The following is a 54,341-nucleotide window of genomic DNA, read 5'->3' on the forward strand; positions in this document are numbered from 1 at the left end:
CTCGGACTGGTCTCGATACTGGATACGATCAACCGGCTTAGCCGCATAGCCTGAACCGCCGTGTACGGAACCGTACGCACGGTGGTGTGAGAGGACGGCGGGTGTGAACCCGCCTCCTACTCGATTGGTGCGCACGCCATGGCGGCCGGCCGTTATCGGGGTACGAGGAATATGTAACTTGCTACCCCTGATGCACTGCGTGTAAGCCTTTGCTTACTTGTTGTGTAAGCCATACACGTAACAACCAGTAAATCATTGTCGTTTCCAGATCCGCTTTTTTCTCAAGCCGCTGAAATAATTGAACTTTTTGGATATGTGGAAATGTGTCCACGGCAATGTCTTGTGAGGGTTCGCGGTTGCCTGGCCTCCAGAAGTCGTTAGTATTCGAACTGTGCACACGGACATGCACAGGCGTTCAGGAAGAGCGCCAAGGACATCGCAAGACGCGATTCATCAGGACGATGTTCAGGACAAGCAGGGACTACGGAAAAAAATGTGGGCGGGTCAAACCGCCCCTTTTTTTTGCCCGTAGAAATGAAAAAAGGCCCGTTGCGGGCCTTTTTCGTATCCGGGCGATTAACGCTCCAGATCGGCGATCTTGCCGGGCTTGCCATCCCACGCTTCGGCGTCAGGCAGGGCATCCTTACGCTCAGTGATGTTCGGCCAGATCTCCGCCAGCTCGGCATTGAGCTCAAGGAAGTTCTCCATGCCCGCAGGCACTTCGTCTTCCGAGAAGATGGCCTGGGCCGGGCATTCAGGCTCGCACAGTGCACAGTCGATGCACTCGTCCGGGTGAATGACCAGGAAGTTCGGGCCTTCGTAGAAGCAGTCCACCGGACAGACTTCCACGCAGTCGGTGTATTTGCATTTGATGCAGTTGTCGGTGACGACGAAGGTCATTTCTAGTTCTCTCCTCAGGCAACGGCGGCGGCCCTTCCTCTCAGGGCCGCGCGGTTTACGGGCATGTGGCTGCAGGCCAGGCTAATAACCTGCAGCACCAGCAAACCGCGGCGGATTCTACCAGCTTGTAGTGGACGCCGTTATAACAGGTTCTTTAGTTGATATAGCATTTCGATAGCTTGACGCGGGGTCATGTCGTCCAGGTCCAGCTTGCCCAGCTTCTCGATGGCCGGGTGTGGCAGGCTGGCGAACAGGTCGCTCTGGTGCGGTGCTTGTGGCTCGCCCTTGGCTTTTTTCGACACGGGTTGTTCGTGGGGCAGGCTGCTGGTCTCCAGCCGGCCAAGGTGTTCGCGCGCACGCTGGATGACCGGCGACGGCACGCCCGCCAGTTGCGCCACGGCCAGGCCGTAGCTCTGGCTGGCGGGGCCAGGCAGCACGTGGTGCAGGAACACGATGCGCTCGTTGTGTTCGGTAGCGTTCAGGTGGACGTTGGCCACCAGCGGTTCGCTTTCCGGCAGGACGGTCAACTCGAAGTAGTGCGTGGCGAACAGCGTGTACGCACGCAGCTGCGCCAGGCGCTCGGCAGCCGCCCAAGCCAGCGACAAGCCGTCGAAGGTGCTGGTGCCACGGCCGACCTCGTCCATCAATACCAGGCTGCGATCAGTGGCGTTGTGCAGAATGTTGGCGGTTTCGCTCATCTCGACCATGAATGTCGAGCGGCCTCCTGCCAGGTCGTCGCTGGAGCCGATACGGGTGAAGATGCGATCGACCAGCGACAGTTCGCAGCTGGCCGCCGGAACGAAACTACCGATGTGCGCCATCAGCACGATCAGTGCGGTCTGGCGCATGTAGGTGGATTTACCACCCATGTTCGGGCCGGTGATGATCAGCATCCGGGTGCTGTTGTCCAGGCCCAGGTCGTTGGCTACGAACGGCGTGGTCAGTACCTGTTCGACCACCGGGTGGCGCCCCTGCTCGATGCGCAGGCAAGGTTCTTCGACGAAACGCGGGCAGTTCAGGTCCAGGTTCAGCGCCCGCTCGGCCAGGTTGCTCAGCACGTCCAGCTCGGCCAGCGCTGCCGCGCTGTCCTGCAGCGGTGCGAGGTGGCTGATGAGTGTCTCGAGCAACGCGTCGTACAGCATCTTCTCGCGGGCCAGGGCACGGCTCTTGGCCGACAGCGCCTTGTCCTCGAACGCTTTGAGCTCCGGCGTGATGAAGCGCTCGGCCCCTTTGAGGGTCTGGCGACGAATGTAGTCGCCCGGGGCCTGTTCGGCTTGCTTGGTCGGCAATTCGATGAAGTAGCCGTGCACGCGGTTGTAGCCGACTTTCAGGTTGGCAAGCCCGGTGCGGGCTTTCTCGCGGGCTTCGAGGTCTATCAGGAACTGGCCGGCGTTTTCGCTGATCGCCAGCAGATCGTCCAGCTCGTTGTCGTAGCCGGCCTTGAGTACGCCGCCGTCGCGGATAACCGCTGGCGGGTTGTCGATGATCGCCCGCTCCAGCAGGCTGGCCAGTTCCGGGTAGGTGCCGGTGATGGCCGCCAGGCGCGCCAAGTGTGGGGCTTCCAGCTCGGCCATGGCGTTCTGCAGTTCGGGCAGGGCGCCGAGTGCATCACGCAAGCGTGCCAGATCCCGCGGGCGGGCATTGCGCAGGCCGATACGGGCGAGGATCCGCTCGATATCGCCAATTTCCTTGAGCTGGGGCTGCAGTTTTTCGAAGCGGTAGCCATCGAGTAGGCAGCGAATCGAATCCTGGCGTGCCTGCAAGACCTTGAGGTCGCGAAGCGGCCGGTTCAACCAACGGGTCAGCAAGCGGCTGGCCATTGCAGTCTGGCAGCGGTCGATGACCGACTGCAAGGTATTGTCGCGGCCGCCTGCCAGGTTGATGTCCAGTTCCAGGTTGCGGCGGCTGGCCCCGTCGAGGATCACGGTGTCGTCCAGGCGCTCATGGCGCAAGCTGCGCAGGTGGGGCAGGGCGGTGCGTTGGGTTTCCTTGGCGTAGGTCAGCAGGCAGCCGGCGGCGCCGATGGCCAGGGTCAGCTTGTCGCAACCAAAGCCCTTGAGGTCTTTGGTTGCGAACTGCTGGCACAGCGCCTTGCGTGCCGAGTCGCGGTCGAAGTCCCAAGGGGCACGTCGGCGTGCGCCCGGACGTTTCTCGGCCGGCAGGTCGCGGGGCCAGTCGTCGGGGATCAGCAGCTCGACAGGGTTGATGCGTTCAAGCTCGGCCAGCAGGTTTTCCCAGCCTTTGATCTCTTGCACGCTGAAGTTGCCGCTGGTGATATCCAGCACTGCCAGGCCAAACAGGCGCTCGTCCCCCAGCAGTGCGGCAATCAGGTTGTCGCGGCGCTCATCAAGCAACGCTTCGTCGCTGACCGTGCCTGGGGTGATGATGCGCACCACCTGACGCTCCACCGGGCCCTTGCTGGTGGCGGGGTCACCGATCTGCTCGCAGATCACCACCGACTCGCCGAGCTTGACCAGCTTGGCCAGGTAACCTTCCAGCGAGTGGAACGGAATTCCGCACATGGGGATCGACTGGCCGGCAGACTGACCGCGCGCGGTCAGGGTGATATCCAGCAGTTTTGCGGCTTTTTTCGCATCTTCATAGAAGATTTCGTAAAAGTCGCCCATGCGGTAGAACATCAGCTGGTCCGGGTGCTGGTTTTTCAGCTTCCAGTACTGCTGCATCATCGGGGTGTGTGCGGAAAGATCAGACATTCAGGGCCTTACAGCGGGTATCTGGTTGGCGATTGTGAAACCGGCAATGGTACAGGCTTTTCGGCCGAGATGCAGGCGGCGGGCGAGCGCCTTTGCACCCGGCCGCATCGATTGCATTTCCTGCGGCGGCGCTGCATTATGCACGCTATGCAAAAACGCAATGTAGCTACCGTACTCAGAGAACTGCTCGCCCGCCACGGCCTGTCCCCTACAGAGCTGCATCGGCGCACGGGCGTGCCTCAGTCCACCTTGTCGCGGATCCTCAGCGAGAAGATCGTCGATCCATCGGACAAGCACGTGTCGAAAATTGCCGACTATTTCGGCGTCAGCACTGAACAGCTGCGCGGCCGCGCCGACCTTGGCGCCTCACGCGAAGCCGCCGTGCCCGCACACGGCCATGCGGACCTCAGTGACATCAGCCTGTGGGATGATGAAACGCCCGTCGAGGACGACGAGGTGTCAGTACCCTTTCTCCGTGAGGTCGAGTTGGCAGCAGGATCAGGAAGATTCGTCATCGAGGAAAGCGAGCGCGCTCGCCTGCGCTTCGGCAAGCGCAGCCTGCGCCATAACGGCGTGCAGTTCGACCAGGCCAAGTGCGTGACCGTGCGCGGCAACAGTATGCTACCGGTGCTGCGAGATGGGGCGACGGTCGGTGTCAATACCGGCAAGTGCTCGATCGGTGACATCATCGATGGCGATCTCTACGCCATCAACCACAATGGCCAATTGCGCGTGAAGCAGGTTTATCGGTTGCCCACGGGTATCCGCCTGCGCAGCTTCAATCGCGACGAACACCCTGATGAAGACTACAGCTTCCTGCAGTTGCAGGAGGAGCAGATCAGCTTGCTCGGGCATGTGTTCTGGTGGGGCATGTACGCCCGCTGACCAGGCGTTTTTTCAGAAAAAACCCGCGTTGGCGGGTTTTTTTTCGCCTGTTGAAACGTCCTACAGGCCTGGTTTTAAAAGGCCCTCATGCATTTCAGCAAATGCGTTCACGAAAATTAATGAATAAATGCATTGACTGAATATGCATTGATGCATAGCCTGTGTCTCAAGCCGGACGTAAACCGGTTGTTACACAGGCAGCGATGAACAGGCCTCAACTGTTCAGAGGGTTGGCAACTGGCCCGGGTGTGCAGCGTAAAGCACCAAGAACAGTTATCCGGCGGGCAGGCAGCCGTGGTCGGAGTCACCAATTTGAAGCGTAACCGTTCGGCGTCACCAGTCGTGGCCGTCGGTTAGACAACGCATTACTGAAAAGCCTGGGCACCGGGCTTTTTGGAATGCCGGTTTCCCAGGCGCAGAGTACCCACCACCAACCTGCCGGCCACAGCCGGTGGGCATTACACAGGAGACAGGACAGTGACGAACGAGCAGCAAGCGTTACTGGAGATGCCGCTCTGGCTGGTTATCGTCCTGGCATTGCTGGGCGGCCTCAGCGGCGAAATGTGGCGGGCCGACAAGGCGGGAGCCACCGGCTGGTCATTGCTACGACGGCTGGTATTGCGCTCCGGGGCCTGCATGGTATGCGGGGTTTCGACAGTGATGTTGCTGTACGCCAGCGGCTTTTCTATCTGGACGGCCAGTGCATTTGGTTGCCTGACCGCAGTGGGCGGGGCCGACGTCGCCATGCGCCTTTACGAGCGCTGGGCCATCAGGCGGCTGGGCTTACGTGACACCGCGTCGAGCGATGAGTGACAAGGAGATATGCATGAGCGAATTAGCCACATTACATGCAGCGGTGACCGCAACCATTCGTGAACTCATACCAGAGCTGGCATACGTCGATGCTTATACAGTCGTAGGAAATACTCCCGAGCAGCCGGCATTGCGACACGGGATCGTGCGGATGACGGCAGATGCAGCCCCGCGTGATGGCCGCTCAGTGCTGATCGCTACCTTCGAGGCGGATATCACCGCCGATAGCACCAACCCCGAGTCTCGCCTGCAAGGGAGCATGCTGGCCGCGCAACTGATGGATCTGCTGCGCCAGCAGCACTGGGCCCTGGATTTCGTCGAGGCCAGTCGTAATGCCCACGCGCAATTCGAGGGCAGTGCATGGACGGTGCGCTGGGATCAGCCGGTGCTCCTCGGTGATCCGCGTTGGCATTGGCCCGACCAGCCGCCCGGGAGCCTGATGCTGGGCCTTGCACCCGAGGTGGGGCAGGGCAACCAAGACCGCTACATCGCTCCCGAGGATCTGGCATGAGTTACGTGAGTGCAATGCATGATCGCATGCTGGCGTGCATGATCATTCCCTGTCGGGTGGTCGCCGTAGATCTTGCAGCCGCCCGGTTGCGGGTCTCCGATGGCAGCGGGTGGACCAGCGCCTGGCTGCGCTGGCATGCACAGGCCGCAGGCAAGGCCCGTCATTGGCGGGCTCCCACCCTCGGTGAGCAGGGGGTGTTGCTCAGCCCTAGTGGCGAGCCGGCCCAAGGCACATTCATCCCCGGCCTTTACGGCAACGCAGGCCTCCCGCCAGCTCAGCTCGACCATACGGAAGTCTGGCAGTTCGAGGATGGCGGCTCGCTGACTTATGACTGGCAGGCCCGGCGTTACGACATCCAACTACCCAGCGGCACCGTCAGTATCAAGGTTGGCGCCAGCTCCGTGGAGGTTAGCAATGATGCCATCACGCTCAAGGCTGCTGCGATCCGCCTTATCGGCAACGTCGTCATCGACGGTCCGCTGAGCGCTAGTGGGGACATCAATAGCGGTGGGCGGGTCATTGATACCGCCGGCAACACCGCCAATCACAAGCACTGAACCAAGCCCGCCACAGCGGGCTTTTTCATCCCTGGAGAATGCCATGCATACCCATTCACCGGACGCACGCCCAGCAGGAGGTGCGCCATGATCGGCATGGACCGCCGCACCGGCCTGCCACTGGCCGGCGTTGCCCATCTGCGCCAGTCCATCGAAGACATCCTTGCCACACCGCTGGGCAGCCGTCGCATGCGTCCTGAGTACGGAAGCCAGTTGCGCCGTTTTGTCGACCTGCCTGTCAACGATGGTTGGAAAAGCGCGGTGCAAGCGGAAGTCGCCCGTGCATTGGGCCGTTGGGAGCCGCGCTTGCAGCTTGAGCGGGTAAAAGTTGTGGCGGTGCTTGAGGGGCAGGTCAGCCTGGTCCTGAGTGGACGTTATCTGGGGGACGAAGCAGTACTGGAGGTACGCTTATGAGCCTGGTAGACCTGTCGAAACTGCCTGCGCCTCAACTGCTTGAGGATCTCGATTACGAAAGCCTTTACCAGGCTGATCTGCAAACCTTCCGCGAATACCTTGGCGAGGGCTGGACTGCCAGCCTGGAGAGTGACCCGGTAACCAAGCTGCTGGAGGTTGGCGCCTATCGGAAACTGCTCAATCGGGCCCGTGTCAACGATGCGGCCAAAGCGCTGCTTCTGGCCTATGCCCAAGGCACTGACCTGGACCAGTTGGCAGCGAATGTCGGCCTGCAGCGTCTGGTTATTCAGGCCGAGGACCTGACTAGTGTGCCACCCGCTGCTGCGCTGCTCGAATCGGACGATGCCCTGCGCGAAAGGGTACAGCTGGTCTATGAAGGCCTGACCACCGCCGGCCCTCGCAACAGTTACATCTTGCATGCCCGCAACTCTTCGGGGCAGGTAGCTGACGCCACCGCCGAAAGCCCGTCGCCGGCCGTGGTGGATGTGACCGTACTGAGCCTGGAGGGTAACGGTACAGCCAGCGCCGAACTGCTAGCGCAAGTGGCGGCCTATCTCAATGACGACGATATCCGTCCGGTGGCCGATCGCCTCAATGTGCGCAGCGCCATGGTGCTGCCGTACCGCATTGATGCCGTGCTCTACATGGCCGATAGCGGCCCTGAGTATGAAGCGATCCTTGCCCAGTGCCAGCGCAGGCTCCAAGCCTGGGTGAACCCACGACGGCGCCTGGGATTGGACGTATCCCGGTCCGGCATCGACGCGCAATTGCATATCGACGGCGTGAGCCGGGTCGAGCTGACCGATTGGACCGACATCCGCCCTACCAAGGCGCAAGCCGCTTGGTGCACTGGCTTTACGCTCAAGCGGGGTGGTTGACATGCAGAGCCTGTTGCCGTTGAACCGCACGCCACTGGAGCGGGCCATCGAAACCGCTGCCGACGAAGACCTCAAGGCCAGCCTGCGCCTGCTCTATAACCCCGACACCTGCCCATCCCACTTGCTCTACCAGTTGGCCTGGGCCTGGTCTGTGGACCGCTGGGAAGATAGCTGGAGCGAGGTGATAAAACGCTCGGTAATCCGCTCGGCGTTCTTCGTTCATGCCCATAAAGGCACCTTGGGTGCGCTCAGGCGGGTGGTTGAGCCGTTTGGCTACCTGATCGAGGTGAAGGAGTGGTGGCAGGTTACACCGCCGGCGCCGGCAGGCACTTTCGCTTTGAAGATCGGCGTTACCGATGCCGGCATCAGCGAAAGCACCTACCAGGAGTTGTCGGCGCTGATCGACGACGCCCGGCCGGTCAGCCGCCACCTCACCGGCCTGGTCATCAGTCTTGAAAGCCGTGGTGTGCTTCATGTCGGCTGCGCCATCCAGGATGGCGACGAACTGGACATCTATCCGCCGGCGCCTCGTGACATTGAGGTCGTGGCCACCATCGGCCGCGGCGGCCGCGAACATACAATCGATACCTTGGACATTGCACATGGTTGACCAGACTTCTCAGTTCTACGCCATCCTTACTAACGTGGGCGCGGCGAAACAAGCAAACGCGGATGCTTTGGGCATCGCGTGGAAAATCACTCAAATGGGCGTAGGTGACGCCAACGGCACAGACCCGACTCCCAACGCCACTCAGACCAGCCTCATCAACGAATGGCGCCGTGCGCCGTTGAATCAGCTTAAGGTGGATGACAATAACAACGCGATCATCATTGCCGAGCAGGTCATCCCAGCTGACGTCGGCGGTAAGTGGATTCGTGAGATCGCGCTTTATGATGCCGATGGCGACATGGTTGCTGTGGCCAACTGCGCGCCGACCTATAAACCGTTGCTAAGCCAAGGTTCAGGACGTACCCAGGTGGTGCGAATGAACCTGGTGGTCAGCAGTGCTAGTAATGTGCAGCTGAAAATTGACCCGGCCGTGGTGCTGGCTACCCGAGAGTGGGTGACCGAGGAGTTGGCCAGGCAGGATTTCAAGCATTCGGTGCTGGCGGCAACTACCGCCAATATCCCGCTGAACGGGTTGCAGACGGTCGACGGGGTGGCGCTAACCGCCGGCGCACGGGTTTTGGTGAAGAACCAGATGGTTGGTAAGGATAATGGTCTGTACCTTGTGGTGGCGGGCGGGCCCTGGGCACGCTGCAGCGACGCGGATACCAGCGCCAAGGTGACACCGGGTATGCTGGTGCTGGTCGAGCGCGGTGCGTTGAACGGCAACAGCGCTTGGCAGCTGCTGACCGACGCACCGATTAGCTTGGGCGTCACCGCCTTGGCCTATGAAATGGCATTTGGCCGTAGTGGTGTAGCCGCTGGCACCTATCGCAGTGTGTCGGTAGATGCCTACGGCCGGGTAACCGCAGCGACCAGCCCGAGCACGGTGGTGGGTTATGGCCTTACAGACGTGTACACCAAGACCCAGGTTGACACAGCTGTGGCGCTTAAGGCGCCGCTGGCTAGTCCGACGTTCACTGGCGTGCCAGCAGCACCTACTGCCGCGACCGGAACCGATACTACGCAATTGGCTAACACCTCTTTCGTGCAGGCAGCCATTACAGCGGCCGGGCCGGTGTTCAATAATTCTGATGATGTCACCGACTGGAATGCGGTTATCGCCTCGGGATGGAATCCTAAAATCCTAGGCCGTAACAACGCCAACTCCCCAGGCCAGGAGGTGTCGTACTGGTACTGCCTAGTACTGTCCTACGGCGGGGGCAGCATCACCCAGGTCGCATTTCCCTACGGAGCTGGAACCCTCAACGGTGGGATCAAAACTCGTAGCCGCTACCAAGGCACATGGAATGACTGGGTTACTCCGTATACCAATACGAACGTTGCATCGGTCATCAAGAGCCTAATGGCTGCTACCACTTCAGCAGCAGCACTTGCCGCTATTGGCGCAGCGCCGGTGGTCAGCCCGGTGTTCACGGGCGTGGCAGCTGCACCGACTTCAGATCAATTCGATAGCACGACCAAAATCGCAACCACTGAGTTCGTGCAGCGAGCTATAGGCGGTTACCAAAACGGCTACGCCTATACAACGGCTGGCCAAACAATTACTGCTTCGCGTGTGAATTGTCTAATCAACTTGAATACGGCGGCGACCAACATCACGCTCCCACTACTTTCCAGTGTGCCTATTGGTTCGAAGGTTTACATCCGTGCAAGTAATACCGCCACTATCAAAGCCCAAAATACAGACGTAATTTATGTCAATACCGCAAAGACCACTGAGTCGTGGGTGGAAGTTGGTCGCAACAGCAATATCACCCTGATTTCTGCAGGTGCCATATGGTTCATAGCTGGCAACGCCTCGCTGACTCATGACACGAGCTTATTCGGCGTACTTAAAGGCAGCAATGGCTATCAAAAGCTGCCTAGCGGGCTGATTTTGCAGTGGTGTAACGGACAGATCGCTGCCGCTCAGGGCTCGGCCCGCATCACCCTCCCCGAAACGTACACGACAAGTCTTGTCGCCTATTCTTTGGGTACCGCTAATGCAGGCCACTGGGTTACCGGGCAGAACGCAAGTACTAGCGGTATAGACGTCATCGCCCGGACAGTGAGTGGGGGAAGCATCATTGTCCCCTCCGGCATCGTTGGATACACCTCAATCTTCATCGGGTACTGATCTATGACTGTTCAATTCTTCGCCTCTAAAAGCACCCGAGGGTTTTACAGCTCTGATTCAGCCAGCAGCATCCCAGTCGATGCCGTGGAAATTACAGAAGCATACCGAAATCAATTGCTCGATGGTGAGCGAGCAGGGAGGGTGATTGTCTGGGGGGACAGCGAGCCTTTCCTGGAGGACCCTCCGCTTCCAACCGGGGAGGAACTGGCGGTGATTGAGCGCCGCTGGCGCGATATGCAATTGCTGGCTACCGACGGGATTGTGGCGCGTCACCGTGATGAACGTGATATCGGCGGCCCCACTACCCTGAACACTGCCCAGTTTTCGGAACTTCTGGAGTACCGGCAAGACCTGCGCAACTGGCCTCAGGCTGATGCGTTTCCTCTCTCCATGCGAGGCCGCCCGCCGGCGCCTGGGTGGATTGCTCAGTTGACCAATGACGCCCCCGCCTGAAGGGGCGTTTTCTTTTCCGCTGTACCACATGGCCCTGCACTGCGGGGCCTTTTCACATCTGGAGTAAACATGGCTGGATTCTTTCATGGCGTTACCGTAACAAACATCGACACAGGCGCGCGCACTATCGCCTTGCCGTCCTCCTCGATCATCGGCCTTGTCGATACCTTCACCGAGCGTGCTGATGCCACGGCGAAGGCCAACGACCTCGTGCTGATCACCAGCGAACGCGAAGCTGTCGCCGCCTTCGGTGAAAACGCGGCCATTACCCAGGCCTGCCGCGCCGTATATTCCCGAGCGAAGGCGGTCATCGTCGCCTGTGGTGTACTCAAGCTCGAAGATCCCGCCGAGCAAACTTCGGCGATCATCGGGACCGTGCAGGCTGACGGGAAACGTACCGGCCTGCAGGCGCTGCTCGACGGCAAGAGCCGTTTCAACGCTCAGCCACGGTTGCTGGTGGCGCCACGCCACAGTGCGACCCTGGCCGTGGGTACCGCACTGGTAGCCCTGGCCGACAAGCTGCGCGCTATCGCCATCATCGACGGCCCTAATACCACCGATGAGGCGGCCATCGACTACGCCAAGAACTTCGGCGCCAAGCGTGCCTTTTTGGTCGACCCAGGGGTGCAGTACTGGGACAACGTTGAGCAAGCCACTGTCAATGGGCCGGGGTCGGCCTGGGGCGCCGGCTTGTTTGCCTGGACCGACAGTGAATATGGCTTTTGGGCGTCCCCATCGAACAAGGAATTCGTCGGTATCAGCGGTACAACGCGCCCGGTGGAGTTCCTCGACGGCGATGACAGCTGCCGAGCCAACCTGCTGAACAACGCCAACATCGCCACCATCATCCGCGACGACGGCTTCCGCCTGTGGGGCAATCGCACCCTGTCGAGCGACCCGAAATGGGCCTTCGTCACCCGTGTGCGGACCATGGATATCGTCATGGACGCAATCCTTTACGGGCATAAGTGGGCGGTCGACCGCTCCATTACTGCGACCTACGTCAAGGACGTCACCGAAGGTCTGCAGGCTTTCATGCGCGATCTGAAGAACCAAGGCGCGATCATCAACTTTGAGGTCTTCGCTGACCCGGAGCTGAACACCTCCAGCCAGCTGGAGCAGGGCAAGGTGTACTGGAACATCCGCTTCACCGACGTGCCGCCTGCTGAAAACCCCAATTTCCGCGTTGAAGTCACTAACCAGTGGCTGACCGAAGTCCTCGATTCCGCCGCTTAAGGAGCGCACTTACATGGCAATGATTCCCGAAACCCTGGCCAACCTGAACCTGTTCGTCGACGGTGTCAGCTTCCAGGGCGATGTTCCCAGCCTGACCCTGCCCAAACTCACGCTGAAGATGGAAGAGTACCGTCCTGGTGGCATGGACATGCCCGTCGAGATGGACCTTGGCATGGAGAAGCAGGAAGCCGCCTTCACCACGACCGGCGTACGCCGTGAGGCGTTGAGGTTCTTTGGCCTTGCCGATGGCAGCGGCTTCAATGGCACGTTCCGCGGAGCCTTCAAGGGCCTCAAGGGCAAGATTACCCCGGTGGTGGTCACACTGCGTGGCTCGCTCAAGGAGATCGATATGGGCGACTGGAAGTCCGGCGACAAGGCCGAGATCAAGCACAGTGTCGGCCTGACCTACTACAAGCTCGAAGTCGATGGGCGCCTGGTTTATGAGATCGACGTGCTGGGCATGAAGCGTGTGATCGACGGCGTCGACCAACTGGCCGCTCAGCGCGCTGCGTTGGGCCTGTAGGGAGGTGGTCATGGCTTTAGCAAAAAAAGCTCCGCAATGGCTGACTCTGAGCGCCGAGCGCGTCACCGTCCGCCTCTCCCGCGCCAGCGAGGTCAATGGCGTGCAGGTCGACAGCCTGTCACTCCGGGCACCGACCGTACGTGATATCCGCAATGCCCAGACCGGGGGGACCGCTGACGAGGAGCAGCGCGAACTGAACCTGTTCGCATCGCTGGCAGAGGTAGGCATCAAGGACCTTGAGGGGCTTGCCCTCAAGGACTACAGCCGCCTGCAGGCGGGGTACTTTCGCCTGGTGCAGGACGACGAACTTTGACCCGGCCCGGCAGAAGGTCGCCGCCCGGCGGCTGGCCAAGGAGCTGAACTTTCCAGCGAGCGAAATCATGACCATGTCGTACAGCGACATGATCTGGTGGCTCACGGAGTGAAAGGAGAAAAGCATGGCGAACAACTCAGCGGCAACAGATGCGTCGCAACCGCCACGCACTGACCCTGAGCACGACCGGATCAACCTTGCGCAGGTATTCAGTCATCAAAACCGAATACTTGGGCGCGTTGTGCAGTCGCTGAGGCAAGGGGCCCCCGTGAGCGAGGACGTCGAATCGTCTTCCGTGCCCATGGCCGAGGTTGTCGATGGTGCGGGCGCAGATACCTTGCAGAACAGTAAAGGCCGGGCTAGCCCTGTTGCCGGGCCGTTCTCGATAGGTGAAGCCTCCAGGAGGCGACCACCACTTGTCGAACATGATGATTACCCCCTGGGCGCCGATGCTACACCTTCGACCGAGCCGGGCCATGGCACTCGGCGACGCGGTTCACAAACATTGGCCGCCGCAAAGGCGGCGGCTCGGGACGTAAGGCTGGGTGCGCTACTGAAGGTAGGTTCCACCGCCGCTACTGCTTCGACTGCTCAAGAATGGGGTGAAGGGCTGGGAGGTGCGACTGGAGGCTTTGCAGGAAGTGTGCTTGGTGCAGCCTTGAGCAAGTACGCCGGCAGAAATGCCGAATATGGCAAGGTGGTGGGAGGCTTTTTTGGCGAAAAAGTGGGAGCGGCGCTTGGTAAGCGTGTTGCTCCTCACTCCGAACAGGGGCTACTAGAAGCGGTTGCTGCGCCCACCACGACCGCCCCATCGGCGGAAGCTGCAACCTCGCAGAGCTCACTTGAGCAAGGCATGCTGACTGGTGTGAGCATTGGCTCGATTGCGCGCGCTCATCAGTCCGGTAAACGGTCTTCAGCGATGAGCTGGAATAGGCTGAAGGGCTGGTTGGGCAAAGGCAGCCCCGCAGCCAATGATCCTTATCCTCTCGGGGCAGATGCAGGCCCTTCTCCTACAGAAATCGGTAAACGTGCGCCGCCCTGGAAGACAGTTGGCGAAGTCCTCAAGGAGGAAGGCAAGAGTGTTTTGCTGGAAGCGGCCCTGAAGGCAGGACATACCTACGCGACTGCCAAGACAGCCGAGGAGGCTTGGGCCGGCTACGGCGGTGCTATTGGAGGATTGGGCGGTTCAGTTGCAGGGGCAGTGGTGCTCAAAAGACTCTTTCCTTTTGTAAGCCCGTCAGTGGGTACCACGCTTGGGGGGGAGCTCGGTGACAAGGCCGGTACCGTGCTTGGCGGATGGCTCGCGCGGAAACTGTCCAAGGACGAGCCCCATCCACCTGCAAATACTCCATTGCCAGCCGTTTCTCTTCTGGCTTCGCCCAAGCCGCTCGTCACGCCAATTCCGACCAATGAGTTGTTTGGCCTTCAGTTAGGTACGGCAACTGCCAAACGCCTGATGTCGACGCCGGAACTGGCGCGACAAAAGTGGGTGGCTAAGCGCTCTTTGCCGCGGGTGTCACTGCTGGACACGCCCAAGCATTCGCTCACCCCCCCGCCTCAGACGGCGTTTCTTGATGAGCAGGTCGGTACCCGGATCACCCGGCACCTGCTGGCACACCCCGCTGCGGCTCAGCCCAAGGCAGTCCAGCCGCAGCGGCCGGCGCCAGTGTCGCTGCTCCGGCCTGCCTCACCCGAGGCGTTGAATGAAGCAGCAGGCGATCGTCCATTCCCCTTGCGCGCACCCCCGGCGGCACCCGCACTTCCAGACCCTGACGGTCCCTTGCCCCCTCAGGCCAAACAGTCTCCGCCGATCGCTCAACAGTTCACCTTCAACGCCAACATGCCGGTAACGATCAACGGCTGCCTCGACGATCCGGCCGTCCTGCAACGGTTGGAGGCGATGGTGCAACGCACGCTACAGGAACTGATCAGCCGCAAGGCGGCTACGCAGCTTTCTGATCCCATCTACGCGTGAGGATATTTCATGATCTATCTGGAACAGCTCCAAGGCGCCTTGCATGCGCTGGTCAAGGCAGGCGAGGAGGGGCGTCGACGTGCCGACGCCATGCTCGAACCGATGGCCCAGGCGGTCGGCCATGCCAAGGAGGCAGCCGCTGAACTCGAAGCTCTGCCATGGATCGGCCCGGAGATAGGCAAACGCCTGCAACGTACGATGCGCGCCATCGACTCTGCCAAGCAGCGTGTTGACATGGTGATCGCCAAGTACAACCAGTCCTTGGAGGTGGTGCGCAAGGTGCGTGATCGCGTCAATGCCTTCGCCGAGCATCTGGGCAAGGCGGGTACGGCAATCCGCCGCGTGATTGGCGATGTGCGGGCGCTGGCCAGCGGCGTGCTGTCGACTTTTGGCTTGCTACCTCAGGCCACTCCTGCGGCAGAGGCGATCACACCGTTTGCGCATCTGCTGGTGCTGCAGCCATTGAAGGCAAACGCGCCACCGTACTATTTCAACCTCGATACCGCCGCCTTCGACCAGTTGCGCCGGCAAACCCGTTTCCGCTGGGCTGCCCAGGAGCGCCTGGCACGTGCCACCGCGCAGCAAGCGGTCAGCCTGGGCGAAGAAACCATCAGCATCCGTGGCGCCATCTTCCCCGGTTTCAAGGGGGGAGTGGGGCAGTTGCAGGCGCTGCGAAGCATCGGCCGTCAGCTCTTGCCATTGTCGTTGACCACAGGCTACGGCGAAGTGCTCGGCACTTGGTGCATGACCAGCATCGAAGAAGAGCAGGGCGCTTTTCTGGCCGGTGGCATTCCTCGCAAACAAGGCTTTTCACTGGAGTTCGTGAGTTATGGACAAGACTTGCAAAACATCTGAAGGAGATGTGCTCGACACCCTCTGCCACCACTATTACGGGCACCTCGATGGCAGCGTGGAGGCGGTGCTGCAAGCCAATCAGGGGTTGGCAGACGAGGCCCAGCCGTTTCGCAGCGGGGTGACGATTCGCTTGCCAACCTTGACGCTGGCGCCGGCCAACGTCGTACAGCTCTGGGACTGAGGCCATGCAACCGCAATTTCGCATCCAGGCCGATGGCCAGGACATTACTTCGCTGATCAATGATCGTCTGTTGCTATTGCGCACCACTGACAAGCCGGGGTTGGAGTCGGACGACTTCGAGTTACGCATCGATGCGCGAGACGGCACCGTGGCGTTGCCTGCCCGTGGCGCGGTGATTGAGGTGCATATGGGTTACGCCGGTCAACCGCTGACCCGGTTGGGGCGTTACACCGTCGATGAGGTGGAGCTCTCCGGGCCACCGGACACCCTGTTGATTCGCGGTAAGGCAAGTGACTTGAGCGGCAGCGGCAGAACCGTGCGCAGTGGCAGTTGGGAGACAGTGACGCTGCAACGCATAGTCGCCGAGGTTGCAGCGCGTAATGGCTGGCAGGCGATCTGCCCGGTGCTTATTCAGGTACCGCGCGTCGATCAGTACAACGAATCGGATTTCAACTTCATCACCCGCCTGGCCCGCCAGTATGACTGCACCGCCAAACTGGCCAACGGCCAGTTGCTGGTGCTGCCACGCCAGGCGGGGCGCAGCGCCAGTGGCAAGCCCCTGGACGTGGTCGGCATTGCCCATGACCAGGTCAGCCAGTGGCATTTGCGGCTGGACGACAAGGCGGGGCGCCAGGCTGTGCGTACTCGCCATCAGGATACTGCCAGTGGTGAATCGAAGATCCTCGAACTGGTCAACGCCGAGGCTGCAGGCGCCCAGCGGCCGGTGCATACGGACCGACATCTTTACCCCAACCGTGCGGCAGCCGAACAGGCGGCCAGGGCGCGGCTAGCCGGTTTCAATCGCGAAAGCGCCAATGTGCGCCTGGATCTGCCTGGACGCACCGACCTGTTTGCCGAGCGCAGCATCGATTTGCATGGCTTTGTCGACGGTATGAACGGGCAGTATCAAATCGACTCGGTGGAGCAGGTATTCACCCTGTCGGGCTGGCGTACAACCGTGCAGGGGAATGGTGGCAAGGCAGGCAAGTTGAAGGCCAAGGGCGCCGCCCCGCGTCTTGAGGCAGTGACCAAGGCCTGAGGAATGAACCACGCAAGGAGGTCAGATATGCTTACAGAAGCGCAATTGCTACAGATTTTGCCCAACGCCCGTTATGTCGCCGGTGTTTTTCTTCCTGCCCTGAACATCACCCTGCCACGTTGGGAGATCGACAACCCCAAGCGGTTGGCTGCGTTCATCGCCCAGGTCGGCCATGAGTCGAGCCAGTTACGTTATGTGAAGGAACTGGGCAGCAATAGCTACCTGGCCCGTTACGACACGGGAAGCGTCGCCCGGCGCCTGGGCAATACACCGCAGGAGGACGGCGACGGCCAGTTTTATTGTGGACGGGGCCTGATCCAGGTGACCGGTCGCAGCAACTATCAGGCCTGTAGTCGGGCATTGTTCAACGACGAGCGCCTGCTAGCCCAGCCGCAACTGCTGGAGCAGCCGCGCTGGGCGTGTGAGTCCGCGGCGTGGTTCTGGCATTCCCGGGGGTTGAATGGGTTGGCGGACCGGGGCGAGTTCAACCGTATCACGCGCCATATAAATGGTGGGTTGAACGGTCTGGAGGATCGTTTGAAGCTCTGGGCGCGGGCACGTGAGGTGCTGTGTTGAGCCGACTGCGGTTGGGGCTAAGCGTACTTTTGATCCTGTTGTACACAGCGTTGGTATGGCAGGCCCAGAACTGGCGCTATGGCCGGCTGTTGGCGCAGCAGGCGCAAGCCCAAGCCGAGGCGATGGCGACCAGGGTGCTTGAGGTGCGCGAGCAAAACCAGCGCCTGGAGCGGCAGTTGCATGAGAGTGAAACCCGTCATTACCAGGAGTTGACCAATGCGCAACAGTCCCAGGCTCGCCTGCGTGATCGCCTGGCTACTGCCGATGTACGGTTGTCAGCCTTGGTCGAGCGCGACGCCGCTTGTTCCGCAGTGCCTGCCGCCGCCGGCGCCGGCGGCGTGGATCATGCATCCGTACGCGCCCGACTTGAGCCGGCGCATGCTGCACGAATTATCGCCATCACCGATGAAGGCGACCGAGGATTGATGGCGTTGCGGGCTTGCCAGGATTATGTGCGGGGATTGCTGCGCTGAGCGGAGGTATGAAGCAGCAACGACTATCCCGATCACCCACCTCAAATGCTAGGGTGTGGCTCTGCCTCTTCCAGGAACTGCACATGGACCCGATTACCGTTCTCTCCGCCCGGCTGGGCGAGCACCTGCGCCGTTTCAGCGCCCAGGTCACCACCGCCGAATCCTGCACCGGCGGTGGGATCGCCGAAGCTATCACCCGCGTACCTGGCAGCTCCGCCTGGTTCGAGGCTGGCTATGTCACCTACTCCAATGCTCAGAAGACCCGCCAGCTTGGGGTCCCTGAACATTTGTTCGCCCAGGTAGGTGCAGTCAGTCAGGAAGTGGTCGAAGCCATGGTGCGCGGCGCCCAAGCGGCCAGCGGTGCGCGTTTCGCAGTGGCAGTGAGCGGTGTGGCCGGGCCCGATGGTGGCTCGCCGGCCAAACCCGTTGGTACCGTGTGGCTGGCATGGGCCGATGGCAGTCATGTGATCAGTGAGCGTCGCCACTTCGACGGCGACCGTGAAGCAGTGCGCCGACAGACGGTGATCGCCGCGTTAGACGGCTTGTTACAGCTTGGTGCCGAGTAAATCGACGACAGGGGTTTGCTCAAGCGCTTCCCTGTGGAATAATACTGGCTACTTATACAGGTATTCCGGCCATCAGGGCCAAGTCGAACACGTGAGGATTTCAATGGACGACAACAAGAAGCGCGCCTTGGCTGCGGCCCTGGGTCAGATCGAACGCCAATTCGGCAAGGGCGCAGTCATGCGCATGGGCGATCACGAGCGCACCGGCATTCCGGCCATCTCCACCGGCTCCCTGGGCCTGGACATCGCCCTGGGCATCGGCGGCCTGCCAAAAGGCCGTATCGTCGAGATTTATGGCCCGGAGTCTTCGGGTAAAACCACGCTCACCCTGTCGGTCATCGCCGAAGCCCAGAAAAGCGGCGCCACCTGCGCCTTCGTCGACGCCGAGCACGCGTTGGACCCTGAGTACGCCGGCAAGCTGGGTGTAAATGTCGACGACCTCCTGGTTTCGCAGCCGGATACCGGTGAGCAGGCGCTGGAAATCACCGACATGCTGGTGCGTTCCAACGCCGTTGACGTAATCATCGTCGACTCCGTGGCCGCCCTGGTGCCGAAAGCGGAAATCGAAGGCGAGATGGGTGACATGCACGTTGGCCTCCAGGCCCGTCTGATGTCCCAGGCGCTGCGTAAGATCACCGGTAATATCAAGAATGCCAACTGCCTGGTCATCTTCATCAACCAGATCCGTATGAAGATCGGTGTGATGTTCGGTAGCCCCGAAACCACCACCGGTGGTAATGCCCTGAAGTTCTACGCCTCGGTGCGCCTGGACATCCGCCGTACTGGTGCAGTCAAGGAAGGCGACGAAGTCGTCGGCAGCGAAACTCGCGTCAAGATCGTCAAGAACAAGGTCTCGCCGCCGTTCCGTCAGGCTGAATTCCAGATTCTTTACGGTAAGGGTATCTACCGTAACGGCGAAATCATCGACCTGGGTGTTTCCCAAGGGTTGGTCGAGAAGTCGGGGGCCTGGTATGCCTACCAAGGCAACAAGATCGGCCAAGGCAAGGCTAACGCGGCCAAGTACCTGCAAGAGAACCCGGCCATTGGCGCCGAGATCGAGAAGCAGATTCGTGAGAAGCTGCTCAAGGCGGGTGTCGTTGCCGAAGCGGGCAAGGCTGCTGCAGCCGATGCCAACGCCGACGACGTGGCTGACGCCGACGCCGGTTATTGATAGCTGCTTGGCCTGATCATGTCCGTCGTACTCGACACCCCCGTCGCCGTTCGGCGGACAGCCATGGACCTGCTTGCGCGCCGCGAGCATGGTCGCGTCGAGCTGACGCGTAAACTGCGTCAGCGCGGCGCTACGGATGAGTTGATCGAGCCAGCGCTCGATCGGCTCGCCGAAGAAGGGCTGCTCAGCGAGGCTCGCTACCTCGAAAGCTTCATCAGGTACCGTTCCAATGCCGGCTATGGTCCAGCGCGTATTCGCGAGGAACTCGGCCAGCGTGGCCTGAACCGTGGCGATGTCGATCAGGCACTGCGTGACTGTGGTGTGAACTGGGCAGAGCGGTTACAGGATGCCTGGCAGCGCAAATATGCCGGTCAACGTCCGCAGGACCCCCGCAGCCGCGCCCAGCAGACCCGATTTCTCGCTTACCGTGGGTTTCCCATGGACATGATCGGCCGCCTGCTCAGCGGCCGAGACTTGGACGACTATTGATCTAACAGCCACATCGCAGGCAGGCGTACTCAGCTGACCTTCAGCGCCTCCCTTGCCCGCTGTGTAGTATGCATCGGCTGGGGCTTTGCCCAGTTCTCCGACAGATTGATGAAATCCACCAGCTCACGCAGACGCCCTTGATTGCGCCCATTGAAGGCAAAGGTCAGGCGGGTCAGGTGGTTGTAGTTGCCTACTTCATGCTCTGCGCCACTGTCGGCATGTTGGTAGTACTTACCGCTGAGCCGTAAATCGGCGAAAGCTTCCTGAATTTCATGCAGTGCTGCGTCGCTGAGCCGATGATGCATGCGGATCACGAACTGGTTCTTCAGCCAACGGCTGGAGTGGTAGTTGCTGTAGAACTGGTTGATCTCCTCCACTGCCTCGTCGGCACTGTGCACCAGGCGTAGCAGCTTGAGGTCACTGGGTAGGATGTAGCGGTTTTCTTCCAGTTGCCTGCTGATGAAGTCCAGGCAGTCTTGCCAGAAGCTGCCACCTGGTGAGTCCAGCAGCACCACCGGTACCAGTGGGCTTTTGCCAGTTTGAATCAGGGTCAGTACTTCGAGTGCTTCGTCGAGCGTGCCGAAACCTCCGGGGCAAAGGACCAGGGCGTCCGCTTCCTTGACGAAGAACAGCTTGCGAATGAAGAAAAAGTGGAAGGGCAGCAGCTTGTCAGTGCCGTCCACTGTAGGGTTGGCGTGTTGTTCGAAAGGGAGGGTGATGTTGAAACCCAGGCTGTGGTCGCTACCCGCGCCTTCATGCGCAGCGGCCATGATGCCGCCACCTGCGCCGGTAATGACCATCAGGTCGGAGCGGGCCAGTGTGGCGCCCAGTTCGCGGGCCAAGGCATACATCGGGTGTTCCAGCGGTGTGCGCGCCGAGCCAAAAACCGTGACCTTGCGCCGGCCCTTGTAGCGTTGCAGGCTGCGGAAGGAGTGGTCCAGTTCGCGAAGGGCCTGCAAGGTGATCTTGGCACTCCAGCGATCGCTGTCGTCGTGGGCCATGCGCAAGATGGTCAGCATCATGTCCCGGTACAGTGGCAGGTTGGGGCTGTCCGGTGCGACCAGTTGCAGTTGTTCGTCTAGCTTGCTCAGGTCGATACCACTGTCCCTGAAGTGATTGAACAGATACTCATTGGGTTGGTAAGGCATTCAACGTCTCCTTCTGCAGCAAAACCTCTGACCGAGCTGATGGCTGGGCTCGGCCGCGACACTACGTGCGTCGCTGGCTGCTCTTGCTCGAGTGTGCGTCCCGAGCATTGCAGTAGGCCTTCAAGGCCCTGATGCAGTGCGTCATTCATCTTGTCGTTTTTGTGCGCTTCGCTATCAATCTAGACCCTTGCGCCACTTCGTGCAGGCACTATCGGTGCGGCCACTCGTCGGCACGCGGCCATTGATGGCAAGGGTTTGGTTAACTGGAGAAGCGAAACGTGTCGATGCAGGAGGTGGCGGTATGCATCGCTTGGTCATCGAGGTAGACCGGCAGCTGTATCAGCAGCTGGAACATGCGGCCCAGGTCCATCATGTGAGCCTGGAAGCGGAGTGCTTGCGGCGGTTGGCTGCGTTGGAGTGCCAATCACCCTATCTGCAGGCGCTTTTGGCAGAGATGCGCGCCGACGAAGAGCCGCAGCGCGCGGAGGATGAGCGGGTCAGTTGATTACTTCTTCTTGTTGCCGGCAGTGCAGCTGGCAGCGTCGAAGGCCTGGTCCATGACAGGTTCGTTGGTCTTGTAGACGGTGAAGCGATAGACCATCACGGCGCCTTTGGACATCAGGTTGCGGTAGCCGCTATTGCGGCAGACGCTGTCACCCAATTGGCTACGCACCTCGGCGGGTTTTTCCTGCATGCGTGCGGCGTGCTCGGCGCGTACGCTCAGGTGATTGACCAGTGCTCTGCCTTCAACGGTATAGCCCTGGTCGAGGATATCTTCGTTGATGGCCCTTGGGGTGCCGACGCTGCTTTGCTTGGCGACCTTTTCCAGCAGCTTGTTCAGCTCGAACTCCTGCTTGGAGGCCGCCTGGGCTGCCAGTGGCAGGGTGAGCAACAGGCTCAGGGTCGGGACGATAAGACGCAGCATGAATCTCTCCTGGTTCGGTGACTGGCGCTTCGACATGCGCAGACGGCTGGTGTTCCATGAAACCTGCAGTATCGCGGGTAGGCTCGCGGCCACCAAACGCCGATTATAAAGGACCAGCCCGTCCAGCTGCACGGCAAATGACGCCCGCTCTGATAGAATGGCGCTTTGTTTTCATCGAGTTATCGCAGTGTCCAGTCACAACCTGTTCCGAGGCTTGCCAGCATGAGCCATGCGGTAGCGCGCCTGCGCGCCGAACGGCTGGCCCGTAGCATCAAGCCGTTCATTGCTCGTGGCTCACGTGCCGAACGTTGCCCTGACTGTCGGGTTATCGCCACCCATTGTCTATGTGCCTGGAAGCCAAAGGTGCAGGCCGACTCGGGTGTATGCCTGTTGATGCATGATACCGAGCCACTGAAGCCCACCAACACCGGCTGGCTGATCGCCGACGTCATCGAAGAGACCTCTGCCTTCGGCTGGTTGCGCACGGCGGTGGACGAACGATTGTTGTCCCTGCTGGCAGACCCCCAGTGGCAGCCGTACATCGTCTTCCCCGGGGAATTCGTCGCCCAGGAGCGGGTGGTCAGCGAGGTCGTTCGTGTGCCGGGCAAGCGGCCTTTGTTCATCCTGCTGGACGCTACCTGGACCGAAGCCCGCAAAATGTTCCGCAAGAGCCCTTATCTTGACCGCTTCCCGGTGCTCAGCCTGCAAGCTGAGCAGATGTCGCGCTATCGCTTGCGCCGCTCCAAGCGCGATGATCATTTCTGCACTGCGGAAGTGGCTGCCATGTGCTTGGACCTTGCGGGTGACCACCAGGCTTCCCAAGCCCTGGATGCGTACCTTGATGTGTTCAGCCTGCACTACCTCAGTGGCAAGCGTCGTCTGCCACTGGATGAGCAGGACGCTACCCACCAGCGTTTGCATACCTTCCTATAGTCCAAGGGGCACGAGCCCCACTTTGGTTCATAATGACGGGGCTGGCGGCCAGGATGAAGCGAGGCGGCGGGGCGAGTGGTTTGACCCGCCCGGTTGTGCGCGGCACCTTGGCGCCGATTCCCCGCCGGGCGCTATTATTCCGCCGCTGCGCCTGGCACAGAACAGGATCCTTAGATCGATGGCCATGTACGAAATCCTGATTGCCGATGACCACCCACTGTTTCGTAGCGCTCTGCGCCAGGCCGTCACCCTCGGCCTGGGTGCGGATGTGCGCCTGGTCGAGGTGGCGAGCATCGCCGAGCTGGAAAGCCGACTGAGCGAAAAAGCCGACTGGGATCTGGTCCTGCTGGACCTGAACATGCCGGGTGCCTATGGTTTCTCCGGGCTGGTCCTGCTCCGTGGCCAGTACCCTCAGATCCCGGTGGTGATGGTCTCGGCTCAGGAAGAGGCTGCCGTGGTAGTCAAGTCCCGTGAGTTCGGGGCCAGTGGCTTCATTCCAAAGTCCAGTGGGCTGGAAGTGATTCAGGATGCAGTGAGAAAGGTGCTCGATGGCGACGTTTGGTGGCCGCCTCAGGCATTCGAAAGGGTCGATGTGTCGGCCGAGGCCAAAGCCGCCAGCGAAGGCCTGGCCAGCCTTACGCCACAGCAGTTTCGCGTGCTGACCATGGTCTGTGAAGGCTTGCTTAACAAACAGATCGCCTACGAGCTGAATGTGTCGGAAGCGACCATCAAGGCTCATGTGACAGCGATCTTCCGCAAGCTGGGCGTGCGCACGCGAACCCAGGCGGCCTTGCTGCTGCAACAACTTGAATCTGTTGCAAGCAGCTAACTGCTTGCAGCTTCACGCTTTTTTGACTCGTTTTGGACTAGTCTGCTGGCCTTTCATCGGTGAAGTGACGCACATGTCGCCATTCAAAGGCCAGACCGGCCTCAAACGTATCTTCAATGCCGCCGGCTATTCGCTGGACGGCCTGCGCGCTGCCTTCAAAGGCGAGGCTGCTTTCCGTCAACTGGTACTGCTCAATGTGCTGCTGATCCCGATTGCCTTTTGGCTGCCGGTAAGCCGCGCAGAGCGGGCCATCATGATTGCGGTGTGCCTCCTCGGGCTGATCGTCGAACTGTTCAACTCGGCGGTAGAGGCGGCCATTGACCGCATTTCGCTGGAGCGCCACCCGCTTTCGAAAAACGCCAAGGACATGGGCAGTGCTGCGCAACTCGTAGCGTTGACGATGGTGGCGTTGGTCTGGGGCGTTATTCTGCTCTAAGCGATCGGCGGCAGAACAATTTCGTCACTGCGGGTGAAGCCTGCGGTGAAGTTACGGCACAACTCAAGAAACTCGCGCATGGCCGAGGTCTGGTATTTTTGCTTGTGCCAGATGAAATAGAACTGGCGCATCAGGTCCAGCTCCGGGGTTTCAACCGGCACCAGGCTGCCACGCCGGAAGGCATCACGCAGTGCCAAGCGCGATATGCAGCCAATGCCCAGGCCTGATTCCACAGCGCGTTTGATCGCTTCGGTGTGTTCCAGCTCCAGGCGGATGTTCAGGTTGGCGCGATGATGGCGCATGGCCTGGTCGAACGTCAGTCGTGTCCCAGAACCCTGCTCACGCAGGATCCAGGCTTCCTGGGACAGGCTTTCGATATCTGCATGGCCCACCTCGGCCAGCCGGTGTTGCGGCGCGCAGAACACCACCAGTTCGTCCTCCACCCAAGGCTGCACCTCCAGGTCTGGATGGCTGCAGTCGCCTTCGATCAGACCCAGATCAATTTCGTATTGTGCAACCTGGTGCACGATATGGGCTGTGTTCTGCACGTGCAGTTTGACCTGGCTTTCCGGGTGTACCTGCATGAAGCTGCCGATCAGCAAGGTGGCCAGGTAGTTGCCAATGGTCAGTGTGGCGCCGACTGCCAGTGAGCCAAAACCGGACTTGCCGTTGAGCAGGTCTTCGATCTCCTTGGCCTGGTCGAGCAGCGCAACCGCTTGCGGCAGCAACTGATGGCCCAAGGCATTGAGGGCCAAGCGTTTACCTGCACGATCGAACAACTGGCAGCTCGATTGCCGCTCCAGTTCAGTGATGGACGTGCTGGCAGCCGACTGCGACAGGGCCAGCACGCTGGCGGCTCGAGAGACGCTCTGATGCTGGGCCACGGCGACGAATACCTGTAGCTGACGAAGTGTGAATCGCATATCTATATAACCGATAACACATATCTTGATAATTCAGTTAACAGATATTGTCGCTGCCCCTAAACTATCGCGCAACTGTGCGCTTTGCGCGCTGCGTTTTCTTCAGGAGCCCCATCGATGAGCAACATGAACCACGAACGTGTCCTCAGTGTGCATCACTGGAACGACACTCTGTTCAGCTTCAAGTGCACCCGCGACCCGGGCCTGCGCTTCGAGAACGGTCAGTTCGTGATGATCGGCCTGCAGCAGGACAGCGGCCGTCCGCTCATGCGCGCCTACTCCATCGCCTCGCCCAACTGGGAAGAGCATCTGGAATTTTTCAGCATCAAGGTGCCGGACGGTCCGCTGACCTCCCAGCTGCAGCACCTGAAGGAAGGCGACGAGATCATCATCAGCAAGAAGCCTACCGGCACGCTGGTCCTCGACGACCTCAACCCGGGCAAGCATCTGTACCTGCTGAGCACCGGCACTGGCCTGGCGCCGTTCATGAGCGTCATTCAGGACCCGGAAACCTACGAGCGCTTCGAGAAAGTGATCCTGGTGCACGGTGTGCGTTACGTGAATGAAGTGGCCTATCGCGAGTTCATCACCGAACACCTGCCGCAGAACGAGTTCTTCGGTGAAGCGGTACGTGACAAGCTGATCTACTACCCGACCGTGACCCGCGAGCCGTTCGAGAACCAGGGCCGTCTGACCGACCTGATGCGCAGCGGCAAGCTGTTCAGCGACATTGGCCTGCCACCGATCAACCCGCAGGACGACCGCGCGATGATCTGTGGTAGCCCGAGCATGCTCGACGAGACCAGCGAAGTCCTCGACAGCTTCGGCCTGAAGATCTCCCCGCGCATGCGTGAGCCGGGTGACTATCTGATCGAACGTGCCTTCGTCGAGAAGTAATCGACCGGTAGCAAGCTTGGCCTGATGCCAGTCAGCCAAGCGCTTTACGGCCCATCCCCGGCAAGCCGGCCCCCACAGGTACAGCGCAGGCCTCAATGACTGCGCGGTCCCTGTGAGGGCCGGCTTGCCTGCGATCGGCTGCGTAGCAGCCCTGACAAGGCCATTAAGCCTGTGCGCCTGAGGCTGCCAGTGCCTTCAGTTTTCCGCAACGACCTCAAGCACCCGAATCACATCCGGCTCCGGGTAGTGCCACCTGACCTGCACATCCCAGAACTTCACCCCATACACCCGCTCCGGTACTGGCACCTGATAGGCCGGTCGAGGGTCCTGTGCCAGGCACTGCTCGATCAGCTCCACCAGTGGCTCGCCCAGGCGCAGGGCGTGTTCGCGCGCCTGGGGCAGGGCACTATCGCCCCATTGCACGGCGATCGCGGCAGGCGCATCGCTGGCCATCAGGTTGCTCGCCCCGGCGATGCTATCGGCATAGGGAACATACGGTTTGATGTCCAGCACCGGCGTGCCATCGAGCAGATCGATGCCGGACAGTAGCAGCCGCCCCGGTTCCACCCCCTCCAGGCGCACCACCGACTGGCCGATACCATTAGGCCGGTGGGTCGCTCGCGTGGCGAACACGCCCATGCTCTTGTTGCCGCCCAAGCGGGGTGGGCGCACCTTGAGGCGTGGCTTGTCTTCCAGGGCCTGATGGAACAGGAACAACAGCCACACATGGCTGACCTGCTCCAGGCCCGCCACGGCCTCACCTTGGTCGAACGGCGGCAGCAACTCAAGTACCCCACGTGCAGCCGGCGCCAGCTGTGGCTGCCGTGGGATGGCGAATTTCTCCTTGAAGCAGGAGCGCACGATGCCAACAGGCGAAACCGTATGGTGCATCGCGAGTCAGCCGCGTACGCGCAGGGTCAGGCCCTTGAGGAAGTTGCGCAGCAACTGGTCGCCGCAAGGCCGATAGTTGTCATGGCCCACCTTGCGGAACAGTGCGCTGAGTTCGGGCTTGGAAACCGGGAAGTTGACCGACTTGAGGATCGCATGCAGGTCGTCTTCCTTGAGCTCGAAGGCTACGCGCAGCTTCTTGAGGATGGTGTTGTTGGTCACCGGCAGCTCAACAGGCTGTGGCGGACGGCTGTCGTCCTTGCCGCGACGGTAGAAGACCAACCCGTCGAGAAAGTGCGCCATGACCCGTTCGGGGCAGCGCACAAACCCGGCCTCGTCCTCTTTCTTCAGGTAGGTGGCGAGCACCAGCGGATTAACCTCCAGGCCCGAGAGCGCGATGATCTCGGCCATCTTGGCGTCGTTCACCTTGAGCATGTAGCGCAGGCTGCGCAGGACATCGTTGTGGTTCATTGCTGCAAAATCCTGTTCAAATGCCACGCCAGGGCGTGGCGCATTGCTTAGAAACGTTCAGTGCCGGCCAGGTAGCGCCAGTTGCCCACTGGCAGCTTGCCCATGGAGACACCACCCAGGCGAATGCGGCGCATGCTGAGGATTTCCAGGCGCAGGTAGGCGCAGATCTCGGAGATTTGCCCAGGCTGTGGATTTTTCAGGGCCAGGCGCAGGTGGGTCTCGTTCTGCCAGCTGGCCTTGGCCTTGGGCAGTTCCCGATCATTGCGCGTCGCGCCGCGCGCCAGGCGCTCCAGCGCCTGTGGCGTAGTCTCGCCGCGCACTTCGATGATGTATTCCTGTTCCAGGCGACGCAGGTCGGCTTCGATCTTGCGGGTAACCCGCCAATCCTGGGTGAACACCTGCAGGCCACTGGCTCCGCGCTCCAGGGGGGCCGAACAGGTCAGCCGGGTGAAGTGCCCGTGCAGCGGCCGCACGCCTTCGCGATGCGCTTCGCTGAGGCTGGCCATGTTGATGCTGGCGCGGGCCGTATCGATATCGACACCGGCAGGCTGGTTGAGCAGCAGGGTAACCGGGTCAAGCGCCTCGGCATTGGCGCCCGGCAACAGCTCGACCGCTTGCTGGTCAACCTTGAACTGAGGCTGCTCGACTACCACGCCATCGACCGTGACCCACCCTCCTTCGATGTACAGCTCTGCCTCCCGGCGTGAGCAACCGAGCTGCTCGATGAGGCGTTTGGACAGGCGGACGGGTTCGGACATGGCGGGCAATTCGCAAGGCAGGGAAAGTCTTGCATTGTACCTGTCCATGCGGGGCTGATGACGGGAATCTGTGCCAAATCCGCCATTTCGGAAGTATTGCACGGCATCCTGCGACAAAGTCTTAGGACGCTGTACGAATAAGCTTCATATGAAGCAATGGATAGGGCTGCCCCAGGCCATCCGTTTCCGAGCGCCCGATCACTTCGAAGCCCTCGTGCCGGTAGAAGCCCAAGGCTTGGGGGTTCTGTTCGTTGACGTCCAGGTACTGGGCGTTCAGTTCGCTGATGGCATAACGGAGCAAGCGCTTGCCCACGCCTCGGCCGCGGTATTCCGGTGCCACGAACAGCATGTCCACACGCCCATTGGCGACACCGGCAAAACCGCAGATGCGCTGGCGGTCCTTGCAGCAGACCAGCATCACGGCATCCAGGTACTTGCGTAGCACATGATCGCGCAGCAGCAGGATGTAAGCGTCTGGCAGAAAATCGTGGGTTGCGCGCACCGAGCTTTCCCAGACCTGAACCAGTTCCGGGTAATCAGACAGGTGGGGCGTTTGCAGCGTCAATGCCGAATGCATGCCGGTGTTCCTCGGTGGCCAATGAGGAAACCATAGATGCAAAAAGCCCCGCCAGTGGGGCGGGGCTTCTTCTATAGGCGCGGCCTCAGACTGGCTCTGCCCACATGTCGTACTCGTCGGCATCGACCACCCGGCAACGGACCTTGTCGCCCGGTTTGAAGCCATGGTCGCCGTCGATGAATACGCTGCCATCGATCTCAGGTGCATCGAAGAAGCTGCGGCCAACCGAGCCTTGCTCTTCGACTTCGTCGATCAGCACTTCGATTTCCTTGCCGATACGCAGTTGCAGGCGGGCGCTGCTGATAGCCTGCTGGTGAGCCATGAAGCGGTCCCAGCGCGCCTGCTTGACGTCATCCGGCACCTCTTCCAGGCCCAGGTCGTTGGCAGGCGCACCCTCGACTGGTGAGTACTGGAAGCAGCCGACACGGTCGAGCTGAGCTTCGGTCAGCCAGTCCAGCAGGTACTGGAAGTCTTCTTCGGTTTCGCCCGGGAAGCCGACGATGAAGGTCGAGCGAATCACCAGTTCCGGGCACTGCTCGCGCCAGCGCTTGATGCGCGCCAGGGTGCGGTCTTCGAAGGCAGGGCGCTTCATCGACTTGAGCACTTTCGGGCTGGCGTGCTGGAACGGGATGTCCAGATACGGCAGGATCTTGCCGGCGGCCATCAGCGGGATCACGTCGTCGACGTTCGGGTACGGATAGACGTAGTGCAGCCGCACCCAAGCGCCCAGGCTGCTCAGCGCTTCGCACAGCTCAAGCATGCGGGTCTTGACTGGCCGACCGTTCCAGAAATCGGTCTTGTACTTGACGTCGACGCCGTAGGCGCTGGTGTCCTGGGAGATCACCAGGATCTCCTTGACGCCGGCCTTGACCAGGCGTTCGGCTTCGCTCAGCACCTCGCCGACCGGGCGGCTGACCAGCTTGCCGCGCATCGACGGGATGATGCAGAAGCTGCAGCTATGGTTGCAGCCTTCGGAGATCTTCAGGTAGGCGTAGTGGCGCGGGGTCAGCTTGACGCCCTGCGGTGGCACCAGGTCGATCAGCGGGTTGTGGTCCTGGCGGGGTGGTACCACTTCGTGCACGGCGTTGACTACCTGCTCGTACTGCTGGGGGCCGGTGACCGACAGCACGCTGGGATGCACGTCACGGATGCTGCCTTCCTCGACACCCATGCAGCCGGTGACGATGACCTTGCCGTTTTCCTTGATCGCTTCGCCGATCACTTCCAGCGACTCGGCCTTGGCGCTGTCGATGAAGCCGCAGGTGTTGACCACCACCACGTCGGCATCCTCGTAGGTGGGCACGACTTCATAACCTTCCATACGCAGCTGGGTCAGAATGCGCTCGGAATCAACCAGGGCTTTTGGGCAACCCAGGCTGACGAACCCTACCTTGGGGGTGGCGGGAGTGGTGGACATGACTAACCTCGGTATTGAATACAGGCCGCCCGGCCGGAAACGGCGGCGACCCTGACGGGCGCTTTTGGGCGCCTCTGATCAAAAAGTGCGCAATTCTAGCGAGCGCAAGGTCGCTTGACCAGCACAAATGCGACGAACGCTGCGCTATGCTTCGCCCCGTTGCGCCGGGGTATGTGCGATCCCCAGGCGTGGGGCAGAATTCTACGGGTCTAGATGGCCGTTTGCGGGAGTGGTCGATGGTTCAGGCAAGCAGTCACGCCGAGGGCGGTCAGGGGACGACGCGGTCGCTGAGCCTGTTGGTGGCAGCTGTTGGGGTGGTCTACGGCGATATCGGAACCAGCCCGTTGTATACCCTCAAGGAAGTTTTCACCGGCGGTTACGGGGTGCCGGTCAGTCACGATGGTGTACTGGGGATCCTCTCGCTGATCCTCTGGTCGCTGCTGTGGGTGGTTTCGTTCAAGTACGTGATGTTCATCCTGCGCGCCGACAACCAGGGGGAGGGCGGCACCATGGCCCTGACCGCGCTGGCGCGGCGGGCCACGGCGGCCTACCCACGCCTGCGCACGCTGATGGTCATCTGCGGCCTGATCGGCGCCTCGCTGTTCTACGGCGACAGCATGATCACCCCGGCGGTTTCGGTGCTGTCGGCAGTGGAGGGCATGGGCCTGGCATTCGAGGGTATCGACCATTGGGTGGTGCCGCTTTCGCTGGTGGTGCTGGTGGGGCTGTTCCTGGTGCAAAAGCATGGCACCGATAAGATCGGCAAGCTGTTCGGCCCGATCATGGTCACCTGGTTCGTGGTGCTGGCGGCGCTGGGGGTGCATGGCATCTCGCAAAGCCCCGAGGTGCTCAAGGCGTTCAACCCGGGCTGGGCGGTGCATTTCTTCATCGTGCACCCGGGCATGGGCGTGGCCATCCTCGGTGCGGTGGTGCTGGCCTTGACCGGTGCCGAGGCGCTCTACGCCGACATGGGCCATTTCGGGCGCAAGCCGATTGCCCGGGCCTGGTTCGCCCTGGTGCTGCCAGCATTGGTGCTCAATTATTTTGGCCAGGGCGCGATATTGCTGCAAAACCCTGATGCTGCGCGCAACCCGTTCTACCTGCTGGCGCCGGCCTGGGCGTTGCTGCCGCTGGTGGGCCTGGCCACCATGGCCACGGTAATCGCTTCGCAAGCGGTGATCTCGGGTGCTTTCTCCCTGACACGCCAGGCTATCCAGTTGGGTTACATCCCGCGCATGCATATCCAGCACACCTCCAGCGACGAGCAGGGGCAGATCTACATCGCAGCGGTCAACTGGACCCTGATGGTGGGCGTGGTGCTGCTGGTGATCGGTTTTGGCTCATCCGGCGCGCTGGCGGCTGCTTATGGCGTCGCGGTGACAGGTACGATGCTGATGACCACCATCCTGGTGTCGGCGGTGATGCTGTTGTTGTGGAAGTGGCCGCCGGTGCTGGCGGTACCGATTCTGATTGGTTTCCTGCTGATAGACGGGCTGTTCTTCGCCGCCAACGTGCCGAAGATTGTCCAGGGCGGCGCCTTCCCGTTACTGGCCGGGGGTGTGCTGTTCCTGCTGATGAGCACCTGGAAGCGCGGCAAGCAGATTCTGGTCGAGCGAATCGATGAGGGTGGGCTGCCGCTGCCGGTTTTCATCAGCAGCATTCGCGTACAGCCACCGCACCGTGTCGAAGGTACTGCCGTGTTCCTCACCGCGAGGCCGGATGCGGTGCCGCACGCGCTATTGCACAACATGTTGCATAACCAGGTGCTGCACAGCCAGGTGGTGCTGCTGACGGTGGTGAGTGAAGACCGGCCGCGGGTGCCCGAGCAGGAGCGATTTGAGGTGGAGGCCTATGGCGACGGCTTCTTCCGGGTGCTGTTGCACTTCGGTTTCATGGATGAGCCGGATGTGCCGGCGGCCCTTAAGCTATGCCACCTGGACGGCTTGGATTTCAGCCCGATGCGTACGACTTATTTCCTTAGCCGCGAAACGGTGATCGCGTCGCGTCTTGAGGGGATGTCGCGCTGGCGGGGCAACCTGTTCGCGTTCCTGCTCAAGAATGCCAACGGTAACCTGCGGTTCTTCAACCTGCCGCTCAACCGGGTGATCGAGCTGGGTACACAGGTCGAGATCTGACGCCCGTGAGGGCCGCAATGCGGCCCTCGCCAGGCCTCAGTTCTGTTCTGCCACGCTAGGCTTGCCCTGGCGTGTTTCAATTTCATCGATCAAGCGCTTGGCCAGCGCCGGATAGTTCTCGTCGAAGTGGTGCCCACCGGGCAGCTTCATGCGTTCGCCCACGGCAGTCTTGTCGGTGCAACCGCTTTCGTCGGCCTCTTCCACGCCATAAATGCACACCACTTTGGCCGCCGGCAGTTTCGCCATCTCCGGCCCGGTAGGTGCTTCCTGACCTTCCTTGCCCAACCAGCCCTCAACCTCGATCTCGAAGCTGCCACTGCGGGCGAAGGCTAGCAGCATCACCGCATCGACACGTTGCTGGTCCTCGGCAGGCAGGCGATTGTAGATGGCCGGCAGCACGTCGGCCCCGAACGAATAGCCGGTCAACACGAAGCGCTTGGTACCCCATTTCTGACGATAATGCTGCATCAGTGCCGACAGGTCGGCAGCGCTTTGCTCGGGTGTCTTGTGCTGCCAGTAGTAACGCAGGGTGTCTATGCCGACCACTGGGTAACCCAATTTGGCCATTTCACCGGCCACATCGCGGTCCAGGTCGCGCCAGCCGCCATCGCCTGAGAGGAAGAGGGTGACGGTGTCGGTGGTTTGCCCGGCGGGCACCTCCACCACCGGGATAGCCAGCGCGTTACCATCGTGGCCCACCAAGGCCTGGGTCAGCTGCGCCTTGAGCACTTGTGGCAGGTGAATGTCGTAGTCGCTGATGCTGGTCTCGGCATTGCGCTGGTCGCGCACGAACGCGGCGCTGGCATCATCCGGGTTGTCGTTCCAGGCGACGCTCCAGTGGCCATGAGGGGCGGACTTGGGCAAGGCTGCAGTGCACCCGGGCTGCTCCATGTTGAAGTCGACGGAGATGGCTCGGGCCTTGTCGTCATTCTGCGTGGCCAGCCAACGCCATGCCTGGGCCGCACCTGGGCCGATACCGGCCACCAGCGTCGGTTTTTCGGCCAGCAAGGTCATGGCCTTGTCCATCGACTGCTGCTGGTGAGTGCAGTCCCCCGGCGGCAGGATCACCTGCACCAGCTGGGCCTCACCGGCCTGACTCAAGTCAAGCAACTGCTTGTCGGTCAGCGCCTGGTCCTCAGGCACGCCGATGGCCACCCAGGCCTTGGCATGAACGCCCGGGGTGACGCGGGTGATGTGGGTGTCATTGACCGGCAGTTGCTCAAGGTGCGCCTCTGGGGCCGGACGGGCCCACAACCAGAAGGCGGTAGCCCCGGCCAATGCGGCCAGCAGCAGGGGTATCAGTAGGTACAGCCAGTAGCGTCGGATCATCAACGTTTCACCAATCCAGTCAGGCCGCCTGCAATCAGGGCGGCAGTGTCGGCCAGTGCCACCAGCGGGTCGAGCCCGGCTGGCACAGCCATGTAGCGGGGTTCCCAGTCCGGTTGGAACTTGTCCTTGAAGCGGCGTAGCCCCTGGAAGTTGTAAAGCTGTTCACCGCGACGGAACACCATCGAGCCCAGGCGCTGCGCGAGGGGGGCGCCGCGCCGGGGCTGCAAGCCGGAAAGCGGTACCATGCCCAGGCTGAACCGGCTGTAGTCATGGTTTTTGTAGTGCAGGATCAGGCCGATCATCATGAATTCCATGGTCAGCTTCGGTGCTTCGGGGTGGGCGCGCATCAGATCCAGGCTGGCCAGTTCGTGGCCGTGAGTCTCAAGCAGGTTGGCAAACGCCACCGGCCGGCCTTGGTAGCGAATCAGGGCGATGCGAAAATGCTGCAGATACTCAGGGCTGAAACGGCCCAGCGAGAAGCCCTTTTCGCGCACGTTCTTGCCGCCGAGCCAGGCATCCGAGATTTCCTTGAGCTCGGCCAGGGGGGCCTGGCCGGGTTCATGGATCTCCAGGCTCAAGCCGTCGCGGCCGCCGCGGTTCCAGGTGTAGCGCAGGTCTTTCATCTCCTTGCCTTTGGCTTCGATGTCGAAGCGGCGCAAGTCGACCCGGGCCTCTTCGCCGAGCTTGAGTGCGGTCAGGCCGATGTCCATGTAAAACGGCAGATTCTCCGCGCGCACCTGGTAGAACACCGGGCGAGCATGGTGCAGGTCGCACAGGTCGCGGAATTGCCAGATCATCTCGGCGCGTTCCTGGGCCGGGCCGATCGGATCGTACAGCGCTACCAGGCTGCGGCCCCGGCGTGCGTACATCAGGAAGGCGTTGTCATTGGGATGGAACAGCAGGGCCTTGTCACCGGTCAGCGCCAGGCCGCCGTCAGGTTGGTCGGAAGCCAGCAGGATGCGGTTGGCGCGCTGTATCTCAGCGTCGTCTGGCAAGTGTATGACCGGCCGGGCAGTGCGCAGCAGCCAGGTCAGGGCCACGGCCAGCAACAGTATCGCGCTGCCCATGGCGGCGCGCAGGCCGCGTGGGGCATCGGCATCGAGGGTGAATTGCCACCACAGTTCATGGCTGTAGGGCACGTCTTGGTAGGCAAAAAGCAGCAGCCACACCGAAGCACCGACCACGCACGCACTCGCTGCCAGGAATACCGGTGAGAACGGCAGTTCCAACAGCCGGCTTGGGCGGTAGAACGAACGGCGGAACAACGCGAGCAGGGCTGCGGTGAAGGTCAGCAGGCAGGCCTCTTCCCAGTCGAAGCCTTTGAGCAACGACAGCAGTGCGCCAACCAGTAGCAGAACGGTAGTCAGCAGCCAAGCCGCAGAGAGGCGTCGGCGCAAGCCCTGGGCCAATAGCAGGCACAGCACGCCAATCAGGCTGGCACCGAAGTGCGAGGCATCTATAAGGCGGTGGGGTACCAGAAAGCCCATGTGTTCCAGGCGAGTGTCGATTTCTGGTGTGGCGCCAGAGAACAACAGCACCACGCCGGAGAGAAACACGAGGATCGCCAGGACCGGAGCGGCCAGCCCGGAGGCGGCCTTGAGCGCCTGCTGCGCAAACAGCAAGCGCCTGGCTTCGTTGGCCAGCAGCAGCACACAGGCCAGCAGCAATGGCAATACCACATAGATCAAGCGGTACAGTAGCAGTGCGGCGGCCAGTGGCGCGGCGCCCAGCTGATTGGCGAAGGCAGCGAGCAAGATCGCCTCGAACACCCCGACCCCGCCAGGCACATGGCTAAGTACACCGGCAGCCAGGGCCAGCAGATACACCAGCACGAACGCGCCGAACGGAGGGGCTTCTGGGAGCAGCAGGTAAAGGACCGTCGCGGCGGCGGCTACATCCAGCGCGGTGATGACCAATTGCAGCGCTGCCAGGCGTGCGCCGGGCAGGCGCAGCGTCCGGCGGCCCAGTTGTACCAGCAGGCTGTCTGGCAACGGCTGCTCTGCCAGGCGTCGGCGATACAGGCCGGCCACCAGTAATGCAGTCAGTACCAGCACGCCGATAGCGACTGCGGCCATTACAGAGGCGGGCAGGTGCAGGGCGGCAGCCGCCGCTGGCAAGTTGCTCAAGGTGGCCAGGGCTGCCAGGGGGGGCAGGGCACAGCCCAAGGAAAGGCTGGCGAACACTGTCATGCGCGCGACTTCGGCGGCCCCCAGGCCTTCTCGAGCATACAGGCGATAGCGCACCGAACCGCCCGAGAGCATCGACAGGCCAATGGCGTTACCAATGGCAAATGCGCTGAAACCGCCCAGCAGAAGCGTACGCCGGGGCAACTTCACGGCGGCGTAGCGGCTGGCCGACCATTCGTACCCCAGCAGGATCAAAAACCCGATTGTCGCCGCGAGTAGTGCGCCGACCAGCGAGCGGGTGGGCACGCTGAGCATCGCATCGTGCAGTGCATAGATATCCAGTTCGCTGAGCAAGTGTCGGCAGGCAATCAGTGCCATCGCGAACAGCACCAGGGTGACTGCCAGGGTGATGGGTTGGCGATAGCGGCTCACCCGCTCCAGCCACGGCAAACGCTGCGCAGCCGTGGGCAGGGTTGAGGCGAGTGGGGCCTGGGCTTCTGGGTTGCGGTCTGTCATGAGTTACCCCGGGCAAGCAGCGCGAGGTAGGGGGATGGTGCGGCCAAGTGAATCTCCCTGTGGAAACGTATCCAGATATTACTCCGGGCAACGTGACTTTCAGTCCTTTGGGAGGGTTAAAGATAGTTCATCCAGAAGGTGGCGCCGCAAAGCCAAGGCTGGCTACGGGGCCGGGATTTTTCAGGAGGGGAAAAACAACAAACCCCGCGCTGCTGTTACACAGGCGGGGTTTGTTCTGACGAATATGGTTGCGGGAGCCGGATTTGAACCGACGACCTTCGGGTTATGAGCCCGACGAGCTACCAGACTGCTCCATCCCGCGTCAGAGGTGCGCATTCTACAGCGTTGACTGCGGCGGTCAAGCATTACTTTTGATGGGTCAGTAACTTACGGGTGGCCTGCTTTTCGAAGGCAAAAGAAAAAGGCCACTGCGTTAACAGTGGCCTTTTCTCGAATCTGGTTGCGGGAGCCGGATTTGAACCGACGACCTTCGGGTTATGAGCCCGACGAGCTACCAGGCTGCTCCATCCCGCGCCTGTGGAAACGAATTCTACAGTGAACGTGCAGGGTGTCAAGCGTTACTTATTGATTTGCTTACGTTTTCAACCAAAGACTATTTTTAGGGCAAAAGAAAAAGGCCACTGCGTTAACAGTGGCCTTTTCTTGAATCTGGTTGCGGGAGCCGGATTTGAACCGACGACCTTCGGGTTATGAGCCCGACGAGCTACCAGGCTGCTCCATCCCGCGCCTGTGAGATCGAATTCTACGGATTTAACGCCCACTGTCAAGCTTTTCGTTCAAAAAACCTTTTTCGTTCAAACCCTTAGCCCTTCAATAAGGCAGGCAACTCAGTCGCTCTGCGGCTTTCAGGCCAATTGTCGAGTGCACCTCTGCGTTGGCTGTCTCGCTGACAGAGCATGCGGTACTATCTGTATGAATTTACAGTGCTGACGGTCATCCATGTCTTTGCGCAAGATCATTCACATCGACTGCGATTGTTTCTACGCCGCGATCGAGATGCGTGATGACCCGCGCCTGGCCGGTCGCCCCATGGCCGTGGGTGGCTCGCCGGACCATCGTGGGGTGATCGCCACCTGCAATTATGAAGCGCGTGCCTATGGGGTGCGCTCGGCCATGTCATCGCGCCATGCACTGAAGCTTTGCCCTGACTTGTTGATCGTCAAACCGCGTTTCGAGGCCTACCGCGAAGCATCACGCGAGATTCATGGCATCTTCCGCGACTACACCGACCTGATCGAGCCATTGTCGCTGGATGAGGCCTACCTGGATGTCAGCGACAGCCAGTGGTTTGCCGGCAGCGCGACGCGCATCGCCGAAGATATTCGCAGGCGTGTCGCGCGCACCTTGCACATCACCGTCTCGGCTGGGGTGGCGCCAAACAAGTTTCTGGCCAAGATTGCCAGTGACTGGCGCAAGCCCAATGGTCTTTTCGTGATTACGCCCGATCAGGTGGAAGCTTTTGTCGCCGCATTGCCCGTTGCCAGGCTGCATGGTGTCGGCAAGGTCACTGCAGACAAGCTTGCTCGGTTGGGTATCGACACGTGCCTGGACCTGCGTGACTGGTCGCGGCTGGCGCTGGTGCGGGAGTTCGGCAGTTTCGGTGAACGCCTATGGGGGCTGGCGCGGGGTGTCGATGATCGCGCCGTGCACAACGATAGCCGTAGGCAGTCAGTAAGCGTGGAGAACACCTATGACACGGATCTGCCGGACTTGGCCAGTTGTCTGGAGCGCTTGCCTGAACTGCTGGTCAGCCTGAATGAACGGATCGCTCGTATGGACAGCAGCTATCGGCCGGACAAACCTTTCGTCAAGGTCAAATTCCATGACTTCAGCCAGACAACCCTGGAGCAGGCAGGGGCGGGTAGGGACCTGGACAGCTATAGACAGTTGCTACGGCAAGCATTCGCCCGCGGTGGCAAGCCGGTGAGGTTGCTAGGGGTAGGGGTGAGGTTGCGCGACTTGCGCGGGGCTCACGAGCAGTTGGAATTGTTCGCAGACGAATAAAAGAAGGGCTGCACTGCAGCCCCTTCTTTTATTACTGTGCGCCTGGGTCAGCCACCAACCGGCCGGTGGCCTTGGTCAGTGCCTGCACAAACTCCTGTTGCAGCTCCGGATCGTTGCGGGTCAGTTCGATCAGGCTCTGCTCCATCTCGCTGGCTTCCTCTTCCAGGCCTAGCTCCGAAAGGCGCTTGACCCGGTGTACCCACTGGCCGACATCGTCGTCTTCCAGGTCGTCGAAAATCAGCTCATGGGCTTCACGCAGCTTGTTGCGCAGGGTGGCGCTGACCAGCAGGCTGGCGTCGCCCCGCACAGCGTTGTCTTCATCGACCACTTGCAGGTGCAGGGTGCCGACGTGGTTCAGGTGCTGCTCCGAGAAAGGGCTGTCCAGCAGGTTCAGGCGTAGCACGCCGTTTCTGTCGGTGGTCAGTGCGTGGGTCATCTTGCCGGCTTTGACCTCGACCAGGCGCTCGCTCCAGGGCAGGCTGGTGAACTCCTCGCGCTTGTCCTTTTGCACTTCACTGATCCCTGCCAGGTTCTGCTGGGCGCGACCGTTGGACTGCACGTTCATGAACGGGTTGAGCCCGGCGACGCCATAGCTGAGCCAGTCGTGCGTCATGCTTTCCGGCAGGTTGCCCAATGCAAAAACGTTGACCACGTTGGCGCCTGCACCGGCCACTACCGCCACCGCGCCCAGCGGGATTTCGTAGATCTCCCGCCAGGGTTGGTAGGGCGTATAGCGGTCATAGCGGCGGGTAACTTCGAACTCGGTGACTTCGAAGCGCCTCTGTTCATTGATGCGTACACGTCGCTGCGGAAGCTCCATCACCTTGGGCTCGCCGACATCAATCTGCAGTGTGTGTTCGAGCAGCTTGCGCTCGACGCGCTCCTCATGCTCGCTGCGCTGGGACATCTGGTTCGCGCAGCCGCCGAGGAACAGGGCGCCGCACAGTGCGGCGCCCCCCAGGGTAAAGGTACTTCGCTTGGACATGATCACTCGTGCATTGATTATCAGCGGCGAACGCGGGCCTGCAGGAAGGTCAGCACTTCATTGAGTGGCAGCGCTTGAGCATCCTGTTCGGTGCGGTGCTTGTATTCCAGGTTGCCATCGGCCAAGCCGCGGTCGCTGACGACGATGCGGTGCGGAATACCAATCAGCTCCATATCGGCGAACTTGATGCCAGGGCTGGTCTTCTTGTCGCGGTCGTCCAGCAGCACTTCGAAGCCTGCAGCCGTCAGTTCGGCGTACAACTTGTCGGTGGCCTCGCGAACCACCTCGGTTTCGTAGCGCAGTGGTACCAGGGCGATCTGGAAGGGAGCCAGGGCGTCGTTCCAGATGATGCCTTTGTCGTCATGGCTCTGCTCGATGGCGGCGGCGACCACGCGGGATACGCCGATGCCGTAGCAACCCATGGACAGCACGACCGGCTTGCCGTTTTCGCCCAGTACCTGGCACTTGAGCGCCTCGCTGTACTTGGTGCCGAGCTGGAAGATGTGGCCCACTTCGATGCCGCGCTTGATCACCAGCGTACCCTGGCCATCCGGGCTCGGGTCGCCCTCGACGACGTTGCGCAGGTCGGCAACCTGTGGGACCGGCAGGTCGCGCTCCCAGTTGACGCCGAAGTAGTGCTTGTCGTCGATGTTGGCACCGATGCCGAAGTCGCTCATCAGGGCAACCGAACGGTCGATGATGATTTCCAGTGGCAGGTTGAGTGGGCCGAGGGAGCCGGCGCCGGCACCAATCGCATCGCGCAGCTCGGCTTCGGTGGCCATGACCAATGGGTCGGCAACCTGCTCGAGCTTGGTAGCCTTGATTTCGTTCAGTTCGTGGTCGCCACGTACGATCAGGGCAATCAGCTTGCCTTCTTCCGCGCCGCGCACGATCAGGGTCTTGACGGTCTTCTCGATCGGCAAGCCGTGGTTCTCGACCAGCTGGGCGATGGTCTTGGCCTCTGGCGTATCGACCAGGCGCAGCTCCTCGGTTGGTGCTGGGCGCACGGTCTCACGCGGGATGGCTTCGGCTTTCTCGATATTGGCAGCGTAGTCGGAGCTGTCGCTGAAGATCACATCGTCTTCGCCAGACGATGCCAGCACATGGAACTCATGCGAGTAGCTGCCGCCGATGGAGCCGGTGTCGGCCTGCACTGGACGGAAATCCAGGCCCAGGCGGGTGAAGATGTTGGAGTACGCCTGGTGCATGCGGTCGTAGGTTTCCTGCAGGGAAGCCTGGTCGGCATGGAAGGAATAGGCGTCCTTCATGATGAATTCGCGGCCACGCATCAAGCCGAAGCGCGGGCGGATCTCGTCACGGAACTTGGTCTGGATCTGGTACAGGTTGAGCGGCAGCTGTTTATAGCTGGACAGCTCGTTACGGGCCAGGTCGGTGATGACTTCTTCGTGGGTCGGGCCTACGCAGAAATCGCGCTGGTGGCGATCCTTCAGGCGCAGCAGCTCGGGGCCATACTGTTCCCAGCGGCCGGATTCCTGCCACAGTTCGGCGGGCTGGATGCTGGGCATCAGCACTTCCAGGGCGCCGGCGGCGTTCATTTCCTCGCGCACCACGGCTTCGACCTTGCGCATGACCCGCAAGCCCATCGGCAGCCAGGTGTACAGGCCGGAAGCCAGCTTGCGGATCATGCCGGCACGCAGCATGAGCTGATGGCTGATGACCACTGCGTCGGCAGGGGTTTCTTTCTGGGTGGCGAGCAAATATTGACTGGTGCGCATGGTTAGCCGTGTCGATTGCCTAAGACATTGAAATGACCCCGCATTGTACGGGGGCGAAACGAAGGCGTACAGGATGCCCCAGGGCGGGGTAATTGTCAGCCAAGAAAAAGCCCGGCGAGCGTGCCGGGCTTTTTCAGGTGCGGGGCACTATAAGCGTGGCTTACAGGATGCTCAGCGGGTACTCGACGATCAGGCGCAGTTCGTCCAGCGACGGGGAGCCGTAGTAGACGCCGTCGGAGGAGCGGTAGGTGGCCTGACGGACGCGGAAGCTGAGGTCCTTGGCCGGGCCTTCCTGCAACACGTACTTGATGTCGATGTCGCGTTCCCATTCCTTACCGTTGGAAGTGCCTGCGACATTGGCGTCGGTACCGCGCACGTAACGGGTCATGAAGGTCAGGCCGGGTACGCCGAACTCAGCGAAGTTCAGGTCGTAGCGCGCTTGCCAGGACTTCTCGTCTTCTGCGTTGAAGTCGGAACGGGCCACCGAGTTACCCAGGAAGACGGTGCCGCCACCGTCGACGCCGTAACCGTAGTCACCATCACCGTGGACGCGCTGATGCACGATGGTGAAGGTATGAGCGCCGATGTTCCACGCAGCCGACAGGCTGAAAGCGGTGTTGTCGAGCTTGTCGCCGTCGTACGCTTTGTACAGGGCGCTGCCTTCGCTCTTGGTGTCATAGATGTTGAAGTCGAACACCAGGCCTTGCTTGTCCGAAATCGGCAGTGCCCAGTTGACATTGCCGTAGTACTTGCGCCAGTAGTCTTCGACCTTGGAGTAGTACAGGCTGGTGCTGAGGCTGTCGGTCAGGGCATAGGTACCACCGACGATGTTGGCTTCAGTCAGGCGCAGGCTGTCGCGGTAGGTCTGGGCCTGGGCGTTCATGCCGGTGAAGTGACCGGCGTGCAGGGTCAGGCCTTCGATCTCGTCGCTGGTGATCAAGGCGCCTTCGGCAACTTCCGGCAGCAGTCGGCTGTCGTCGGTAGCGAATACCGGCAGGGCGGTGAACTGGTTACCGTACTTCAGCACAGTGTTGGAGATGCGCATTTTCACTGCGCCACCGGCTTCGGAGTAGTCATCCTGCGAGCGGCCGTCGGAGCCTTGCGGGAACAGGCCGGTACCGGCACGGCCTTTGCCGCTGTCCAGTTTCAGGCCGAGCATGCCGATGGCATCGACACCGAAGCCTACGGTGCCTTGGGTGAAGCCCGACTCAAAGGTACCGAGGAAGCCGAGGCCGGTTTCTTCTGTGCGGCTCTGGCGATCGCCGGTAACAGGGTCCCGATCATTGTTACGAGCGTCACGGCTGAAGTACAGCATGCGAGTCTTGACGTTCAGCTGGCTGTCTTCGATGAAACCCTTGGATTCGTCCTGTGCAGAGGCAAAGGCCAGCTGCGAGGTCCCTGCCGAAACGGCCAGGGCGATCATGCTCCACTTCATCACGCGCATCGTGATTTGCTCCTTTGGTTTTTAGGAAGAGTACCGCTGCGCCCAAGTCTTTTAGTTATATGGGGCAGCTCTTTCTTGTTATGTCGGCGGAAATGTATAGCACGCAGACTGTCGTTGGCGATATGGGCATATACAACGTTTCGCGAAGTTTACGGCCATGTCGCTTTCAGGTATTTCCATGTCGCAAATCACGTCCCGGAATTCCGAGCCGTACAACGCCAGCGCTGTTCCTGTCACCGTAACGATTCTGTAACTATCGATTTCGGTTGGGGAAACTCCCTGGTGGATCCAAAGCGGCTGTTGTTATTTGTTGCGTCCATCGCTTTATGCAGATGTCGTGCCGACTTGATGTGAGAAGAATGCAACAAGCGTGCTCAAAATTAACAACGGTTCATGAAATTTTCACAAATGCCGCTCACGTGGCCGGAAAATGCCCGTAAACACGGGGCGGCTGGTGGCTGATGGCGTATCTGGCAGCAGCCCGCCCGCAAATTAAAAACCTGCCTTGCAAGTCAATGTGTTACCGCTCGCTGTTCAAGTTGAGTCATTTGTGTGTGTGAAAGCGCAGTGGTGTACTCGTTTGCGGCCTCATTTTGGTGCGAAAAGTAGCGGAGTGTTACCGCGCCTGTGCAGGCTGAAGCGATTCCTGTGCAATAAGGGTGCAGTCTGGGGGCGTGCAGCATGCTTGCGTGGGCGAAGCAGAGTATCCTTGCGCCATAGACCCGCATGGCGGGCCCCTTTTCGTTGGTGGAGGTTTTCAGTGTTTGAGATGGATTTGCGTTTGCAGCAGGACTCATTGGTTCTTGGAGACTTACCGCTGTGCCGTCTGCTGCTTAGCAAGGATGCCAACTACCCTTGGTTCATTCTGGTACCCAAGCGTGCCGGCGTGAGCGAACTGTTCGACCTGAGCCCGGACGATCAGGCGCAGTTGTGGAAAGAAACCACCTGCCTGGCCGAGGCACTCAAAACGGAGTTCGCGGCAGACAAAATGAACGTTGCCACACTGGGTAATGTGGTCAGCCAGTTGCACATGCATGTGATTGTCCGTCGCCACGGGGATGCCGCCTGGCCGGCGCCGGTCTGGGGCAAGGTGCCCGCTGTCGAATACGGGCCGGGGCAGGTCGATGCCATTCGCCAGCGCTTGCGCGTCCTGCTCGATGACACATATGAGGAGGCCTGACATGTCGCCGGAATCGCGCATAGTCGAATTGGAAACCCGTCAGGCGTTTCAGGACGACACCATTCAGGAGCTCAATGACGTGGTGGTCGAGCAGGGGCGGGTGATTCAGCGCCTGCAGTTGCAGATGGCCGAGTTGATCAAGCGTTACGAGGAAATGGTCGGGCAGTATGGCAGTGAGGGCGAGGAAGCGCCGCCGCCTCATTACTGATGGGTGCAAGCCCTGGGGTTGCCCCAGGGCTGCACAGGGTCAGCGGCGGGATACCGCGACCACATCTTCGGCCTGCAGGCCCTTGTCGCGGTGCATTACCGAGAACTCCACACGCTGGCCTTCGACCAGGATGCGATGGCCTTCGCCACGAATGGCGCGAAAGTGGACGAAGATGTCGTCACCCGAATCGCGGGAAATGAATCCAAAGCCTTTAGAGGTGTTGAACCACTTCACCGTGCCGGTATCGCGCGTGCCGGTCTCCTGCGGCGCGCCTTGGCTGGGTCGGTTTTTTCTGGGGCTACGGGCCAAGCCTGCAGCCAGGTGCAGAATGACTGCGAGGCCTGCGCAGACCAGCGCCGCCAGGTTGCCCATTTCGGGGCGGGCCAGCAAGGTCAGGGTTTGCAGTACCACGGCCACCACCAGCAAGGCGCAGGCCAGATGCTGCAATTGCTGGCGGGCGCCGCGGTAATACAGCGGCACGACAGGTGCCAGCAGCAGGTTGAGCAGGCCGAGCAGGGCAAGGTAGACCGCGTCCGGTTGTTGCAGGAAGGGAGTTGCGTCGTTTTTCAGGCTGGGTATGAGCGATAGCAGCAAAGCTGCAGCGCCCGTCAACAGATGGACGATCTTGAACATGGGGTTGGCTCGCAATTGATAAGGCCGATCACAGGAAGAGCTGGCGGCATGGTGCGCATGAGGTGTAGAGCGCGAACACATGGTGAGCCAGCCTATGCACCCGGCAATAACAGCACGCACGGGTGGCACGGTGCCTATTTAACAGCAAACGCGGGGCCTTCTCAAACCGCAGGTGGCTGCCGGCGATGAGTTGCCCTGTGTCATGGGCGCGTGGCGCGAAGTATTGATACAGTGTGTGAGGCCCGCTTGATCATCATCAAGCCATATGAAAAAGGGGAACTTCATGGCAATCGATATCGGTATCAGTGAAGAAGATCGCAAATCCATCGTCGAAGGGCTGTCCCGTCTGTTGTCGGATACCTATGTGCTGTATCTGAAAACCCACAACTTTCACTGGAACGTCACCGGTCCTTCGTTCCGTACCCTGCACCTGATGTTCGAAGAGCAATACAACGAGCTGGCGCTGGCCGTTGATTCCATCGCCGAGCGGATTCGCGCCCTGGGCTTCCCAGCGCCGGGTTCCTATGCTTTTTACGCACGGCATTCTTCCATCAAGGAAGAGGAAGGGGTGCCCGCAGCGGACGAGATGATCCATCAGCTTGTCCAGGGGCAGGAGGCGGTCGTGCGTACCGCCCGCAGTATTTTCCCGGTAGTGGACAAGGTCAGTGATGAGCCAACTGCCGATCTGCTGACCCAGCGTATGCAGGTGCACGAAAAGACTGCATGGATGCTGCGGGTACTGCTTGACGGTAAATGATCAGCCGCTTGTATGAAAAGCGGCCTGCAAAGCCCGGTCGAGTGAAGCTCACCGGGCTTTTTCGTTTGTGCGGGAAGGCTTTGCCGCTGCTTTGCGCCCGGCCGCACGCGCTTCATTGAGCCTCTGGTTCCTGCATCCGTGCCTGTCTTGCGGTGCAGGGGAACATACCTGTGGCGAGGATGTGGGCGCATGATGCAAGCGAGCAAGCGTGGAGTAGGCAAAGGCCGCTGCCTGGGCAGGCAAAGCATTGATCCGTTCAAGGCGGATTTTGACATGATGCAGATTCAGCCGGTATCGCGCTCGGTCCGGCTCAACGGTTTTTCCACCTGCTTGCGCCTGGAGGCAGTCTATTGGCGCATCCTCGAGCGCATCGCAGAGGCCAATGAGTGCTCCGTCAGTGCCATACTTTCCTATGTGGATCGTGAAGTGCACCTGCGCCAGGGTGGGGTACGCAACTTCAGCGGCCTGGTGCGGGTGATCTGTGTTGCGTGGTTGCAGGACGCTGATCGCCAGGCGGGCTGCGCAGTGCCTGTTAACCATATATAATCCCGCTTTTTGCTGCCCCGGGCAGCCAGCGTAATGGTTGACGAGAGACACCCATGCCCCTTTATGACTATCAATGTGCATCCTGCGATCACCGGATGGAAGCGTTGCAGAAGATCAGTGCAGCGCCGCTGACCGACTGTCCGGCCTGCCAGGCGCCGGCATTGAAGAAACTGTTGTCGGTCCCTGGATTTCGCCTGAGCGGTAGCGGCTGGTACGAAACCGACTTCAAGACCGGGGCTAAAAAGAATCTGGCAGGCGGCGACAAGGCCGACTGAGTTGAATTGCAGTAGCCGGGTCTTGCAGTATTAGCCCCCTGGGGCGGCCAAGGCCTCCATCGAATACACGAATCACGAGAAGCGAAACCACCATCATGATGCGCAGCCATTATTGCGGCCAACTGAACGAGAGCCTGGACGGCCAGGAAGTCACCCTTTGCGGCTGGGTCCATCGTCGCCGCGACCACGGCGGGGTGATCTTCCTCGACATCCGTGACCGCGAGGGCATGGCCCAGGTCGTCTTCGATCCCGATCGCGCCGAAACCTTCGCTGCGGCCGACCGCGTGCGCAGCGAATACGTGGTGCAGATCACCGGCAAGGTGCGCAAGCGCCCCGAGGGCGCGGTGAATGCCAACATGGCTTCCGGTGCCATCGAAATCCTCGGTTACCAGCTCAACGTGCTCAACGAAGCTGAAACCCCGCCGTTCCCGCTGAACGAATACTCTGACGTCGGCGAGGAAACCCGCCTGCGCTACCGCTTCATCGATCTGCGTCGCCCGGAAATGGCCGACAAGCTGCGCCTGCGTTCGCGCATCACCAGCAGCATTCGTCGCTTCCTGGACGAAAATGGCTTCCTCGACGTCGAAACGCCGATCCTCACCCGCGCAACGCCAGAAGGCGCGCGTGACTATCTGGTGCCCAGCCGTACCCACGCTGGTAGCTTCTTCGCGCTGCCGCAGTCGCCTCAGCTGTTCAAGCAGCTGCTGATGGTCGCCGGCTTCGACCGCTACTACCAGATCGCCAAATGCTTCCGTGACGAAGACCTGCGCGCTGACCGTCAGCCGGAATTCACCCAGATCGACATCGAGACCAGTTTCCTCGATGAGTCCGAGATCATGGGCCTGACCGAGAGCATGATCCGCAAGCTGTTCAAGGAAGTGCTGGACCTGGAGTTCGGCGAATTCCCGCACATGACCTTCGAAGAAGCCATGCGCCGCTACGGTTCCGACAAGCCAGACCTGCGTAACCCGCTGGAACTGGTTGACGTCGCCGACCAGCTCAAAGATGTCGACTTCAAGGTCTTCGCAGGCCCGGCCAACGATCCGAAGTGCCGCGTTACCGCACTGCGCCTGCCCGGTGGCGCCAGCATGCCGCGCAGCAAGATCGACGAGTACACCAAGTTCGTCGGCATCTACGGCGCCCGTGGCCTGGCGTACATCAAGGTCAACGAGCGCGCCAAAGGCGTCGAAGGCCTGCAGTCGCCGATCGTCAAGAACATCCCTGAAGCCAACCTCAACGTGATCCTCGATCGCGTAGGTGCCGTAGACGGCGACATCGTGTTCTTCGGTGCCGACAAGTTCAAGGTCGTCAGCGAGGCCCTGGGCGCGCTGCGTATCCGTTTGGGCCACGACTTCGAGCTGCTGACCTGCGAGTGGGCACCGATGTGGGTCGTCGACTTCCCGATGTTCGAAGAGAACGAAGACGGCAGCTTCACCGCCCTGCACCACCCGTTCACCGCACCCAAGTGCACCCCCGAAGAGCTCGAGGCCAACCCGGCCACCGCGCTGTCGCGTGCCTACGACATGGTGCTGAACGGAACCGAACTGGGTGGCGGTTCGATCCGTATCCACCGCAAAGAGATGCAACAGGCGGTGTTCCGCCTGCTGGGTATCGAAGCGGCAGAACAGGAAGAGAAGTTCGGCTTCCTGCTCGACGCCCTGAAGTTCGGTGCTCCGCCTCACGGTGGCCTGGCCTTCGGTCTGGACCGCCTGGTCATGCTGATGACCGGTGCCCAGTCGATCCGTGAAGTGATTGCCTTCCCGAAAACCCAGAGCGCCGCGTGCGTGATGACTCAGGCGCCTGGTTTGGTTGATGCCAAGGCCCTGCGCGAGCTGCATATCCGCCTGCGCGAACAGACCAAGGTCGAGTAAGCGGACCCCGGGCGCATCCAGATGGATGCGCCTTTGCGTTTCGGCGCAGGCATTTGTCGTTGCGCCCCTCTCGGGGCGCAATTGTTTGTGTTTCAAGAGTTTGGAGTCGTTATGGCTGGTCATTCCAAGTGGGCGAACATCAAGCACCGCAAAGAGCGCCAGGATGCCAAGAGAGGCAAGATCTTCACCAAGTGGATCCGTGAGCTGACCGTCGCTGCCAAGCAGGGCGGTGGTGACCCGGCTTCCAACCCGCGCTTGCGCCTGGCGCTGGACAAGGCCCTGGGTGCCAACATGAGCCGCGATATCATCGATCGCGCTGTGGCCCGTGGTGCCGGCACCAACGAAAGCGATAACGTTGAAGAGCTGAGCTACGAGGGTTACGGCCCGGGTGGGGTGGCGATCATGGTCGAGGCCATGACCGACAACCGCAACCGTACCGCAGCCGCTGTGCGGCATGCCTTCACCAAGTGTGGCGGCAACCTTGGTACCGATGGCTCGGTGGCCTACCTGTTCGAGCGCAAGGGGCAGATCAGCTTTGCGCCGGGCGTGGACGAAGATGCGCTGATGGAAGCCGCCATGGAAGCCGACGCCGACGATGTGGTGGCCAACGAAGATGGCTCGTTCGAGGTGTTCACCTCGTTCAACAGCTTCTATGCCGTGCGTAACGCCTTGGAAGAGGCCGGCTTCAAGGCCGCAGACGCGGAAATCGTCATGCAGCCGACCACCAGTGCCGAGCTGGATCAGGAGGGCGCGGAGAAAGTGCTCAAGCTGATCGACATGCTCGAAGACCTGGATGATGTGCAGAACGTCTATTCCAATGCACAGATTTCCGACGAGATCATGGAAAAACTCGGCTAAGGTGTCGCCAGCAAGGTTGTAATTGGGGCCGCTGGGCGGCCCATCGCTGGCAGGCCTGCTCCTGTAGTCAAGCGCACCCCTCAAGCGTTGCGCTGGATCTGTGGGAGCAGGCTTGCCGGTGATGGGCTGCACAGCGGCCCCAATAGCCTTGAATTGAGCTCAGGCTTTCAAGCACCCCCTACACGAAAGGCGTTATGACTCTGATTCTTGGTATCGACCCCGGCTCGCGCATCACCGGTTATGGCGTTGTGCGCCAGACTGCCCGTGGTTGCGAGTACGTGGCGTCGGGTTGTATCCGAACCGGCAGCGGCGAGCTGCACGAGCGCCTGCAGATCGTTTTTCGCGGTGTCAGTGAAATCATTGCCCAACATGGCCCGGTGACCATGGGTATCGAGCGCGTGTTCATGGCGCGCAACCCTGATTCGGCCCTCAAACTTGGCCAGGCACGCGGCGCGGCGATCGTCGCCGCCGCCGAGGCCGGCCTGGAAATCGCCGAATACAGTGCGACTCAGGTCAAACAGGCCGTGGCCGGCACTGGCGGGGCTAACAAGGAACAGGTGATGCTGATGGTCATGCACCTGCTCAAGCTGACCCAGAAACCACAGATCGATGCCTCTGATGCCCTGGCGATTGCCCTGTGCCATGCCCATACCCGTTCCAGCCTGGTGCCGCACGGCCTGGCCACGGCGCGGCGGCGCGGTGGGCGCTTGCGTCTGTAGCTGCTTCATGAGCTGATACACATTTTGTCAGGGTGGCGCGTTCACCCGACGTATTTGCTGATAGGGTTGAGCGGTCTTTGATCGGCTCCCCGAGAGGAAGGATCGAAACGTGATTGGACGTTTGCGCGGCACCCTGGCGGAAAAGCAACCGCCGCACCTGATTATCGACGTCAATGGCGTGGGTTATGAGCTTGAAGTGCCCATGACCACCCTGTACCGCCTGCCGAAAGTCGGCGAAACGGTCACCGTGCATACCCATCTGGTGGTGCGCGAAGATGCCCACCTGCTCTATGGCTTTCATGAAAAGCGCGAGCGCGAACTGTTCCGCGAGCTCATCCGCCTCAATGGCGTGGGCCCGAAGCTGGCGCTGGCCTTGATGTCGGGCCTTGAGGCCGACGAACTGGTGCGTTGCGTCCAGGCCCAGGACACCTCGGCGCTGGTGCGTGTGCCTGGTGTGGGCAAGAAGACCGCCGAGCGCTTGCTGGTCGAGCTCAAAGACCGCTTCAAGGCCTGGGAAACCTCACCGGCCATGTTCACGCTTGTTTCGGATGGGCCGGTGCCGGTCAGCAGCGCCTCCAGCGCTGAGGCCGATGCCGTCAGCGCCCTGGTTTCTTTGGGCTACAAGCCGCAGGAAGCCAGCAAGGCAGTGTCCGCGATCAAGGACAAGGCCGGGCTGAGCAGTGAGGAGCTGATCCGTCGCAGCCTCAAAGGGATGATTACCAAGTGATCGAAGCCGACCGCCTGATTGCCGCCAGTGGCCGCGACCGCGAAGAAGTCCAGGACCGTGCCATCCGCCCGCTGCGCCTGGACGAATACATCGGCCAGCCGGTGGTGCGCGAGCAGATGGCGCTGTTCATCCAGGCTGCCCGCGGTCGCAACGAATCGCTCGACCACACGCTTATCTTCGGTCCGCCAGGCCTGGGCAAGACCACGTTGGCCAATATCATCGCCCAGGAAATGGGCGTATCGGTCAAGAGTACCTCGGGGCCGATTCTCGAACGCCCGGGCGACCTGGCGGCCATGCTGACCAACCTCGAACCGCATGACGTCCTGTTCATCGACGAGATTCACCGGCTGTCACCGGTTGTCGAGGAGGTGCTGTATCCGGCCATGGAGGACTTCCAGCTCGACATCATGATCGGTGAAGGCCCCGCTGCCCGCTCGATCAAGCTCGACCTGCCGCCCTTCACCCTTGTGGGGGCCACGACCCGCGCCGGCATGCTCACCAACCCGCTGCGCGATCGCTTCGGTATCGTCCAGCGCCTTGAGTTCTACAGCGACAAGGACCTGGCGACCATCGTCAGCCGGTCGGCCAATATTCTGGGGCTGGTCATCGAGGACCAGGGGGCTTACGAGATCGCCCGCCGTGCCCGCGGCACGCCGCGTATCGCCAACCGTTTGCTGCGCCGCGTGCGTGACTATGCCGAGGTGCGCGGCAAGGGGCAGATCACCAAGGCGGTGGCCGACATGGCGCTCAACCTGCTGGACGTCGACGAGCGTGGCTTCGACCATTCCGACCGCCGCCTGCTGCTGACCATGATCGAAAAGTTCGATGGCGGCCCGGTGGGCGTGGATAACCTGGCGGCAGCGATCAGCGAAGAGCGTCATACCATCGAGGATGTGCTCGAGCCTTATCTGATTCAGCAGGGTTACATCATGCGCACGCCACGCGGGCGCGTGGTCACCCGCCATGCCTACCTGCACTTTGGCCTGAACGTTCCCGGGCGCTTGGGTGAGGGGGCAGAATTTTCCGAAGCAGGCGATGAATGACAGATCGAAACCCGCTTTTCGTGGTCCTACCGCTGGCATGCCTCAGGTGCGCTGGCAATACGACATTAATGAAGAAAAAACAGTTGCTGCAGCGGATTGGCAAGCTGAGGAGTAAGCACTAGAGTATGCGCGCGCAAAATGGCCTGGAACCTTTCGCTCACCGCTGTCGCGTCTATTACGAAGATACCGATGCCGGTGGCGTGGTGTATTACGTCAATTATCTGAAATTCATGGAGCGCGCGCGGACCGAGCGCCTGCGGCACTTGGGGTTTTCCCAGCAGCAACTGGCCGGTGAGAACCTGTTGTTCGTGGTCCATTCGAGCGAAGCGCGCTATCACGCGCCGGCGCGCCTGGACGACGAACTTCGAGTGACCGCGCACGTACTTGAACTCAATCGCGCCAGCCTGCGTTTCGTGCAGCAGGTCTGGCGGGAAAAGGATGAAACGCTGCTCTGCGAAGGGCAGTTCCTGGTGGCCGCCGTGCGCGCCGACACTTTCAAACCCCGAGCCATACCCCCCAAGCTGCGCGACGCCTTTGTGGCGGACGGCTCGGGTACTCAATCGAATGCAGGAGAATAAGCGTGGAAGCTAACGTCGTCGACCATACCTCCATGTGGAGTCTGGTCAGCAATGCCAGCGTGGTGGTACAGCTGGTAATGCTGACCCTGGTGGCCGCCTCGGTCACCTCATGGATCATGATCTTCCAGCGCAGCACCATGCTGCGCGCCGGTCGTCGTGCGCTGGATGCCTTCGAGGAACGCTTCTGGTCGGGTATCGACCTGTCCAAGCTGTACCGTCAGGCAGGCAGCAACCCGGACCCGGATTCGGGCGTTGAGCAAGTGTTCCGTGCCGGCTTCAAGGAGTTCTCTCGCCTGCGCCAGCAGCCGGGTGTGGACCCCGACGCGGTCATGGAGGGCGTTGGCCGGGCCATGCGTGTAGCCATCTCGCGTGAGGAAGAAAAACTCGAGCAGAGCTTGCCGTTCCTCGCCACTGTCGGTTCCACCAGCCCGTACATCGGTCTGTTCGGTACCGTGTGGGGCATCATGAACTCCTTCCGCGGCCTGGCCAGCGCCCAGCAGGCGACCCTGGCCACCGTGGCCCCGGGTATCGCCGAAGCGCTGATCGCTACCGCCATCGGTCTGTTCGCGGCAATCCCGGCGGTTATCGCCTACAACCGTTTCGCCGCACGCAGCGAAGTGCTGATCGGTCGTTACTACACCTTCGCCGACGAGTTCCAGGCGATCCTGCACCGCAAAGTGCACACCAGCGAAGAGTAATCAGGTACAAACCCATGGCCCGAGTTCGCCACAAACGCAAGCCGGTCGCCGAGATGAACGTGGTGCCCTACATCGACGTGATGCTGGTGCTGCTGGTCATCTTCATGGTGACGGCTCCCATGCTCAATCAGGGCGTGAAGGTCGACCTGCCCAAGGTTTCCAGCGAAGCCTTGCCGCAGGACAACAATGTCCAGATCCTGACCATCTCCATCAAAGCCGACAAGACGTATTACTGGAACCTGGGCAGCGAAGTCGATACCGACAAGCAGATGGACAAGGCCATGACCTTGCCCGAAATGACCAGTGCAGTGACCAAGATCATTGCCGCCGGTCGCGACCAGGGCAAGCAGACCCAGGTCTTCATTCGTGGCGACAAGGCTGTCGACTACGGCGCGGTCATGGGTGCCATGGGCGGGTTGCAGAAGGCCGGTGTCGGTAACGTTGGCCTGATTACCGAGGCGCCCTGATGCAACAGCGAGAGCCATCCGCCTCGGAAAGCTACTTCTGGCCCAGTGTCTGGGCCATCGGCCTGCATGTGCTTGTGTTCGCATTGCTGTTCGTCAGTTTTGCCATGACGCCAGAATTGCCGCCTTCCAAGCCGATCGTTCAGGCTACGCTGTATCAGCTCAAGTCCAAGAGCCAGGCGACCACCCAGACCAATCAGAAGATTGCCGGGGAAGCGAAGAAAACCGCCGCGCGTCAGACCGAAGTCGAGCAGTTGGAACAGAAGAAGGTCGAGCAGGAGGCCGTGAAGGCCGCGGAACAAAAGAAAGCCGATGCCGCTCAAAAGGCCGAAGAGGCTCGCGAAGCTGCTGAGGCGAAGAAGGCAGAAGACGCTGCCAAGGCCGCCGAAGCCAAGAAAGCCGCCGAAGCCAAAAAGGCCGACGAGGCGAAAAAGGCCGCTGAAAAGCAGCAGGCCGACATCGCCAAGAAAAAGGCTGAGGAAGAGGCCAAGAAGCAGGCTGCCGAAGAGGCCAAGAAACAAGCCGCCGAGGATGCCAAGAAGAAGGCAGCCGAGGAGGCCAAGAAGAAAGCAGCCGAGGACGCCAAGAAAAAAGCGGCGGCCGAGGAAGCGAAGAAGAAGGCAGCTGAAGAGGCCAAGAAAAAGGCCGCTGCAGATGCCCAGAAGAAAAAGGCACAGGAAGCGGCCCGCAAGGCGGCAGAAGACAAGAAAGCCCAGGCCCTGGCCGAGCTGTTGTCTGACTCCACCGAGCGGCAGCAGGCGCTGGCCGACGAGCAGGGTGACCAGGTGGCCGGCGATTTCGACGACCTGATCCGCATGCGAGCGGCCGAAGGTTGGGCGCGTCCCCCTTCAGCGCGCAAGGGCATGACGGTAGTCCTGCAGATCAACATGCTGCCCGATGGCACCATCACCAATGTCAGCGTGTCGCGCTCCAGTGGTGACGGCCCGTTCGACAGTTCGGCGGTGGCAGCGGTCAAGAACATCGGTCGTCTGACCGAAATGCAGGGCTTGAAGCCGA

General features: G+C 60.9%; 58 protein-coding genes, 3 tRNA genes and 1 pseudogene (1 of these 62 running past the window's edge). 42 read left to right on the top strand and 20 right to left on the bottom strand.

The window, feature by feature from the left end:
• Positions 1-576: 576 nt before the first annotated feature.
• Both fdxA and mutS read right to left on the bottom strand, forming a co-directional pair.
• Positions 577-900, bottom strand: coding sequence for a ferredoxin FdxA (fdxA, locus tag JNA92_RS17530; protein WP_241805931.1), 324 nt, complete (start codon positions 898-900; stop codon positions 577-579).
• Between the two features lie 140 nt (positions 901-1,040).
• The gene (gene mutS / locus JNA92_RS17535) at positions 1,041-3,614 is read right to left on the bottom strand and encodes a DNA mismatch repair protein MutS (RefSeq protein WP_241805932.1); all 2,574 of its coding nucleotides are present in this window, start codon (positions 3,612-3,614) and stop codon (positions 1,041-1,043) included.
• 138 nt (positions 3,615-3,752) lie between these two features.
• On the opposite strand from mutS, the gene JNA92_RS17540 reads away from it, so the two are divergent.
• From JNA92_RS17540 to JNA92_RS17595, 12 genes and pseudogenes are all read left to right on the top strand, one after another.
• Entirely contained in the window at positions 3,753-4,499 is a 747-nt protein-coding gene (locus JNA92_RS17540; RefSeq protein ID WP_241805933.1) for a LexA family transcriptional regulator, read from the top strand.
• 477 nt (positions 4,500-4,976) lie between these two features.
• Positions 4,977-5,312: a phage holin family protein gene (locus JNA92_RS17545; protein ID WP_237860057.1), complete on the top strand. Its 336-nt coding sequence runs from the start codon at positions 4,977-4,979 to the stop codon at positions 5,310-5,312.
• A gap of 13 nt (positions 5,313-5,325) precedes the next feature.
• Positions 5,326-5,823 carry a hypothetical protein gene (locus JNA92_RS17550; RefSeq protein WP_241805934.1) on the top strand — a complete coding sequence of 166 codons (498 nt, stop codon included), beginning with the start codon at positions 5,326-5,328 and terminating at the stop codon, positions 5,821-5,823.
• On the top strand, positions 5,820-6,380 hold the full coding sequence (locus JNA92_RS17555; RefSeq protein WP_241805935.1) for a phage baseplate assembly protein V: 561 nt from the start codon (positions 5,820-5,822) through the stop codon (positions 6,378-6,380). Before JNA92_RS17550 ends, JNA92_RS17555 begins: the two co-directional genes overlap by 4 nt.
• Positions 6,381-6,467: 87 nt before the next feature.
• Positions 6,468-6,794, top strand: a complete 327-nt coding sequence (locus JNA92_RS17560) for a GPW/gp25 family protein (RefSeq protein WP_237860048.1) — start codon at positions 6,468-6,470, stop codon at positions 6,792-6,794.
• Positions 6,791-7,672 carry a baseplate assembly protein gene (locus JNA92_RS17565; protein ID WP_241805936.1) on the top strand — a complete coding sequence of 294 codons (882 nt, stop codon included), beginning with the start codon at positions 6,791-6,793 and terminating at the stop codon, positions 7,670-7,672. Before JNA92_RS17560 ends, JNA92_RS17565 begins: the two co-directional genes overlap by 4 nt.
• 1 nt (position 7,673) lies before the next feature.
• Entirely contained in the window at positions 7,674-8,282 is a 609-nt protein-coding gene (locus JNA92_RS17570; RefSeq protein WP_241805937.1) for a phage tail protein I, read from the top strand.
• Positions 8,275-9,072: pseudogene (locus JNA92_RS17575) on the top strand (phage tail protein); the annotation flags it as partial. The gene JNA92_RS17570 and the pseudogene JNA92_RS17575, both read left to right, overlap by 8 nt.
• A 1,350-nt stretch (positions 9,073-10,422) precedes the next feature.
• Positions 10,423-10,872 (top strand): phage tail protein, encoded by a 450-nt coding sequence (locus JNA92_RS17580; protein ID WP_241805938.1) that lies wholly within the window; start codon positions 10,423-10,425, stop codon positions 10,870-10,872.
• 69 nt (positions 10,873-10,941) lie between these two features.
• Complete coding sequence (locus tag JNA92_RS17585) at positions 10,942-12,108, top strand: phage tail sheath subtilisin-like domain-containing protein (RefSeq protein ID WP_241805939.1); 1,167 nt, start codon at positions 10,942-10,944, stop codon at positions 12,106-12,108.
• Between the two features lie 13 nt (positions 12,109-12,121).
• The gene (locus JNA92_RS17590) at positions 12,122-12,631 is read left to right on the top strand and encodes a phage major tail tube protein (RefSeq protein WP_241805940.1); all 510 of its coding nucleotides are present in this window, start codon (positions 12,122-12,124) and stop codon (positions 12,629-12,631) included.
• Positions 12,632-12,641: 10 nt separating this feature from the next.
• Positions 12,642-12,944 (top strand): phage tail assembly protein, encoded by a 303-nt coding sequence (locus JNA92_RS17595; RefSeq protein ID WP_241805941.1) that lies wholly within the window; start codon positions 12,642-12,644, stop codon positions 12,942-12,944.
• Between the two features lie 136 nt (positions 12,945-13,080).
• Here the strand turns inward: JNA92_RS17595 and JNA92_RS17600 are convergent, their stop codons facing one another.
• Positions 13,081-13,371 (bottom strand): hypothetical protein, encoded by a 291-nt coding sequence (locus tag JNA92_RS17600; protein WP_241805942.1) that lies wholly within the window; start codon positions 13,369-13,371, stop codon positions 13,081-13,083.
• A gap of 231 nt (positions 13,372-13,602) precedes the next feature.
• Here JNA92_RS17600 and JNA92_RS17605 point away from each other — a divergent pair, with 231 nt between their 5' ends.
• From JNA92_RS17605 to recX, 9 genes are all read left to right on the top strand, one after another.
• Positions 13,603-14,919, top strand: coding sequence for a hypothetical protein (locus JNA92_RS17605; protein ID WP_241805943.1), 1,317 nt, complete (start codon positions 13,603-13,605; stop codon positions 14,917-14,919).
• Between the two features lie 9 nt (positions 14,920-14,928).
• Entirely contained in the window at positions 14,929-15,774 is an 846-nt protein-coding gene (locus JNA92_RS17610) for a phage tail protein (protein ID WP_241805944.1), read from the top strand.
• Positions 15,749-15,955 carry a tail protein X gene (locus JNA92_RS17615; protein WP_241805945.1) on the top strand — a complete coding sequence of 69 codons (207 nt, stop codon included), beginning with the start codon at positions 15,749-15,751 and terminating at the stop codon, positions 15,953-15,955. Before JNA92_RS17610 ends, JNA92_RS17615 begins: the two co-directional genes overlap by 26 nt.
• Before the next feature lie 4 nt (positions 15,956-15,959).
• Positions 15,960-16,994: a phage late control D family protein gene (locus JNA92_RS17620; RefSeq protein WP_241805946.1), complete on the top strand. Its 1,035-nt coding sequence runs from the start codon at positions 15,960-15,962 to the stop codon at positions 16,992-16,994.
• A gap of 27 nt (positions 16,995-17,021) precedes the next feature.
• Positions 17,022-17,570 carry a glycoside hydrolase family 19 protein gene (locus JNA92_RS17625; protein WP_241805947.1) on the top strand — a complete coding sequence of 183 codons (549 nt, stop codon included), beginning with the start codon at positions 17,022-17,024 and terminating at the stop codon, positions 17,568-17,570.
• Positions 17,567-18,043 carry a lysis system i-spanin subunit Rz gene (locus JNA92_RS17630; RefSeq protein ID WP_241805948.1) on the top strand — a complete coding sequence of 159 codons (477 nt, stop codon included), beginning with the start codon at positions 17,567-17,569 and terminating at the stop codon, positions 18,041-18,043. Before JNA92_RS17625 ends, JNA92_RS17630 begins: the two co-directional genes overlap by 4 nt.
• Before the next feature lie 83 nt (positions 18,044-18,126).
• A complete protein-coding gene (locus tag JNA92_RS17635) occupies positions 18,127-18,609 on the top strand; it encodes a CinA family protein (RefSeq protein WP_241805949.1) in 483 nt (160 codons plus the stop codon).
• Positions 18,610-18,712: 103 nt separating this feature from the next.
• Positions 18,713-19,780: a recombinase RecA gene (gene recA / locus JNA92_RS17640; protein ID WP_241805950.1), complete on the top strand. Its 1,068-nt coding sequence runs from the start codon at positions 18,713-18,715 to the stop codon at positions 19,778-19,780.
• Positions 19,781-19,798: 18 nt separating this feature from the next.
• Positions 19,799-20,269, top strand: a complete 471-nt coding sequence (gene recX / locus JNA92_RS17645) for a recombination regulator RecX (protein ID WP_241805951.1) — start codon at positions 19,799-19,801, stop codon at positions 20,267-20,269.
• 29 nt (positions 20,270-20,298) lie between these two features.
• Here recX and JNA92_RS17650 read toward each other — a convergent pair whose 3' ends face one another.
• A complete protein-coding gene (locus tag JNA92_RS17650; protein WP_241805952.1) occupies positions 20,299-21,417 on the bottom strand; it encodes an LOG family protein in 1,119 nt (372 codons plus the stop codon).
• A gap of 301 nt (positions 21,418-21,718) precedes the next feature.
• Between JNA92_RS17650 and JNA92_RS17655 the strand changes: the two genes are divergently transcribed.
• Complete coding sequence (locus JNA92_RS17655; protein WP_241805953.1) at positions 21,719-21,922, top strand: hypothetical protein; 204 nt, start codon at positions 21,719-21,721, stop codon at positions 21,920-21,922.
• Here JNA92_RS17655 and JNA92_RS17660 read toward each other — a convergent pair whose 3' ends face one another.
• Entirely contained in the window at positions 21,923-22,342 is a 420-nt protein-coding gene (locus tag JNA92_RS17660) for a quorum-sensing-regulated virulence factor family protein (protein WP_241805954.1), read from the bottom strand.
• Between the two features lie 222 nt (positions 22,343-22,564).
• Here JNA92_RS17660 and JNA92_RS17665 point away from each other — a divergent pair, with 222 nt between their 5' ends.
• The 3 genes from JNA92_RS17665 (at position 22,565) to JNA92_RS17675 (ending at position 24,540) form a co-directional block, all read left to right on the top strand.
• Entirely contained in the window at positions 22,565-23,275 is a 711-nt protein-coding gene (locus tag JNA92_RS17665) for a tRNA-uridine aminocarboxypropyltransferase (protein ID WP_241805955.1), read from the top strand.
• 178 nt (positions 23,276-23,453) lie between these two features.
• Positions 23,454-24,104 carry a response regulator transcription factor ErdR gene (gene erdR, locus JNA92_RS17670; protein WP_012315844.1) on the top strand — a complete coding sequence of 217 codons (651 nt, stop codon included), beginning with the start codon at positions 23,454-23,456 and terminating at the stop codon, positions 24,102-24,104.
• Between the two features lie 73 nt (positions 24,105-24,177).
• Positions 24,178-24,540 (top strand): diacylglycerol kinase, encoded by a 363-nt coding sequence (locus JNA92_RS17675; protein WP_008094698.1) that lies wholly within the window; start codon positions 24,178-24,180, stop codon positions 24,538-24,540.
• On the opposite strand, the gene finR is transcribed toward JNA92_RS17675, so the two are convergent.
• Positions 24,537-25,463, bottom strand: coding sequence for a LysR family transcriptional regulator FinR (gene finR / locus JNA92_RS17680; protein WP_241805956.1), 927 nt, complete (start codon positions 25,461-25,463; stop codon positions 24,537-24,539). The two genes, JNA92_RS17675 and finR, sit on opposite strands and share 4 nt — an antisense overlap.
• A 117-nt stretch (positions 25,464-25,580) precedes the next feature.
• Here finR and fpr point away from each other — a divergent pair, with 117 nt between their 5' ends.
• Entirely contained in the window at positions 25,581-26,360 is a 780-nt protein-coding gene (gene fpr, locus JNA92_RS17685; RefSeq protein WP_012315841.1) for a ferredoxin-NADP reductase, read from the top strand.
• Between the two features lie 195 nt (positions 26,361-26,555).
• Here the strand turns inward: fpr and tsaA are convergent, their stop codons facing one another.
• The 5 genes from tsaA to rimO all read right to left on the bottom strand — a co-directional run bounded on the left by tsaA (position 26,556) and on the right by rimO (position 30,471).
• Complete coding sequence (tsaA, locus tag JNA92_RS17690; protein WP_241805957.1) at positions 26,556-27,251, bottom strand: tRNA (N6-threonylcarbamoyladenosine(37)-N6)-methyltransferase TrmO; 696 nt, start codon at positions 27,249-27,251, stop codon at positions 26,556-26,558.
• Between the two features lie 6 nt (positions 27,252-27,257).
• Complete coding sequence (locus JNA92_RS17695) at positions 27,258-27,719, bottom strand: DUF1456 family protein (RefSeq protein WP_241805958.1); 462 nt, start codon at positions 27,717-27,719, stop codon at positions 27,258-27,260.
• 47 nt (positions 27,720-27,766) lie between these two features.
• Positions 27,767-28,477 (bottom strand): rRNA pseudouridine synthase, encoded by a 711-nt coding sequence (locus JNA92_RS17700; protein WP_241805959.1) that lies wholly within the window; start codon positions 28,475-28,477, stop codon positions 27,767-27,769.
• A gap of 121 nt (positions 28,478-28,598) precedes the next feature.
• Positions 28,599-29,054 carry a GNAT family N-acetyltransferase gene (locus tag JNA92_RS17705; protein ID WP_241805960.1) on the bottom strand — a complete coding sequence of 152 codons (456 nt, stop codon included), beginning with the start codon at positions 29,052-29,054 and terminating at the stop codon, positions 28,599-28,601.
• Positions 29,055-29,139: 85 nt separating this feature from the next.
• A complete protein-coding gene (rimO, locus tag JNA92_RS17710) occupies positions 29,140-30,471 on the bottom strand; it encodes a 30S ribosomal protein S12 methylthiotransferase RimO (protein ID WP_241805961.1) in 1,332 nt (443 codons plus the stop codon).
• A gap of 236 nt (positions 30,472-30,707) precedes the next feature.
• Here rimO and JNA92_RS17715 point away from each other — a divergent pair, with 236 nt between their 5' ends.
• Positions 30,708-32,606 carry a potassium transporter Kup gene (locus JNA92_RS17715; RefSeq protein ID WP_241805962.1) on the top strand — a complete coding sequence of 633 codons (1,899 nt, stop codon included), beginning with the start codon at positions 30,708-30,710 and terminating at the stop codon, positions 32,604-32,606.
• Between the two features lie 36 nt (positions 32,607-32,642).
• Here JNA92_RS17715 and JNA92_RS17720 read toward each other — a convergent pair whose 3' ends face one another.
• The 5 genes from JNA92_RS17720 to JNA92_RS17740 all read right to left on the bottom strand — a co-directional run bounded on the left by JNA92_RS17720 (position 32,643) and on the right by JNA92_RS17740 (position 37,324).
• Complete coding sequence (locus JNA92_RS17720) at positions 32,643-33,935, bottom strand: virulence factor family protein (RefSeq protein ID WP_241805963.1); 1,293 nt, start codon at positions 33,933-33,935, stop codon at positions 32,643-32,645.
• Entirely contained in the window at positions 33,935-36,577 is a 2,643-nt protein-coding gene (mprF, locus tag JNA92_RS17725) for a bifunctional lysylphosphatidylglycerol flippase/synthetase MprF (protein ID WP_241805964.1), read from the bottom strand. Before mprF ends, JNA92_RS17720 begins: the two co-directional genes overlap by 1 nt.
• A gap of 245 nt (positions 36,578-36,822) precedes the next feature.
• Positions 36,823-36,899 (bottom strand) — tRNA-Met (locus tag JNA92_RS17730).
• 135 nt (positions 36,900-37,034) lie between these two features.
• A tRNA-Met gene (locus tag JNA92_RS17735) sits at positions 37,035-37,111 on the bottom strand.
• Positions 37,112-37,247: 136 nt separating this feature from the next.
• A tRNA-Met gene (locus tag JNA92_RS17740) sits at positions 37,248-37,324 on the bottom strand.
• Positions 37,325-37,543: 219 nt separating this feature from the next.
• Here JNA92_RS17740 and dinB point away from each other — a divergent pair.
• Positions 37,544-38,602 (top strand): DNA polymerase IV, encoded by a 1,059-nt coding sequence (gene dinB / locus JNA92_RS17745; protein ID WP_241806130.1) that lies wholly within the window; start codon positions 37,544-37,546, stop codon positions 38,600-38,602.
• 31 nt (positions 38,603-38,633) lie between these two features.
• On the opposite strand, the gene JNA92_RS17750 is transcribed toward dinB, so the two are convergent.
• The 3 genes from JNA92_RS17750 to JNA92_RS17760 form a co-directional block, all read right to left on the bottom strand.
• The gene (locus JNA92_RS17750; protein ID WP_241805965.1) at positions 38,634-39,587 is read right to left on the bottom strand and encodes a hypothetical protein; all 954 of its coding nucleotides are present in this window, start codon (positions 39,585-39,587) and stop codon (positions 38,634-38,636) included.
• Between the two features lie 20 nt (positions 39,588-39,607).
• Positions 39,608-41,323 (bottom strand): proline--tRNA ligase, encoded by a 1,716-nt coding sequence (locus tag JNA92_RS17755; RefSeq protein WP_241805966.1) that lies wholly within the window; start codon positions 41,321-41,323, stop codon positions 39,608-39,610.
• 160 nt (positions 41,324-41,483) lie between these two features.
• Positions 41,484-42,767, bottom strand: coding sequence for an OprD family porin (locus tag JNA92_RS17760; RefSeq protein WP_241805967.1), 1,284 nt, complete (start codon positions 42,765-42,767; stop codon positions 41,484-41,486).
• 760 nt (positions 42,768-43,527) lie between these two features.
• Here JNA92_RS17760 and JNA92_RS17765 point away from each other — a divergent pair.
• Complete coding sequence (locus JNA92_RS17765; protein ID WP_241805968.1) at positions 43,528-43,947, top strand: HIT family protein; 420 nt, start codon at positions 43,528-43,530, stop codon at positions 43,945-43,947.
• 1 nt (position 43,948) lies between these two features.
• Positions 43,949-44,155 carry a SlyX family protein gene (locus JNA92_RS17770; RefSeq protein WP_039602955.1) on the top strand — a complete coding sequence of 69 codons (207 nt, stop codon included), beginning with the start codon at positions 43,949-43,951 and terminating at the stop codon, positions 44,153-44,155.
• 39 nt (positions 44,156-44,194) lie between these two features.
• Here the strand turns inward: JNA92_RS17770 and JNA92_RS25840 are convergent, their stop codons facing one another.
• Entirely contained in the window at positions 44,195-44,788 is a 594-nt protein-coding gene (locus JNA92_RS25840) for a cold-shock protein (protein ID WP_277818202.1), read from the bottom strand.
• A 283-nt stretch (positions 44,789-45,071) separates the two neighbouring features.
• On the opposite strand from JNA92_RS25840, the gene JNA92_RS17780 reads away from it, so the two are divergent.
• The 12 genes from JNA92_RS17780 to tolA all read left to right on the top strand — a co-directional run.
• A complete protein-coding gene (locus tag JNA92_RS17780) occupies positions 45,072-45,545 on the top strand; it encodes a Dps family protein (protein WP_012315825.1) in 474 nt (157 codons plus the stop codon).
• 189 nt (positions 45,546-45,734) lie between these two features.
• The gene (locus JNA92_RS17785; RefSeq protein ID WP_241805969.1) at positions 45,735-46,091 is read left to right on the top strand and encodes a ribbon-helix-helix domain-containing protein; all 357 of its coding nucleotides are present in this window, start codon (positions 45,735-45,737) and stop codon (positions 46,089-46,091) included.
• Between the two features lie 53 nt (positions 46,092-46,144).
• Positions 46,145-46,366 carry an FmdB family zinc ribbon protein gene (locus JNA92_RS17790; RefSeq protein WP_046787975.1) on the top strand — a complete coding sequence of 74 codons (222 nt, stop codon included), beginning with the start codon at positions 46,145-46,147 and terminating at the stop codon, positions 46,364-46,366.
• 95 nt (positions 46,367-46,461) lie between these two features.
• Entirely contained in the window at positions 46,462-48,237 is a 1,776-nt protein-coding gene (gene aspS, locus JNA92_RS17795) for an aspartate--tRNA ligase (RefSeq protein WP_241805970.1), read from the top strand.
• Between the two features lie 111 nt (positions 48,238-48,348).
• Positions 48,349-49,095: a YebC/PmpR family DNA-binding transcriptional regulator gene (locus JNA92_RS17800; RefSeq protein ID WP_012315821.1), complete on the top strand. Its 747-nt coding sequence runs from the start codon at positions 48,349-48,351 to the stop codon at positions 49,093-49,095.
• Between the two features lie 194 nt (positions 49,096-49,289).
• Positions 49,290-49,814, top strand: coding sequence for a crossover junction endodeoxyribonuclease RuvC (ruvC, locus tag JNA92_RS17805; protein ID WP_012315820.1), 525 nt, complete (start codon positions 49,290-49,292; stop codon positions 49,812-49,814).
• Positions 49,815-49,923: 109 nt separating this feature from the next.
• Entirely contained in the window at positions 49,924-50,541 is a 618-nt protein-coding gene (gene ruvA, locus JNA92_RS17810; protein WP_241805971.1) for a Holliday junction branch migration protein RuvA, read from the top strand.
• The gene (gene ruvB, locus JNA92_RS17815; RefSeq protein ID WP_241805972.1) at positions 50,538-51,584 is read left to right on the top strand and encodes a Holliday junction branch migration DNA helicase RuvB; all 1,047 of its coding nucleotides are present in this window, start codon (positions 50,538-50,540) and stop codon (positions 51,582-51,584) included. The genes ruvA and ruvB overlap by 4 nt, the downstream gene beginning before the upstream one ends.
• A gap of 125 nt (positions 51,585-51,709) precedes the next feature.
• Positions 51,710-52,162, top strand: coding sequence for a tol-pal system-associated acyl-CoA thioesterase (gene ybgC, locus JNA92_RS17820; protein ID WP_241805973.1), 453 nt, complete (start codon positions 51,710-51,712; stop codon positions 52,160-52,162).
• Positions 52,163-52,164: 2 nt separating this feature from the next.
• Complete coding sequence (gene tolQ, locus JNA92_RS17825) at positions 52,165-52,860, top strand: protein TolQ (RefSeq protein ID WP_010952367.1); 696 nt, start codon at positions 52,165-52,167, stop codon at positions 52,858-52,860.
• A 14-nt stretch (positions 52,861-52,874) separates the two neighbouring features.
• Positions 52,875-53,327 carry a protein TolR gene (tolR, locus tag JNA92_RS17830; RefSeq protein WP_012315816.1) on the top strand — a complete coding sequence of 151 codons (453 nt, stop codon included), beginning with the start codon at positions 52,875-52,877 and terminating at the stop codon, positions 53,325-53,327.
• On the top strand, positions 53,327-54,341 hold the 5' portion of the coding sequence (gene tolA / locus JNA92_RS17835) for a cell envelope integrity protein TolA (protein WP_241805974.1). It continues 62 nt past the right edge of the window; only the first 1,015 of its 1,077 coding nucleotides appear in the window; its start codon is at positions 53,327-53,329; its stop codon lies off the right edge, out of view. The genes tolR and tolA overlap by 1 nt, the downstream gene beginning before the upstream one ends.

Source organism: Pseudomonas putida, assembly GCF_022627325.1.
Lineage (GTDB): Bacteria > Pseudomonadota > Gammaproteobacteria > Pseudomonadales > Pseudomonadaceae > Aquipseudomonas > Aquipseudomonas putida_X.

What these genes read in the sequence shown, in the direction of transcription:
- fdxA (WP_241805931.1), bottom strand. Translation starts at nt 900, where the DNA reads ATGACCTTCGTCGTCACCGACAACTGCATCAAATGCAAATACACCGAC.
- mutS (WP_241805932.1), bottom strand. Translation starts at nt 3,614, where the DNA reads ATGTCTGATCTTTCCGCACACACCCCGATGATGCAGCAGTACTGGAAG.
- JNA92_RS17540 (WP_241805933.1), top strand. Translation starts at nt 3,753, where the DNA reads ATGCACGCTATGCAAAAACGCAATGTAGCTACCGTACTCAGAGAACTG.
- JNA92_RS17550 (WP_241805934.1), top strand. Translation starts at nt 5,326, where the DNA reads ATGAGCGAATTAGCCACATTACATGCAGCGGTGACCGCAACCATTCGT.
- JNA92_RS17555 (WP_241805935.1), top strand. Translation starts at nt 5,820, where the DNA reads ATGAGTTACGTGAGTGCAATGCATGATCGCATGCTGGCGTGCATGATC.
- JNA92_RS17560 (WP_237860048.1), top strand. Translation starts at nt 6,468, where the DNA reads ATGATCGGCATGGACCGCCGCACCGGCCTGCCACTGGCCGGCGTTGCC.
- JNA92_RS17565 (WP_241805936.1), top strand. Translation starts at nt 6,791, where the DNA reads ATGAGCCTGGTAGACCTGTCGAAACTGCCTGCGCCTCAACTGCTTGAG.
- JNA92_RS17570 (WP_241805937.1), top strand. Translation starts at nt 7,674, where the DNA reads ATGCAGAGCCTGTTGCCGTTGAACCGCACGCCACTGGAGCGGGCCATC.
- JNA92_RS17580 (WP_241805938.1), top strand. Translation starts at nt 10,423, where the DNA reads ATGACTGTTCAATTCTTCGCCTCTAAAAGCACCCGAGGGTTTTACAGC.
- JNA92_RS17585 (WP_241805939.1), top strand. Translation starts at nt 10,942, where the DNA reads ATGGCTGGATTCTTTCATGGCGTTACCGTAACAAACATCGACACAGGC.
- JNA92_RS17590 (WP_241805940.1), top strand. Translation starts at nt 12,122, where the DNA reads ATGGCAATGATTCCCGAAACCCTGGCCAACCTGAACCTGTTCGTCGAC.
- JNA92_RS17595 (WP_241805941.1), top strand. Translation starts at nt 12,642, where the DNA reads ATGGCTTTAGCAAAAAAAGCTCCGCAATGGCTGACTCTGAGCGCCGAG.
- JNA92_RS17600 (WP_241805942.1), bottom strand. Translation starts at nt 13,371, where the DNA reads ATGTTCGACAAGTGGTGGTCGCCTCCTGGAGGCTTCACCTATCGAGAA.
- JNA92_RS17610 (WP_241805944.1), top strand. Translation starts at nt 14,929, where the DNA reads ATGATCTATCTGGAACAGCTCCAAGGCGCCTTGCATGCGCTGGTCAAG.
- JNA92_RS17615 (WP_241805945.1), top strand. Translation starts at nt 15,749, where the DNA reads ATGGACAAGACTTGCAAAACATCTGAAGGAGATGTGCTCGACACCCTC.
- JNA92_RS17620 (WP_241805946.1), top strand. Translation starts at nt 15,960, where the DNA reads ATGCAACCGCAATTTCGCATCCAGGCCGATGGCCAGGACATTACTTCG.
- JNA92_RS17625 (WP_241805947.1), top strand. Translation starts at nt 17,022, where the DNA reads ATGCTTACAGAAGCGCAATTGCTACAGATTTTGCCCAACGCCCGTTAT.
- JNA92_RS17635 (WP_241805949.1), top strand. Translation starts at nt 18,127, where the DNA reads ATGGACCCGATTACCGTTCTCTCCGCCCGGCTGGGCGAGCACCTGCGC.
- recA (WP_241805950.1), top strand. Translation starts at nt 18,713, where the DNA reads ATGGACGACAACAAGAAGCGCGCCTTGGCTGCGGCCCTGGGTCAGATC.
- recX (WP_241805951.1), top strand. Translation starts at nt 19,799, where the DNA reads ATGTCCGTCGTACTCGACACCCCCGTCGCCGTTCGGCGGACAGCCATG.
- JNA92_RS17650 (WP_241805952.1), bottom strand. Translation starts at nt 21,417, where the DNA reads ATGCCTTACCAACCCAATGAGTATCTGTTCAATCACTTCAGGGACAGT.
- JNA92_RS17655 (WP_241805953.1), top strand. Translation starts at nt 21,719, where the DNA reads ATGCATCGCTTGGTCATCGAGGTAGACCGGCAGCTGTATCAGCAGCTG.
- JNA92_RS17660 (WP_241805954.1), bottom strand. Translation starts at nt 22,342, where the DNA reads ATGCTGCGTCTTATCGTCCCGACCCTGAGCCTGTTGCTCACCCTGCCA.
- JNA92_RS17665 (WP_241805955.1), top strand. Translation starts at nt 22,565, where the DNA reads ATGAGCCATGCGGTAGCGCGCCTGCGCGCCGAACGGCTGGCCCGTAGC.
- erdR (WP_012315844.1), top strand. Translation starts at nt 23,454, where the DNA reads ATGGCCATGTACGAAATCCTGATTGCCGATGACCACCCACTGTTTCGT.
- JNA92_RS17675 (WP_008094698.1), top strand. Translation starts at nt 24,178, where the DNA reads ATGTCGCCATTCAAAGGCCAGACCGGCCTCAAACGTATCTTCAATGCC.
- finR (WP_241805956.1), bottom strand. Translation starts at nt 25,463, where the DNA reads ATGCGATTCACACTTCGTCAGCTACAGGTATTCGTCGCCGTGGCCCAG.
- fpr (WP_012315841.1), top strand. Translation starts at nt 25,581, where the DNA reads ATGAGCAACATGAACCACGAACGTGTCCTCAGTGTGCATCACTGGAAC.
- tsaA (WP_241805957.1), bottom strand. Translation starts at nt 27,251, where the DNA reads ATGCACCATACGGTTTCGCCTGTTGGCATCGTGCGCTCCTGCTTCAAG.
- JNA92_RS17695 (WP_241805958.1), bottom strand. Translation starts at nt 27,719, where the DNA reads ATGAACCACAACGATGTCCTGCGCAGCCTGCGCTACATGCTCAAGGTG.
- JNA92_RS17700 (WP_241805959.1), bottom strand. Translation starts at nt 28,477, where the DNA reads ATGTCCGAACCCGTCCGCCTGTCCAAACGCCTCATCGAGCAGCTCGGT.
- JNA92_RS17705 (WP_241805960.1), bottom strand. Translation starts at nt 29,054, where the DNA reads ATGCATTCGGCATTGACGCTGCAAACGCCCCACCTGTCTGATTACCCG.
- rimO (WP_241805961.1), bottom strand. Translation starts at nt 30,471, where the DNA reads ATGTCCACCACTCCCGCCACCCCCAAGGTAGGGTTCGTCAGCCTGGGT.
- JNA92_RS17715 (WP_241805962.1), top strand. Translation starts at nt 30,708, where the DNA reads ATGGTTCAGGCAAGCAGTCACGCCGAGGGCGGTCAGGGGACGACGCGG.
- JNA92_RS17720 (WP_241805963.1), bottom strand. Translation starts at nt 33,935, where the DNA reads ATGATCCGACGCTACTGGCTGTACCTACTGATACCCCTGCTGCTGGCC.
- mprF (WP_241805964.1), bottom strand. Translation starts at nt 36,577, where the DNA reads ATGACAGACCGCAACCCAGAAGCCCAGGCCCCACTCGCCTCAACCCTG.
- JNA92_RS17750 (WP_241805965.1), bottom strand. Translation starts at nt 39,587, where the DNA reads ATGTCCAAGCGAAGTACCTTTACCCTGGGGGGCGCCGCACTGTGCGGC.
- JNA92_RS17755 (WP_241805966.1), bottom strand. Translation starts at nt 41,323, where the DNA reads ATGCGCACCAGTCAATATTTGCTCGCCACCCAGAAAGAAACCCCTGCC.
- JNA92_RS17760 (WP_241805967.1), bottom strand. Translation starts at nt 42,767, where the DNA reads ATGCGCGTGATGAAGTGGAGCATGATCGCCCTGGCCGTTTCGGCAGGG.
- JNA92_RS17770 (WP_039602955.1), top strand. Translation starts at nt 43,949, where the DNA reads ATGTCGCCGGAATCGCGCATAGTCGAATTGGAAACCCGTCAGGCGTTT.
- JNA92_RS25840 (WP_277818202.1), bottom strand. Translation starts at nt 44,788, where the DNA reads ATGTTCAAGATCGTCCATCTGTTGACGGGCGCTGCAGCTTTGCTGCTA.
- JNA92_RS17780 (WP_012315825.1), top strand. Translation starts at nt 45,072, where the DNA reads ATGGCAATCGATATCGGTATCAGTGAAGAAGATCGCAAATCCATCGTC.
- JNA92_RS17785 (WP_241805969.1), top strand. Translation starts at nt 45,735, where the DNA reads ATGATGCAAGCGAGCAAGCGTGGAGTAGGCAAAGGCCGCTGCCTGGGC.
- JNA92_RS17790 (WP_046787975.1), top strand. Translation starts at nt 46,145, where the DNA reads ATGCCCCTTTATGACTATCAATGTGCATCCTGCGATCACCGGATGGAA.
- aspS (WP_241805970.1), top strand. Translation starts at nt 46,462, where the DNA reads ATGATGCGCAGCCATTATTGCGGCCAACTGAACGAGAGCCTGGACGGC.
- JNA92_RS17800 (WP_012315821.1), top strand. Translation starts at nt 48,349, where the DNA reads ATGGCTGGTCATTCCAAGTGGGCGAACATCAAGCACCGCAAAGAGCGC.
- ruvC (WP_012315820.1), top strand. Translation starts at nt 49,290, where the DNA reads ATGACTCTGATTCTTGGTATCGACCCCGGCTCGCGCATCACCGGTTAT.
- ybgC (WP_241805973.1), top strand. Translation starts at nt 51,710, where the DNA reads ATGCGCGCGCAAAATGGCCTGGAACCTTTCGCTCACCGCTGTCGCGTC.
- tolR (WP_012315816.1), top strand. Translation starts at nt 52,875, where the DNA reads ATGGCCCGAGTTCGCCACAAACGCAAGCCGGTCGCCGAGATGAACGTG.